Annotated in this window: 66 protein-coding genes and 3 pseudogenes (2 of these 69 only partly in view); 25 read left to right on the top strand and 44 right to left on the bottom strand. The window is 42.4% G+C overall.

Annotated features, from left to right (window positions below):
• Positions 1-2,483, top strand: the 3' portion of a protein-coding gene (locus tag LP107_RS12250; RefSeq protein WP_162860444.1) for a S8 family serine peptidase. Its footprint begins 643 nt before the window's first position; only the last 2,483 of its 3,126 coding nucleotides appear in the window; the start codon falls outside the window, past its left edge; its stop codon occupies positions 2,481-2,483.
• 134 nt (positions 2,484-2,617) lie between these two features.
• Here LP107_RS12250 and LP107_RS12245 read toward each other — a convergent pair whose 3' ends face one another.
• The 18 genes from LP107_RS12245 to LP107_RS12165 all read right to left on the bottom strand — a co-directional run bounded on the left by LP107_RS12245 (position 2,618) and on the right by LP107_RS12165 (position 12,794).
• Positions 2,618-3,148, bottom strand: coding sequence for a formyltransferase family protein (locus tag LP107_RS12245; protein ID WP_112742677.1), 531 nt, complete (start codon positions 3,146-3,148; stop codon positions 2,618-2,620).
• On the bottom strand, positions 3,138-4,298 hold the full coding sequence (locus LP107_RS12240; protein WP_078274841.1) for a GNAT family N-acetyltransferase: 1,161 nt from the start codon (positions 4,296-4,298) through the stop codon (positions 3,138-3,140). Before LP107_RS12240 ends, LP107_RS12245 begins: the two co-directional genes overlap by 11 nt.
• Positions 4,295-4,462: a hypothetical protein gene (locus LP107_RS12235; protein WP_162860443.1), complete on the bottom strand. Its 168-nt coding sequence runs from the start codon at positions 4,460-4,462 to the stop codon at positions 4,295-4,297. Before LP107_RS12235 ends, LP107_RS12240 begins: the two co-directional genes overlap by 4 nt.
• A complete protein-coding gene (locus LP107_RS14515) occupies positions 4,407-4,634 on the bottom strand; it encodes a Com family DNA-binding transcriptional regulator (RefSeq protein ID WP_078274840.1) in 228 nt (75 codons plus the stop codon). The genes LP107_RS12235 and LP107_RS14515 overlap by 56 nt, the downstream gene beginning before the upstream one ends.
• 149 nt (positions 4,635-4,783) lie before the next feature.
• Positions 4,784-5,332, bottom strand: coding sequence for a hypothetical protein (locus tag LP107_RS12230; protein ID WP_078274839.1), 549 nt, complete (start codon positions 5,330-5,332; stop codon positions 4,784-4,786).
• A gap of 8 nt (positions 5,333-5,340) precedes the next feature.
• On the bottom strand, positions 5,341-5,538 hold the full coding sequence (locus LP107_RS12225; RefSeq protein ID WP_078274838.1) for a hypothetical protein: 198 nt from the start codon (positions 5,536-5,538) through the stop codon (positions 5,341-5,343).
• Complete coding sequence (locus LP107_RS12220; RefSeq protein ID WP_078274837.1) at positions 5,529-6,134, bottom strand: phage tail protein; 606 nt, start codon at positions 6,132-6,134, stop codon at positions 5,529-5,531. The genes LP107_RS12225 and LP107_RS12220 overlap by 10 nt, the downstream gene beginning before the upstream one ends.
• Positions 6,127-6,954, bottom strand: a complete 828-nt coding sequence (locus LP107_RS12215) for a baseplate assembly protein (protein ID WP_078274836.1) — start codon at positions 6,952-6,954, stop codon at positions 6,127-6,129. Before LP107_RS12215 ends, LP107_RS12220 begins: the two co-directional genes overlap by 8 nt.
• 19 nt (positions 6,955-6,973) lie before the next feature.
• On the bottom strand, positions 6,974-7,357 hold the full coding sequence (locus tag LP107_RS12210; RefSeq protein ID WP_078274835.1) for a GPW/gp25 family protein: 384 nt from the start codon (positions 7,355-7,357) through the stop codon (positions 6,974-6,976).
• A gap of 61 nt (positions 7,358-7,418) precedes the next feature.
• Complete coding sequence (locus LP107_RS12205; RefSeq protein WP_112742676.1) at positions 7,419-7,988, bottom strand: phage baseplate assembly protein V; 570 nt, start codon at positions 7,986-7,988, stop codon at positions 7,419-7,421.
• Between the two features lie 15 nt (positions 7,989-8,003).
• Positions 8,004-8,234, bottom strand: a complete 231-nt coding sequence (locus LP107_RS12200) for a tail protein X (RefSeq protein ID WP_112742675.1) — start codon at positions 8,232-8,234, stop codon at positions 8,004-8,006.
• A gap of 2 nt (positions 8,235-8,236) precedes the next feature.
• A complete protein-coding gene (locus LP107_RS12195) occupies positions 8,237-9,913 on the bottom strand; it encodes a phage tail tape measure protein (protein ID WP_264676079.1) in 1,677 nt (558 codons plus the stop codon).
• Positions 9,906-9,998, bottom strand: coding sequence for a hypothetical protein (locus LP107_RS12190; RefSeq protein ID WP_208624053.1), 93 nt, complete (start codon positions 9,996-9,998; stop codon positions 9,906-9,908). The genes LP107_RS12195 and LP107_RS12190 overlap by 8 nt, the downstream gene beginning before the upstream one ends.
• A gap of 25 nt (positions 9,999-10,023) precedes the next feature.
• Positions 10,024-10,338 carry a phage tail assembly protein gene (locus LP107_RS12185; protein WP_078274828.1) on the bottom strand — a complete coding sequence of 105 codons (315 nt, stop codon included), beginning with the start codon at positions 10,336-10,338 and terminating at the stop codon, positions 10,024-10,026.
• Between the two features lie 82 nt (positions 10,339-10,420).
• On the bottom strand, positions 10,421-10,939 hold the full coding sequence (locus tag LP107_RS12180; protein ID WP_078274827.1) for a phage major tail tube protein: 519 nt from the start codon (positions 10,937-10,939) through the stop codon (positions 10,421-10,423).
• Complete coding sequence (locus LP107_RS12175; protein WP_112742672.1) at positions 10,940-11,233, bottom strand: hypothetical protein; 294 nt, start codon at positions 11,231-11,233, stop codon at positions 10,940-10,942.
• A gap of 30 nt (positions 11,234-11,263) precedes the next feature.
• On the bottom strand, positions 11,264-11,620 hold the full coding sequence (locus LP107_RS12170) for a capsid cement protein (protein WP_112742671.1): 357 nt from the start codon (positions 11,618-11,620) through the stop codon (positions 11,264-11,266).
• A 22-nt stretch (positions 11,621-11,642) separates the two neighbouring features.
• Positions 11,643-12,794, bottom strand: coding sequence for a hypothetical protein (locus tag LP107_RS12165; RefSeq protein WP_112742670.1), 1,152 nt, complete (start codon positions 12,792-12,794; stop codon positions 11,643-11,645).
• Between the two features lie 200 nt (positions 12,795-12,994).
• Between LP107_RS12165 and LP107_RS12160 the strand changes: the two genes are divergently transcribed.
• Both LP107_RS12160 and LP107_RS12155 read left to right on the top strand, forming a co-directional pair.
• The gene (locus tag LP107_RS12160; protein WP_112742669.1) at positions 12,995-13,519 is read left to right on the top strand and encodes a Panacea domain-containing protein; all 525 of its coding nucleotides are present in this window, start codon (positions 12,995-12,997) and stop codon (positions 13,517-13,519) included.
• Positions 13,479-13,907 (top strand): hypothetical protein, encoded by a 429-nt coding sequence (locus LP107_RS12155; protein WP_112742668.1) that lies wholly within the window; start codon positions 13,479-13,481, stop codon positions 13,905-13,907. Before LP107_RS12160 ends, LP107_RS12155 begins: the two co-directional genes overlap by 41 nt.
• Positions 13,908-14,078: 171 nt before the next feature.
• Here LP107_RS12155 and LP107_RS12150 read toward each other — a convergent pair whose 3' ends face one another.
• Positions 14,079-14,507 carry a phage virion morphogenesis protein gene (locus LP107_RS12150; RefSeq protein WP_112742667.1) on the bottom strand — a complete coding sequence of 143 codons (429 nt, stop codon included), beginning with the start codon at positions 14,505-14,507 and terminating at the stop codon, positions 14,079-14,081.
• Between the two features lie 155 nt (positions 14,508-14,662).
• Positions 14,663-15,205 (bottom strand): hypothetical protein, encoded by a 543-nt coding sequence (locus LP107_RS12145; RefSeq protein WP_162860442.1) that lies wholly within the window; start codon positions 15,203-15,205, stop codon positions 14,663-14,665.
• 15 nt (positions 15,206-15,220) lie between these two features.
• On the opposite strand from LP107_RS12145, the gene LP107_RS12140 reads away from it, so the two are divergent.
• The 5 genes from LP107_RS12140 to LP107_RS12120 all read left to right on the top strand — a co-directional run bounded on the left by LP107_RS12140 (position 15,221) and on the right by LP107_RS12120 (position 17,515).
• Positions 15,221-15,442 carry a hypothetical protein gene (locus LP107_RS12140; protein ID WP_112742665.1) on the top strand — a complete coding sequence of 74 codons (222 nt, stop codon included), beginning with the start codon at positions 15,221-15,223 and terminating at the stop codon, positions 15,440-15,442.
• Between the two features lie 23 nt (positions 15,443-15,465).
• The gene (locus LP107_RS12135) at positions 15,466-16,089 is read left to right on the top strand and encodes a DUF3164 family protein (RefSeq protein WP_078274821.1); all 624 of its coding nucleotides are present in this window, start codon (positions 15,466-15,468) and stop codon (positions 16,087-16,089) included.
• Positions 16,090-16,168: 79 nt separating this feature from the next.
• The gene (locus LP107_RS12130) at positions 16,169-16,441 is read left to right on the top strand and encodes an HU family DNA-binding protein (RefSeq protein WP_078274820.1); all 273 of its coding nucleotides are present in this window, start codon (positions 16,169-16,171) and stop codon (positions 16,439-16,441) included.
• Positions 16,442-16,523: 82 nt separating this feature from the next.
• Positions 16,524-17,021, top strand: coding sequence for a gp16 family protein (locus LP107_RS12125; protein ID WP_078274819.1), 498 nt, complete (start codon positions 16,524-16,526; stop codon positions 17,019-17,021).
• 116 nt (positions 17,022-17,137) lie between these two features.
• Positions 17,138-17,515, top strand: a complete 378-nt coding sequence (locus tag LP107_RS12120; RefSeq protein ID WP_078274818.1) for a Mor transcription activator family protein — start codon at positions 17,138-17,140, stop codon at positions 17,513-17,515.
• A 194-nt stretch (positions 17,516-17,709) separates the two neighbouring features.
• Here LP107_RS12120 and LP107_RS12115 read toward each other — a convergent pair whose 3' ends face one another.
• On the bottom strand, positions 17,710-18,990 hold the full coding sequence (locus LP107_RS12115; RefSeq protein ID WP_112742664.1) for a dicarboxylate/amino acid:cation symporter: 1,281 nt from the start codon (positions 18,988-18,990) through the stop codon (positions 17,710-17,712).
• A gap of 113 nt (positions 18,991-19,103) precedes the next feature.
• On the opposite strand from LP107_RS12115, the gene LP107_RS12110 reads away from it, so the two are divergent.
• A complete protein-coding gene (locus tag LP107_RS12110; RefSeq protein WP_078274817.1) occupies positions 19,104-19,853 on the top strand; it encodes a TSUP family transporter in 750 nt (249 codons plus the stop codon).
• Between the two features lie 59 nt (positions 19,854-19,912).
• On the opposite strand, the gene LP107_RS12105 is transcribed toward LP107_RS12110, so the two are convergent.
• The 3 genes from LP107_RS12105 to LP107_RS12095 form a co-directional block, all read right to left on the bottom strand.
• Positions 19,913-20,608: a hypothetical protein gene (locus LP107_RS12105; RefSeq protein WP_264676080.1), complete on the bottom strand. Its 696-nt coding sequence runs from the start codon at positions 20,606-20,608 to the stop codon at positions 19,913-19,915.
• 2 nt (positions 20,609-20,610) lie between these two features.
• Positions 20,611-20,823 (bottom strand): hypothetical protein, encoded by a 213-nt coding sequence (locus LP107_RS12100; RefSeq protein WP_078274815.1) that lies wholly within the window; start codon positions 20,821-20,823, stop codon positions 20,611-20,613.
• A gap of 216 nt (positions 20,824-21,039) precedes the next feature.
• Positions 21,040-21,315, bottom strand: a complete 276-nt coding sequence (locus LP107_RS12095; RefSeq protein ID WP_264676081.1) for a hypothetical protein — start codon at positions 21,313-21,315, stop codon at positions 21,040-21,042.
• 107 nt (positions 21,316-21,422) lie between these two features.
• Between LP107_RS12095 and coaBC the strand changes: the two genes are divergently transcribed.
• Positions 21,423-22,643, top strand: a complete 1,221-nt coding sequence (gene coaBC / locus LP107_RS12090) for a bifunctional phosphopantothenoylcysteine decarboxylase/phosphopantothenate--cysteine ligase CoaBC (protein ID WP_264676082.1) — start codon at positions 21,423-21,425, stop codon at positions 22,641-22,643.
• Positions 22,644-22,674: 31 nt separating this feature from the next.
• Here coaBC and LP107_RS12085 read toward each other — a convergent pair.
• Positions 22,675-23,236, bottom strand: a pseudogene (locus LP107_RS12085) (IS1 family transposase).
• A 97-nt stretch (positions 23,237-23,333) separates the two neighbouring features.
• Between LP107_RS12085 and LP107_RS12080 the strand changes: the two are divergent.
• The 4 genes from LP107_RS12080 to LP107_RS12065 all read left to right on the top strand — a co-directional run bounded on the left by LP107_RS12080 (position 23,334) and on the right by LP107_RS12065 (position 25,086).
• Positions 23,334-24,092, top strand: coding sequence for a sulfite exporter TauE/SafE family protein (locus LP107_RS12080; RefSeq protein ID WP_078275070.1), 759 nt, complete (start codon positions 23,334-23,336; stop codon positions 24,090-24,092).
• A 25-nt stretch (positions 24,093-24,117) separates the two neighbouring features.
• Positions 24,118-24,315, top strand: a complete 198-nt coding sequence (locus tag LP107_RS12075) for a hypothetical protein (RefSeq protein ID WP_228157714.1) — start codon at positions 24,118-24,120, stop codon at positions 24,313-24,315.
• 326 nt (positions 24,316-24,641) lie between these two features.
• The gene (locus tag LP107_RS12070) at positions 24,642-24,938 is read left to right on the top strand and encodes a hypothetical protein (protein WP_078275071.1); all 297 of its coding nucleotides are present in this window, start codon (positions 24,642-24,644) and stop codon (positions 24,936-24,938) included.
• Positions 24,910-25,086, top strand: a complete 177-nt coding sequence (locus LP107_RS12065) for a barstar family protein (RefSeq protein WP_158079709.1) — start codon at positions 24,910-24,912, stop codon at positions 25,084-25,086. The genes LP107_RS12070 and LP107_RS12065 overlap by 29 nt, the downstream gene beginning before the upstream one ends.
• 37 nt (positions 25,087-25,123) lie before the next feature.
• On the opposite strand, the gene rtcR is transcribed toward LP107_RS12065, so the two are convergent.
• Positions 25,124-26,710 carry an RNA repair transcriptional activator RtcR gene (gene rtcR / locus LP107_RS12060; protein WP_078275072.1) on the bottom strand — a complete coding sequence of 529 codons (1,587 nt, stop codon included), beginning with the start codon at positions 26,708-26,710 and terminating at the stop codon, positions 25,124-25,126.
• A gap of 2 nt (positions 26,711-26,712) precedes the next feature.
• Positions 26,713-26,871 carry a hypothetical protein gene (locus LP107_RS12055; RefSeq protein ID WP_158079710.1) on the bottom strand — a complete coding sequence of 53 codons (159 nt, stop codon included), beginning with the start codon at positions 26,869-26,871 and terminating at the stop codon, positions 26,713-26,715.
• A 460-nt stretch (positions 26,872-27,331) separates the two neighbouring features.
• On the opposite strand from LP107_RS12055, the gene LP107_RS12050 reads away from it, so the two are divergent.
• Entirely contained in the window at positions 27,332-28,912 is a 1,581-nt protein-coding gene (locus LP107_RS12050; protein ID WP_078275073.1) for a vWA domain-containing protein, read from the top strand.
• A 127-nt stretch (positions 28,913-29,039) separates the two neighbouring features.
• On the opposite strand, the gene LP107_RS12045 is transcribed toward LP107_RS12050, so the two are convergent.
• The 4 genes from LP107_RS12045 to LP107_RS12030 form a co-directional block, all read right to left on the bottom strand.
• Entirely contained in the window at positions 29,040-29,669 is a 630-nt protein-coding gene (locus LP107_RS12045; RefSeq protein WP_078275074.1) for a hypothetical protein, read from the bottom strand.
• Complete coding sequence (locus LP107_RS12040) at positions 29,666-30,376, bottom strand: hypothetical protein (RefSeq protein WP_112742660.1); 711 nt, start codon at positions 30,374-30,376, stop codon at positions 29,666-29,668. Before LP107_RS12040 ends, LP107_RS12045 begins: the two co-directional genes overlap by 4 nt.
• An 11-nt stretch (positions 30,377-30,387) precedes the next feature.
• On the bottom strand, positions 30,388-30,735 hold the full coding sequence (locus LP107_RS12035; protein WP_112742659.1) for a Mor transcription activator family protein: 348 nt from the start codon (positions 30,733-30,735) through the stop codon (positions 30,388-30,390).
• Positions 30,736-30,931: 196 nt separating this feature from the next.
• On the bottom strand, positions 30,932-31,204 hold the full coding sequence (locus tag LP107_RS12030) for a hypothetical protein (RefSeq protein ID WP_112742658.1): 273 nt from the start codon (positions 31,202-31,204) through the stop codon (positions 30,932-30,934).
• A gap of 1,371 nt (positions 31,205-32,575) precedes the next feature.
• Here LP107_RS12030 and LP107_RS12025 point away from each other — a divergent pair.
• Positions 32,576-33,484, top strand: coding sequence for a hypothetical protein (locus tag LP107_RS12025; protein WP_112742657.1), 909 nt, complete (start codon positions 32,576-32,578; stop codon positions 33,482-33,484).
• Between the two features lie 443 nt (positions 33,485-33,927).
• Here the strand turns inward: LP107_RS12025 and LP107_RS14510 are convergent.
• A pseudogene (locus LP107_RS14510) lies at positions 33,928-34,705 on the bottom strand (IS30 family transposase).
• Positions 34,706-34,867: 162 nt separating this feature from the next.
• Here LP107_RS14510 and LP107_RS14355 point away from each other — a divergent pair.
• The 4 genes and pseudogenes from LP107_RS14355 to LP107_RS11995 form a co-directional block, all read left to right on the top strand.
• Positions 34,868-35,695: pseudogene (locus LP107_RS14355) on the top strand (IS630 family transposase); the annotation flags it as partial.
• Positions 35,696-35,772: 77 nt separating this feature from the next.
• Complete coding sequence (locus LP107_RS12005) at positions 35,773-36,231, top strand: zinc-dependent metalloprotease family protein (protein WP_078275076.1); 459 nt, start codon at positions 35,773-35,775, stop codon at positions 36,229-36,231.
• A gap of 4 nt (positions 36,232-36,235) precedes the next feature.
• The gene (locus LP107_RS12000; protein ID WP_264676085.1) at positions 36,236-36,832 is read left to right on the top strand and encodes a hypothetical protein; all 597 of its coding nucleotides are present in this window, start codon (positions 36,236-36,238) and stop codon (positions 36,830-36,832) included.
• Between the two features lie 582 nt (positions 36,833-37,414).
• On the top strand, positions 37,415-38,389 hold the full coding sequence (locus LP107_RS11995) for an IS30 family transposase (protein WP_264676059.1): 975 nt from the start codon (positions 37,415-37,417) through the stop codon (positions 38,387-38,389).
• Positions 38,390-38,393: 4 nt separating this feature from the next.
• Here LP107_RS11995 and LP107_RS11990 read toward each other — a convergent pair whose 3' ends face one another.
• From LP107_RS11990 to LP107_RS11950, 9 genes are all read right to left on the bottom strand, one after another.
• The gene (locus LP107_RS11990; RefSeq protein ID WP_208624052.1) at positions 38,394-39,251 is read right to left on the bottom strand and encodes a PAAR domain-containing protein; all 858 of its coding nucleotides are present in this window, start codon (positions 39,249-39,251) and stop codon (positions 38,394-38,396) included.
• Positions 39,242-41,893, bottom strand: coding sequence for a type VI secretion system ATPase TssH (gene tssH, locus LP107_RS11985; protein ID WP_078275279.1), 2,652 nt, complete (start codon positions 41,891-41,893; stop codon positions 39,242-39,244). Before tssH ends, LP107_RS11990 begins: the two co-directional genes overlap by 10 nt.
• 149 nt (positions 41,894-42,042) lie before the next feature.
• Positions 42,043-42,690, bottom strand: coding sequence for a hypothetical protein (locus tag LP107_RS11980; RefSeq protein ID WP_264676086.1), 648 nt, complete (start codon positions 42,688-42,690; stop codon positions 42,043-42,045).
• A gap of 81 nt (positions 42,691-42,771) precedes the next feature.
• Positions 42,772-43,404 carry a hypothetical protein gene (locus tag LP107_RS11975; protein WP_112742653.1) on the bottom strand — a complete coding sequence of 211 codons (633 nt, stop codon included), beginning with the start codon at positions 43,402-43,404 and terminating at the stop codon, positions 42,772-42,774.
• Between the two features lie 64 nt (positions 43,405-43,468).
• Positions 43,469-44,107 carry a hypothetical protein gene (locus LP107_RS11970; protein ID WP_112742652.1) on the bottom strand — a complete coding sequence of 213 codons (639 nt, stop codon included), beginning with the start codon at positions 44,105-44,107 and terminating at the stop codon, positions 43,469-43,471.
• 63 nt (positions 44,108-44,170) lie between these two features.
• A complete protein-coding gene (locus LP107_RS11965) occupies positions 44,171-44,821 on the bottom strand; it encodes a hypothetical protein (RefSeq protein WP_078275402.1) in 651 nt (216 codons plus the stop codon).
• Positions 44,821-46,617 carry a zinc metalloprotease gene (locus LP107_RS11960; protein WP_112742651.1) on the bottom strand — a complete coding sequence of 599 codons (1,797 nt, stop codon included), beginning with the start codon at positions 46,615-46,617 and terminating at the stop codon, positions 44,821-44,823. The genes LP107_RS11965 and LP107_RS11960 overlap by 1 nt, the downstream gene beginning before the upstream one ends.
• Before the next feature lie 9 nt (positions 46,618-46,626).
• Positions 46,627-46,833 carry a hypothetical protein gene (locus LP107_RS11955; RefSeq protein WP_162860440.1) on the bottom strand — a complete coding sequence of 69 codons (207 nt, stop codon included), beginning with the start codon at positions 46,831-46,833 and terminating at the stop codon, positions 46,627-46,629.
• A gap of 467 nt (positions 46,834-47,300) precedes the next feature.
• Positions 47,301-48,062, bottom strand: a complete 762-nt coding sequence (locus LP107_RS11950; RefSeq protein WP_208624034.1) for an integrase core domain-containing protein — start codon at positions 48,060-48,062, stop codon at positions 47,301-47,303.
• A 179-nt stretch (positions 48,063-48,241) separates the two neighbouring features.
• On the opposite strand from LP107_RS11950, the gene LP107_RS11945 reads away from it, so the two are divergent.
• From LP107_RS11945 to murA, 4 genes are all read left to right on the top strand, one after another.
• Entirely contained in the window at positions 48,242-48,700 is a 459-nt protein-coding gene (locus LP107_RS11945) for a YraN family protein (RefSeq protein ID WP_158079646.1), read from the top strand.
• Between the two features lie 28 nt (positions 48,701-48,728).
• Entirely contained in the window at positions 48,729-49,724 is a 996-nt protein-coding gene (locus tag LP107_RS11940; protein ID WP_078274063.1) for a BON domain-containing protein, read from the top strand.
• Positions 49,725-50,051: 327 nt separating this feature from the next.
• A complete protein-coding gene (locus tag LP107_RS11935) occupies positions 50,052-50,294 on the top strand; it encodes a BolA family protein (protein WP_112742619.1) in 243 nt (80 codons plus the stop codon).
• 2 nt (positions 50,295-50,296) lie between these two features.
• Positions 50,297-51,559, top strand: coding sequence for a UDP-N-acetylglucosamine 1-carboxyvinyltransferase (murA, locus tag LP107_RS11930; protein WP_112742618.1), 1,263 nt, complete (start codon positions 50,297-50,299; stop codon positions 51,557-51,559).
• A 194-nt stretch (positions 51,560-51,753) separates the two neighbouring features.
• Here murA and LP107_RS11925 read toward each other — a convergent pair whose 3' ends face one another.
• From LP107_RS11925 to LP107_RS11915, 3 genes are all read right to left on the bottom strand, one after another.
• Positions 51,754-52,728, bottom strand: coding sequence for a tRNA dihydrouridine synthase (locus LP107_RS11925; protein ID WP_112742617.1), 975 nt, complete (start codon positions 52,726-52,728; stop codon positions 51,754-51,756).
• Complete coding sequence (pth, locus tag LP107_RS11920) at positions 52,725-53,303, bottom strand: aminoacyl-tRNA hydrolase (RefSeq protein ID WP_228157857.1); 579 nt, start codon at positions 53,301-53,303, stop codon at positions 52,725-52,727. Before pth ends, LP107_RS11925 begins: the two co-directional genes overlap by 4 nt.
• Positions 53,304-53,372: 69 nt before the next feature.
• Entirely contained in the window at positions 53,373-53,987 is a 615-nt protein-coding gene (locus LP107_RS11915; RefSeq protein WP_078274068.1) for a 50S ribosomal protein L25/general stress protein Ctc, read from the bottom strand.
• A 273-nt stretch (positions 53,988-54,260) separates the two neighbouring features.
• On the opposite strand from LP107_RS11915, the gene putP reads away from it, so the two are divergent.
• On the top strand, positions 54,261-55,423 hold the 5' portion of the coding sequence (putP, locus tag LP107_RS11910; RefSeq protein ID WP_078274069.1) for a sodium/proline symporter PutP. 346 nt of this gene lie beyond the right edge of the window; only the first 1,163 of its 1,509 coding nucleotides appear in the window; its start codon is at positions 54,261-54,263; its stop codon lies off the right edge, out of view.

Raw genomic sequence — 55,423 nt, 5'->3', positions numbered from 1 at the left:
TCAAGATTTTTAACAACTCTTGGGGTTCTAACAACACTGACCAATGGTACTACGATGCTCAGCGCCTAAATTACAATCCTACTACAGGACAGATTAATCCAAATCCTTACAGAACCAGTATTACCAATGCTGAAGTGACTTTGCCTGTCATTCATGATCTTATTATGAATCGTGACTCGCTTATCATTAAAGCAACAGGTAACGAAGGCTTGAACGATGCTCATGATGAAAACCTAGCACCGCTCATGAACAGCAACTTCAAAAAAGGTTTCATTACTGTCTCCTCGCCTAGAGAAGATTTTGGTAAAGCGAATCATTGTGGTCGAACTGCCGAATGGTGTGTATCCGCAACATCATCTACCCAAAATTACGCCAACGATGGCAGACTGAGTAGCTATAAGGGTACATCACCTGCAACCGCTCGTGTGTCCGGCACGGCAGTGCTCGTGCAATCTGCTTATCCTTGGATGAAAAATGAAAATATCTCTCAAACCATTTTGGGTACTGCCAAGGATTTCTCAGAGATTACTGCCAATTCACCTAATGGCTACCAAGGACTAAGAAAGGTTAGTAGATTGCCATCTGGTTATTACGGCTCTTATTACACTGACAATCAGGGTAATTTCTATGTTCCTGGCAATGTCAATTGGGAAAACCGTCGAATTGTCGCTAATCATAACGGCAAGAACATTACATGGGAAGATGGTTGGGGTTTGTTAGATCCAGAAGCGGCCGCTAAAGGTTATGGTGGTTTCTATTGGGATAATGTGGAATTAGACACTAAAGGCACGCCTTTATCTGTATTCTACAATGACCTAAAAGGTGATAAAGGCTTTACCAAAAAAGGTGAAGGTAAACTTGTCTTTACTGGTAATAATAGCTATAAAGGCGACTCTGTCATCGAGGGTGGTTCACTAGAAGTAAATGGTAACAACGGTGGTTCAACCATGGTTGTTAAAGGTGGTGAACTAACAGGTTATGGTAATGTAGCTAATGTTCGTCAAACAGGTGGTTGGGTTAACAACGAAGGTAACCTAAACATCAGAGGTGACTACAACATCAACACTCAACGTGGCGTGGATGCTGGTCTAAAAGCTCAATTTGGCAACATGCTTACCGTGGACGGTAAGGCCAAACTAGGTGGTACACTAAATCTAACTGGTGAGACCAAAGATGGTATCATCAGCAAATCAGGTAGCCGTAGCACTGTACTTCGTGCTAAGCGTGGTCTTGAAGGTCAATTTGACAATTATCGTTCAAGCAACCCATTATTTGAAGTAACAAATGTTGAATATACGCCAGAAGTAGACAGAAATGGCAGAGTGGTAGGTGGTTCACGCACGAACAATGACGTGCAAGTAACTGCCAAACGTCTAAGTGCAGGCAATGTTGTTTATGGCATCAGCATGAATGACAGTGGTAGCCGTGTTGCACAAAACCTAGACAAAGTACTTAATGATTTAGATAAAAAACAAGAAACACAAGGTTCACTGACCAGTGATGAGAAGCAATTTGCTAACCGTGTATTCACTGGTTTTGAAAACATGAATTCTGGTGCAGAATCTAAACTTTCTACAGTAAGCACCAACCGTGAGCTATACAAGCTTGACCCAACTTTCTATGCTGACAGTGCATTAAACGCAGTAGAAGACAGTGCTAACCATGCAACCGAATTTGGTAAGCGTGTTAGCGCCCCAAGAGGTGTTTGGGGTAATATCAGTCACCATGATTATGATGTAGAACTAGAGCATGCTACAAGTGCACGTAAAGGCAACAACATTAGTGTTGGTGCAAGCACTCAAACTGCAGCCGACATTAGTGTTGGTGCACAACTTGATGTAAGTAAACTTGACTTGGAAGAATCTGTTTATGGTATTGGCAACAAAACCAAAACTGACAGCATTGGCTTGACTGTTGGTGCTTCTAAGAAGTTGGGTGATGCCTATCTATCAGGTTGGGTAAAAGGTGCCAAAGTTGATACAGAAGCGAACCGTGGTGAAAACTCTAACAAAGTTGAGTACAATGGTAAGCTATATGGTGCTGGTATCCAAGCGGGTACAAACATTGATACTGCATCGGGCGTGAGTGTACAACCTTATGCCTTTGTTAACCATCAGCAGTACAAAAACGATGGTAGCTTCAATGACGGTCTTAACGTTGTTGACGACATCGAAGCAAAACAAACTCAGGTAGGTGTGGGTGCTGATATGGTGTTCCAAGCAACACCTGCTCTACAGCTTACTGGTGGTGTGCAAGTTGCTCACGCTGTTAGCCGTGACACCAACCTAGACACTCGCTATGTTGGTACAGCGACAGATGTACAGTATGGCACTTGGGATACTGACAAAACCAAATGGTCAGCCAAGGTTGGTGCTAACTATAATGTGACACCAAACAGCCAAGTGGGTCTAAACTACAGCTACACAGGTAGTGGCGATTCAGATGCTTCCCAAGTGGGTGTGAGCTTCACCAGCAAGTTCTAATTCATTAATAAGGCAACAAAAAACAGCACAATTTCGGTTGTGCTGTTTTTTGTGATGCCGAGCGTAAAATTTTCCCAAAAAAAGCGTGATAATTACCACGCTTTTTTATTGCATATTGCAAAATAGTATTGCATTTATGGGTTGTTAAGCAACCCGTCCAAATACCCCCTAAACAACTCCACCCCAATCGGTGCTAACTTGTTTTGCCACAGGCTCGTCAATGTGTCGGCATCATCAACCATTACCGACTTTTGAGCCAGCACCTGCCCTGTGTCCCAACCATCGTCAAGCTGATAGAGTGAACCGCCCACAATCTTGTCGCCATTATCAAATGCGAGTTTGACGGCGTTTTTGCCTTTATATTTAGGTAACAGACTTGGGTGGCGGCCAACCGCTCCAAGCCTTGCCTTGTCTCTTGCTCGTTTTTCCACAAAACAATAAGCGTGGGTATCCACCCCAGTCGGCACTTGGTCGGCGGTTAGGGTTTTGTCGTGGACAGCAATGGGGATTTGGTGAGTGGTTGCCAATCTTGCCAAACGGTCTGTATTTTTTGGGGGCGATACAGCAACCACTTTAATCGCTGGCTGGGTTAAACACCACGCCAAAAGCCTTTCAGCAAGCCATTTTTGCCCGACTATCATAACAGATAAAGTCTTATTCGTCATTAAAATTCTCCCCCAAATATCTAAAACCCTGCACCGCTCTAAAATGTCCGCCATAGCCACTACCAGCACTCTTGCCACTTGCTTTGGATAGGGTTTGAAAACTTCGCATTTTGTTGTCGCCGTGTAGTTTGGCACTAATCTGCGTCCATTTCTTATCACGCCTTAATGCCTGTGCAAGGTTTGGGTGGCTGGTGTGAAAAATGGTTCGCAAGGGCTTGTTGTAGCGGTTGTTACCCTCAAGCCACATTTGACATATAGCATTTAAAAACCGCATTCCAATGCCAGCCCCTTGCCATTCGGGCATTACCACCAATCGGCAAGCACGGGCTTCTATAAGACCAGGCGTTGTACTAACCGCCAAATGAGCCACCAATTCGCCATTAACCACCGCCACATAGTTGGTGGATGCAATCATTTTGGGCATTTTTAAATAATGATGTGGCTCAAAAAGCTCCCAAAATCGCCAGTTGGTTTGGTAGATGTCAAAGGCAATGGGTGGGCGTTGCCAAAGAGACCTCCGATGATTGACAGTAAATTCGCCCGTGTCGGTGTTATATACCCAGTCAGGCTCTAACCAATTAAGCACATCATAATGACAGGTCAAAAGAATGGCTTGTTTGCCTTTGGTGCGTTTCCACGCTTTGGCAAAGGCGGACGCACCAATACAGGCAATTTGCCTATCTACCACGCTACTAAATTCATCAATGATGAGTCGGTTTGGTTCATCAGCAAGGGCTTTTGCAAGATTGGCACGAAACTGCTCGCCATTGTTTAACACCTGAAAGGGTCTAAGCCACGCAGGGACTGTGCCAAGTCCAACGGCTGACAAACAAGCGGTGGCTTTGTCTATGCTGTCGCCTACGGCAATTTGGTCTATGATGGGTTTGTCGGCTTGCCAAGTGGGCTTATAAATGGGCGTGTCTGCCCAGATTTGTTTGCCAATGCTCGTTTTGCCCGTGCCAGAGCGACCGACAATCACACCAAGTTGCCAGTCGCCTTGCCCGTTTTCATCTTGCCAATGTTCAGGCTCTATGGGTAGGTCGGCTGTGATTTTGACATCTGCCCCAGTTTCTACATTAAACAAGGATTTGACCCGCTGTGCTCGGTAGCTGTCAAAGTCGGTGCAAGTGTGATGGATATTAACAATCATACAACCACCACCTTAGCTTTGTAGCCTAGTTGTTTAAGGTGTTCAAAGATGGCTTGTTGGTGGGGTTCGTCATCGCATTGGATGATTAAGCCAAATTTGGGCTTGTAGTTAAAGCCGTTTTTGGCTGGGGCTTTGGGGTTGATTTGTGGGGTTGGCTGTGCCATTGGGTTTCTCCATATTTAACAGGTTGTGAGACGCAAGGTCTGCTAAATTGGTACGCAAGGCACGCTCAAAATGATTAAAATGACTGCAACGGCGACATTTTATGGCAAGCTGGTTAAAAACATCAATTTCCAATAAAACTCGCTTGCAGTTTTGACAGTTTAGGGGTTTCATATTTTACCTAGTGCAATAATACTTCATAATGTGGTATGATATGCCCTGCTTGTACAAGCAGACAGGGCGTACTCTTGCGATAGGTGGTTTAACGCTGGCTATCAATGGGGAATGACTGACTGTTCCAGCAGAAAGCCATTGCCCTGTTTTTATCTATAAAAAGTTACATTCACTCGCCCTGCTGGGTGTGCAGTTTCATTTGGTGGAAAACCTTTTGGGGCTTGTCTAATGTTAATTCTGTGATTAGGAATATCTAGTGTGATGTAATTTTCAGCATCATTTATAATTTTGTTTGTAATGGTTATGACAACTTGTGAGCTGTCTGTTACCCAATCAGGGATAGTAACAGTGGCATTATAATAAGCTCCCAATGAACGAGTGCCATCAACGACAGGCACAAAACCACCAAAGGTTGTCTGTGCTGACACACTCATTCCCCATGCTTTTGGTGTATCATTGTCAGAATAATGGGTTGATAAGTTAATGTCAAAAGCAGTAACAGGCGTTTTTGCACCGCCATTAGTTTGACCGCTATTTTTAACAATCTCTGCAACCTGCTCTTTTAACGCATCAATCTGTTTTTGTAATTCGGCATTGCCATCTGTGCGGTCTTTGATTTCTTGGTCTAGCTTTTCGTCAAGGTCGCCCGATGATTGGTTGTTACCGCCATTTTGAATGGTGACTTGTATCTCGTCCACTTTGGTGGTTAAGCCATTGATTTTTCGTCAATTTCTTGGGTTTTTTGTTCTTGCTCTTGGCGTTTTTTGTTCAAAAATGCCGTACGATTGGCAAGCTCAATATGTGGTCGGTTATCTACGCCATCTTCGCCCCCTTCTACGGGGTCGTTAGGTTCAATTAGGTAAATATTTTCTACCCATTCATCGGTTTCTTTGATTAGTGCCATTGTGCGATTACTCCGTTGTAGCGGACAGCCCCATTGTGATTGATGGTGCGGTCGTGTTTAAGATTTTTAAGATGAATAGAAGCCAATTTACACCGCAAGGGAGCGACATCAGCAAGTAACGCCCGAATGTTTTCGGCATCAGCTTTACTAATGGGCTTTTGCATAATCAGCCTGTAATATGTCCAATGTCCGCCATAGCCATAGTGCCTTGTACGGTCGTGGCTTATGGTGCGGTCGTGTGTATAATAGCCAAAGCGTTCTTCCAATTCACAATCGCCAAACCCCAGCAAAGCAAGGGTGCGTTTGATAGCCCACGGCGTGCCTTTATGGCGGTGGATTTGAATTGTCCCCTTGATAAGCTCTCGCTGTTCGTCATCAGAATGGGCAAACTCCCAGCCGTCCCCAAACAAACTAAACTGGTCGGCAAAAGCGGTCAAAGCGGACTTTGGGGTAATATCAATCAGCATTATTAAGGCAAAAGGCGGTAAGCTATCCAAGCGTTTTAACAAACTTTCAAGCACCAAAAACCTTTGATTTTGCAAAGGGCTTGGCAACACGCTATCAGTAACCAAGCCGTTTAAATGAGAGTTAGCCATTTTGAATTGTCCCCATTTGAATTTGAATGTCAGTACAGTTTGCCCATTCAAAGGCTTGTAAAATAATAGGCTCGGCTGGCTCTATAACCTTGACTTGCCAGATGTCGGTGCTGGACACTGCATCAATGATTTGACTTGGGACGACATCTCGCCCCAGTTTGGCTCGCAGGGTTTTGGTATAGTTTTCGGCTCGCACCTTGCTATCCGCCAAAACTTTGTCAGGCACAGCCAAAGACAAAGGCGAGACTTCCAACACAAGGCGAAAGTCTTTTGCCTTTGCCCCTGCCACAAACACACGGTCGGACAAGGGGCGTTTTTTCTCATCGCTGGTATTGTCAAGCACCTTTTGAATAAGCTCATCAGACACCACACCGTCAGCGGTCAAGATATGAATATAGATGTCGCCATTACCGCCACGCAAAGCATCCGCATCAATGATTCGGCTGTCAGCAGACAAGGCGTGGTAAATGTAGGCTTGGCGTGAGCCTGTGGTGGCGTAGCTTTCAGGGGCTAGGCGAATGCGTTGTCTCAGCTGTTCATCCGTTTCATCATCAAGACGCACCACGCCAAAAAAGTCGCCCAAATAATCTAACATTACCCCACTGGCAAATGCCAAAAGGTTCTGCTCGCACGCCAGTTGAATTTGGGTGCGAATAAGCATTTCACGGTAGGCAATCACATCAATAAACAGGCGGTCAGCTTGGGCTGGGTAGAGTTTTTTGTTGCCCAGTTGTTCATACAAGGCAATAATCTCGCTTGTGATGGCACCCACATCACGGTCTATAAAATGCGGTTTGTCTAAAATGGGGCGAGTTATCATTGCTTTTTTCCTTAAATCACTAAACCTTATAAGTCATATTTTGTGGCACAAGGCTATCAATCGGTGTCCATTGGATATTAAACACCACCCCTGCAAATACTCTTGTTTCGTCATATTGCTTGGCACGGATTTTGACCGATTGCACTCGTGGCTCATTTGCCAAAATCGCATCGGTGGCGTAAGCAATAAACAGCGGAGCGACTTTGGAAAATTGTCCGTCCAAAAGCCCCAAGCCTTCACAGCCAAATTCTGGACGGTGTGGCACGCTCCCTTTTGGCGTGGACAAGATAATGGCAATGGCTTGCTCCACATCGGCAAAGCCAATCACAATGCCGTCATCATCTAAGGACGGTTGCCAATGGCTTGCGGTGGAAATTGGGCTGGTTTCGGTGCTGATATTCATAACGCTATCATAAAAGGTTTGTGGGTTTCTTGATTTTATGGCGGTTTAAGGTATTTTGGGCTTAGATTGGTGGCGTGGTAGAACCATTACCGCCACGCACACCGCCGTGCTTATGGGTTTTAAACGACCTACCTCCAATGATGGCATCTTTGCTAATGGTTGCCGTGCCATTAATGGTCGTGTCGCCGTTAATTTCTACCGCTCCGTCAATCGTGGTTTTGTCAGCAGTAATGTTGGCATTTTGGCAAATGATGTTGATTGTACCTGTGGCATTTACGGTCAAGGTGTGGCTGTCATTGTCATAAGTAATCGCTGTGCCGTCATCAAAGACTTTGGCGAATTGGTGGCGGTCTGCTGGAGCGTTGTCCACATCACTAAACACCGAGCCTAGACAAATTGCCGTCTCGCCATCATCGGTCAAAAGGATTGCCACTTGTTCGCCTTTGACAGGTGGGTCAAAGTGTTTGGCATTACAACTTCTGGGCGTTACCGGGTCAGCAAGGGTAATGTCCAGCTCGTCCGCTTCACCTGTCAAATGGTCGGTAAACACCGCTTCTATTAGGTCTTTGGCAATGTCGGCGGTGGCGGATTTGTTATTATAAAGCAGGGTAAAGGCAGGTGTTTTAATCATTTGTTTTGTTTCTCTTTATTCATCATCTCTCAACCACGCAGGAACGGCGTGGGCATTGGTATCTTTGACAATAATAGGAATAAAAACAATTTGCCCAGCCGACAAAGTCGCCTCAATCGGCAAATGGCGGTTACTGGCAATAATGCGTTCATAATCGGTAGCGTCTGCATAATATTGATGGGCAAGTGTGTCCCAGCGGTCGCCTTCGGTGGCAAGGTGTTGCAGGTATTGAGTGGTGGTTGTCATTATTAACCTACCTTTCTTAAAATTCGCTGTTTGGCGAGTGTGGCAAGGACGGATTTGCCACCATTTAATGTGTCTAGCACCGTCCCCACATTGCCTTGATGAGCAGAAATGGTGGTGGGTGGTAGCGTGCCGATAATGGCGTTCTTTTTTAGCTCACCAAATAATAGGCTTGCTGTTTGGGTTAGGTCATTGATTTTGGTAAAATCGCCATTACCCACATCAACCGCTTGTCTTACGCTGGCAACCAGTTGTGGATTTTGTTTTGCCCAATTGCCAAAGGCGGTTATCATTGGTTTAATACTGGTTAGGGTTTGATTGACCGCAGGAAGCAGGGCATTGCCAATCGTTACCGCAAGGTCGGTAATGTGGATTTTAAAAGATTTGAGCTGTTCGGCGGACGACCCCATTCGCTTATCGTAGTCTTTGCCAATGCCGTTGCTGTTAGCAGAATTTAGCGAGCCTTGTTTAATGCGTTCAAACTCATCTTTATTGCCCATCATCGGGCGAATAAAGCTCATCGCTTGTTGGTCTTGGAACAGCTCGCCTAATTTGTAGGTTTCGTTGAGCCTATCCACCGCCATTTGTCGTTCTTTGTCATCTTTGATGGACATTGCTTTGGTAAACTCAGCAAGAGCCTTAGGCGACTTTGTGCTAACATATTGCTCAATGGTGGAGAACATCGCTTGTATTGGGGTCATACCATTTGCAACCAAGTTTTGCATTGATTTTTGTAAATCAATGCCCGCCTTCTCAAAGTCTTTCATTGTGTCGGGGGCAGTCAGCTTGGACAGAAAGTTTCGCATATTGTTGGCTGCCTCGTCCGAAGTGCCAGCCCCTTTTCGGGCAATCTGCAAACTTGCTCCAATCTCAGCAACCGCTTGCTCGCCTTGCACGCCCAATGCTTGATAATAAGGCGTAAGGCTAGGTAGCCATTTTGCCATATCTTTGACTTCAAACTGACCTGCCTTACCAGCGTAACCGAGCATATTCATTGCCCTGTCCCAACCTGCATCGCCTATGCCTAAGTTATTTCTTAATGCAACGGTGGTATTTCCCAAATCCTCAAAGGATGCACGCCAAGCGGTCGCCGTTTGGGTCAGTTTGGGTGTGTAATTTTCAATTTCTTTGGCGGACGAGATGCCCCCAGCGACAAGGGTGTTTAATTCTGTGCCAATGTCATCTAGGGTTTGATTGTATTGTAGGGCGGTGGCTCGCACGGTGTCGCCAATCCGAGCCTGTTCTTTGGCTGTCCATTCGGCGGTAATGGATAGGTCAATAATGCGGTCTTGGAATTTAACCGCTTGCAGAATGGCATTCCCCACAGGCACAGCAAAAGCCGTCAATGAACCAACGCTGTTGGTAAAATTGCTTTTGCTGGTGTCTTGGAGTTGTCCAATTTGTTGCCCACGAGCAATGGAACGATTTAGGCGTTCTTGGGCTTGGATAACTTGGTTAATAGCGTTGGTGGTGCGTTGATATTGTTGTTGCAATCTGCCAATGTCAGCGTGTGGACGAGACAAAGACCGAGCCATAATGTCGCCCAGTCTTTGTTGTCTTGCGGTGAGAGCTTGGGCGGTACGGTCAAGGCGATTTAAATCATTATTGACCCCATTTAAGGCTCGAGACAGACTGCCGTCCACCATTGCCCCAATGCGTACAAATAAATTCATATCAGCCATTTGTCATCGCCTTATTTTGCCTATCTATTTGGGCATTGGCTTCATCCACCCACGCCAAAAACTCGTCCACCGTCATCGCTTCCATTTCAGAAGGCTGGATATGAAACCACTTAGCGAGTAGCGATTGCAGTTTCGTCCAGCTGTCCATTGGTACGATTGAAATTGAGTGCTTGAAATCGCTCACGCACCGCCATATAGTCAGCAAGGAACCTCTTGTCTAGGTCTTCCACCACCAAATCACAGCTCATTGCAATCATAATGGTTTCGGTTTCAGCATCATCGCCACCGCCTTGTTTTTGGGCGGTTTTCATTTGACGCACCACCAATGGTTTGACGGTTACTTGTTCAATCGGCACGCCTGCATCGGTGGTAAAAGGCGTTTCAAGTTTGATGGTGTTAGCGTTTTGAGAAATTGGCTTAGACATAAAATTACCCTTAACGGTTGAAAAATGTTAAGGGTAATTTTAAGGGGTTTGTTAAGATTGGAATTTTAGGGCGGTTTAATGCTTACATACCAATATTTTCACGATATTCTTTTAGCACATCTTCGCCATTGATTTTGACAATGTTAGCAAGTGCGTCAATCTCTACAATTTCATAGCCGTCATACACTTGCTTAAAATAAGTACAAGTAAAATCATACTCGCCGTCCACCGATTTGTGCTGTTCAAATTTACCAGTCGGCATATTCTTAAAAGTTACCGTCATAAAAGTAACGAGTGGCACATTACTAATCACGCCGTGATTGCCGTGTACTTGCACATTGGAGCGGATTTGTAGCTGATTGGATTTAAAGGGCGATAACAGTTTGGCGGTATCAGGATAGATGGAGTTAAACTTCATCTTACCTTCCATTTTGTCAATGCCTGTGGTGGGTAGTTCTACCTTGCCTACCATTCCCATTGCTTTGAACTCATCAAAGATAAATTTAATGTCGGGATTGTCCACGCTCTCCACCTTGCCAAGCAGATTTACGCCGTTTAGATAGGCATTGCCCTGTGTGATTTTATGAACTGTGATTGACATTTACAGACCCCCTAAATTAACCGATTTTAAATTTAACAAAAACTCGCCTGTTACTTCTCGCTCAAAGGTAATCCGCTCCATTGGGAAAATGGGCGTAAATTTGTAACCAATACGAATACGCCCTGCGGTCAGCTCGCTTGGCGGGTTGCGACCATCTTTGTCGGTAAACATCACCACTTTACCGCCCGACTTGGTAACGGTTACTCGGGGAAATAACAAATGACCGACACTTTCAGGGATTTGATAGCCCTGCACAACATTGGTTAAGACTTGGTCTACAACGATTTTAGACATAACTTTTCCCTAAAAATCAAAAGGTTAAAATCAACGGATTAAAATTTCAGCGTGGCTGTCTTGGTGTGCGTCATACAGCACCACGCCCACCACTTTGCCTTCGTAGCTTGCCAGTTGGCTTTGGGGGACAACCATCATTGTCCCATCGTAGACAACTACATCGCCTTGCTTAACAGGGCTTGTGGCAATGTCTTTTAAATTCATACTGGCTGTGCCAATGGCGGTTACAGACACCATTTGCCCCTGTTTGCCGTCTGTGTCGGTTACGCCAAGTAAGGGGGCTTGTCCGCTTGGGGTTTCCCCTGTTGCCGTTACCCACGCACCTTTTAGAGTGTCTTGGGCGAGTAGGACGGATAAGGTCAGAAGGCTAATTGCTTGGGTTTTCATAAATTTTTCCTTATCAATAAATTTAACCGATTGCCATTACAGCGGTGGTGTAGTCCACTTTGTGAGCTTCGCAGTAGGCTAGGATTTCTTGGTGTTTTGCCATACTATCCGAGTCCACCTGCACGCTGTGCGGTAGATTGTGGTCGTACTTTTGGGTGGTATGGGTAGGCTGACTGCCCTTGCTTGCCGTTTCGCTAAACAAATAAGACTTGCCCGCCATCAGCCCTGCATTTAGACCGTCTTTGAAAACTTGGTTTAGGGGTTTTGCTGCATCGCCTTCGCCAAAGTTTAAAGGGGTGGTACGGTTGGCGGTGTCAATGGCATTTAGTACCGCCACAACCATCTCTTTGTTGGCTGGCACAAGTTTGCCGTCTTTGACAAGACTTTCGGCAAAGTCGTTGTTTGCTTGCTCATCTGCCTTGATTTTGGCTTGTGCCTCAAACTGCTCTTTTTGGGCGATTTGAGCTTTCAGATTGGCAATTTCGGCATCTCGTGGGTCAGGCGTGGCAGGGGGCGTAGCCTGAGCAGGTGCTGGGGCTTGGTTGATTGGTGGGGTTGGATTAGGGGTTGTCATTGCGTTTTCCTTTTGTGGGGTTGAAGTTGGATTTGGGTTTGGATTTGGCGGTGTGGCTGGTTCGCTTGGCGGTTGTTCATTAAACAAAAGCGAGCCAAGAGCGGACACCACCTTGTTAAATAAAGTCTTTTCGGGCGTGTCGGCTGTGTCGCTTGGACTTTCACTAAAATCAAAGGTCAGCTCCACCGCCTTGTCATTTTCGTTAAATTCAATCGGCTCTAAGCCTTTAATGGCTGGTGGTTCTGCTCCCAAAAACCCAATATGGCGTAGGTAATACACGCCTTTGACTGGATTGGTTGGGGAATTGGGCGGATAAAAAGAAGCTGAGACTTTTTTAAAAAGCCCTTGTTTGACCTGCTCGCCAAAGTCGTGTTGGATTTGTTCTGGTATGGCGTACAGATTGCCATTGTCAGCCGTTAAAGATTTGACCCAGCCAAAGGCAGGGGCATCGGTTTTGGGGTGTCCGATAACAATAGGGGCTTGATGAATGGCAGGGTTATAGGCGTTGATAGAGTTTTGTAAGTCGGTTTCGGTAAAGCTCACCGACACGCCATTGCTGTCGGTATGTGTACCTGTTTTAAAGATATGGATTTTTTTCATTGGACTTATCCCTTTTGGAATATTAACGCCAATGATAGGGGATTTTTGTTAGGGGGAATTTTAGGGCGGTTTAAGGGTTTTTACTTTGTTACAAAAAATAGCATTTCACTATGTGCAATAGTGTTTCATTTTTTTTCGCTCTCGTGTATAATAAGTTATTATGCACGAGAGGATTTTTTTTACATTTAAGGAGGTTAATAATGGTTAGTTCTATTGCTGTTGCCAACCAATTTATCCGCCTTGCAAAGCAGGACGGCAAGTATCTTACTCCTATGCAAATTTTAAAGCTCGTCTATATTGCTCACGGCTGGTCTTATGGTTTTTTTAACAAACCTTTGATTGATGATACAATTGAGGCGTGGAAATATGGACCTGTTATCCCTGAATTGTATCAAACCATTAAAAAATATGGCAATACAGAAATAACCCAAGATATTAGCTATCCTTGGCTTGGTATTGGCAATATTTTGAATAACAATCAACTAGATGATGACCAGCAAAAGGTGGTTAATTTTGTGTATAAAAAATATGGGCATTTTGACGGCATTCAATTGTCTATGCTGACACACCAAAACAATACACCGTGGTCGGAAATATTCAACCCTCACTCTTGGGGTGATGTTATTCCAAATCATACCATTCATAAACATTACAAACAACTTTATAATCAGTTGGTGGCAACCTATGAGCAACAACACTCAAATAATCAGTCCACCATCCATTGATGATATTGCCAATTCGGATATTCCCACACCAAGCATTAATCACAACTTTGTCTCGCTTGAAAATGCCATAGCAGAACAGCGGTCTATTGAACAAGGGGATTTAGAGGCACAAGCCAGAAAAAACGAACATCACCGCTCTGAGCGTTGGAAAAACCATTTTTCTTACGCTTTTATTGGTACATTTTGGGTTTTTTGGTTCTTTTTTGTTGTCATGTCCGCTGTGTTAATTTGGCATTGGCTGACACCGTCCGAAAATGGTTGTAGTTGGTTGGGATTTGATAATGGATGTCATTGGCTTAATTCCTCTCAATTAGACCACCTAAAAACCATTATTGTCGCAGTCTTTGCCTCCAATGTTGTTGCAAACCAACAAAGCAAGCTTAAATAACTCCAAAAAGGCGTTTATAAACATTCATAAACGCCTATCCGCCATAAAAAGCACCAAACACCCACACCCAAGCCAAAATAGGGCAAAAACGCCCATTTAGACAGTTTGCCAATAATCAATAACCATTCGCTCCAAAACCTGCTTATCGGTTGTACTAATCCCCAAAAATGGTCAGGCAGGAATGTCGCCCCACAAATGGGGAAAGGCGGATTTTGTTCCACCAAAGTGCATCATCTTGGCGTAGACCATATTTGTGCCAACCATTACTGATTGTCCGTTGAGCTGATAACGGATAGAGCCTTGCAGGGTGTAGCTTAGGATAAGGGGCTTTTTGCTCATCACACGGGACACACCACGAGCGTTGATTTTGCCACTCTTGTTGGTGTGGCGACTGCCCAAAAGCCGTGCAAAGGTAACAGGGCTATTGCTCGCCCAACGGTTGCCGTCAGGGTCGGTGCTACTTTCAAAGCGTTCTTGGGTGCTGTTTAAGACCTGCTCGCCCATATTTTTAAGTAAGGGCGTAAGGTTTGCCCCACGCTCAGCAAGTCGTCTTAACTGATTTTGGACGGTTTCTAGCCCCTGCACTTCTACTGTAAGCATTGCTATTGCCTTTTGATTGTGGTAAAATAACAGAGCAATCAGCCCTTAGGAAAGTTGTAGTCTACCGACTTCCGTGTTTGCCATTGGCATTCTGGCGTGTTGGGATTTGTTTTAACAAATCAAGAATTGGGTAGCGTTCTTCTGATTGCTCTTTTTTATTCTCGGGATTGTTTTTCAAACAATACCATACCCTTGCTTTTCAATTTTTCATCACTTGCCCTGTCTAGGCGGTAAGATTTTAAATACACTTCATCATTTGTTTTGGTTTGATGAATGATGGCAAGGTATCTTTTGCCGTCCGCATTAAAGCCTTCTACCCAAGTCGTCTGCTGACGATAGGTTTCGTTTTTCTTATCATATTCTCGGACAATCAGCGTGGCATTATCTATTAAATGTTGCACTTGATGATAACTACTGGCATCAAAACCTGTGTTGCCGTCCCGACTAATTGCCTGTTTTAGAGCATCGTATTCACTAAACAGCACCGTGCGAGTTTGCACGTCCAAAATGGCTTGTTGCTCTTCACTTAATACCGCCACTTGAAAACTTTCGCCTGTGTTAAATTTGCGAAAACCAACAATCCGCTCTTCTTTTTTAAGGCTATCATAATCAGGCGTGTTTGTCTTAAAGTCGTCAAGCTGGGTTTCAATCCGCCCAAGCCAGCGTTCAAACACGCCTGTCGCCATATTGCTTGCCACAATCGCTTTGGCAAGATGGTAGCCACAGACTGCCTGTCCGCTCCCGTGCTACTTTTGGACGAAGCCATTCAAATTCTTGTCAAAAATGGCAACCTTGACAAAGAAAAATTGGCAAATGCAATCGGACAAGCCAAAGATGAGTTATTTGAACTTAACAAAGACAATGATGACCATCTAATGAAAATGGCGTTATTTCTGAACGCCAACACCCTGCAAAGCCGTTATTTGGCATTGTGATTTTAAACAATCGGAGTAAATTTATGACTACCCATACCCCTGTAACCGTCCCCGAAGGCTACCGCCTGAATGACAAGGGACACCTTATCCCTGTGGATAAGATTAAAGAAATTGACAAACTAAGAGACGAAACCGTCAAAAAACTTGTGGGGCAAGCCATCAGCCTACAAATCCAAATGCGGTCAATCAAAGGGCAGGTATTTGGTGAATTTCACAATTTTGTGGAACTCTCCGCCCAAGAGTACGATACCCAAATTGGCGGTAAAAAGGGCAATGTTACCCTAATGAGCTTTGACGGCAAATACAAAGTACAAATTGCCATTCAAGATAACCTAGTCTTTGACGAACGCCTGCAAGTTGCCAAATCACTCATTGACGAATGTCTGCGTGAGTGGACAGCCGACAGCAACGACAACATCAAAGCCATTATTGATAACGCCTTTGCCGTGGACAAAGAAGGCAAAATTAACATCCGCCGAGTACTATCCCTGCGTAGCTTAAATATCGTTGATGACAAATGGCAAAAAGCAATGACGGCTATCTCAGACGCCACCCAAGTCATCTCATCAAAAGAATATATGCGGTTTTATGAACGAGATGAACACGGTAAATATCAGCAGATTAGTCTTGATTTTGCCAACCTTTAAATTTAAAGAAAACCAAAACAATGGCAAGAGTTGGTCGCCTTGTCATTGTCCCAACAGACCACTTTAAAAGGAAAATCTTATGAACAAGAAAGAACTTATTCAAGCTGTCGGCGAAAAAACAGACAATGCCAGTTTCTACGCCAAAAATGTCATTGACGCAACCCTTGCCGTCATTAGCGATACTTTGACAAAGGGCGATGAAGTGATGCTGGTCGGCTTTGGTACTTTTTCGGTGCGTACCCAAAAAGCCCGCACCGCCCGTAACCCAAAGACAGGCGAAAAAATCCAAGTGCCAGCCAAAAAAGTGCCGAGCTTTAAAGCAGGCAAAGGGTTAAAAGAAGCTGTAAATTAAACCATTCTTAGGTAAACAAAAGCGTTTAAAGTGGGTTAAAAGTCGCTTTAAACGCTTTTTTAATAATCATTTGGAGCATAAAATGACCCAAAGCACTCAAACAAAAACCACAAAACCCTACGACAAAAAGAAAAAACTTGTCCAGCTTATCCACATTGGTAAATCCAAGCTGTGCCTTGATGATGAAACCTACCGCAGTCTTCTGGAAACTACCACAGGCAAGACCAGCACAAAAGAAATGACATTGGGTGAGTTAAACAAGGTGATGACAAGGCTAAAACAGCTTGGCTTTACCCCCACCGCCCCCAAGTCAGCAGGTAAAATCAAGCAAGACAAAGACCCCCAAGCCAAACTTATTCGCCACCTTTGGCTCACCTTGCACAATCTTGGAGCGGTAAGAGACCCGAGCGAAAAAGCCTTGTGTGCTTATGTCAAACGCCAAACTGGGATTGATTTATTGGCGTGGCTACCTACCCACAAAGCAAGCCGTGTGATTGAAAGCCTTAAAAAATGGTTGGAGCGATTGGAAAAACAAGCCGAAACAACGGAAGATACTGCTCCGCCAAACCCCCAAAACTAAAATAATCCCAAACAAAAGCCACGACAAAAAATCGTGGCTTTTTTGTGGCAGTTACCTTTTATTACCGTTGTTTTCTTTGCTAAAATGTGGGAAATAACAAAAATAAAGGTGCTTTTATGACCGACAGCAAACGAAAGGGCAAATTTAATGCCCAAGCCGAGAACTTTTTTACCGATTTACGCTCCTTTGGCACACAAATCATTACCCACACCACAAATCTTGATGAACAGACTGCCAACCAAATCGCAGGTGAGCTTGCCAACCGCCTTGCCCAGCATTGGGGCGGTTCTATGTTTTATGTTACCAAACACAACGCTTGGCAATACCACGAGAGGGATTTGGCGATTTGGGAAGCGTTTAAGGTCGATAATCATTTTGAGCTGGTGCAAAAATTTAATTTGTCGTTGCCCTATATTTATGAAATCCTAGCCCGTATGCGAAAAGAGTACCAAGACCGCTCCCAACCTGACTTATTTTCCCAAATTACTTCCTAACAACAAAAAAGGCTTTGATAAATTCAAGTTTGACACTCAAAATCATCAAAGCCTTTTTTATTGCACACTATGCAATGCTACTTCAAACTCTATCCTAATCTAACCCAGTCGTTCCCACCATTTCCCACATTTATCCTACCTGTCTGGGTTAATTATCTATCTTGTGTTTATTTTTGATTTTCAAATATCAACAATCAAGAATCCCACACTTCTTTATCCAACGTATTTTCTTGTTTGGCAACAGTTACCACCCCTGCGATGTCGCCCCCAACGTTTAGGGCGGTGCGTCCCATATCAAGCAAGGCATCAATGCCCAAAATCATGCCATAGGCAATCGCCACCGCCGAGCCAGCTTCCACAGGCAAGCCAATGGATTCTAGCACCATAAGTAGCATAATTGCCCCTGCTCCTGGCACACCTGCTGTCCCAATCGCCCCAAGCACGGCAGTCATCGTGATGGTCAGCATTTGCGAGCCGTCAAGCGGTACACCCACCGCATTGGCGATAAAAATCGCACACACGCCAAGATATACAGTCGTGCCGTCCATGTTCATCGTCGAGCCGACAGGCAAGCCAAAGCTATAAATGTTCTTAGGCACGCCCATGTTTTGCGATGACTGGATAGACACAGGCAAGGTTGCCCCTGATGAACGGGTTACAAAGCCTGTGATAAGGGCAGGGCGAGCTTTTTTCAAAAAGACAAGTGGGGAGAGTTTCATTAACGCACAAATCACGCAGTACACCAGTAGGATTTGCATGATAAAGCCGACATAAACGGTTGCTGTAACGCTTGCCAAAGAGCCAAAAGCGGTTGCCCCATTTTTTGAAAAAACAATAAAAATCAACGCAAACACGCCAATCGGAGCGTACTGCATGACCCAACCGACAATCTTAAACATCGCTTGGCTAACCCCGTCCACAAAATAAAACACCGTGTCCGAGCTTTTTTTGACATTCTCATCATCGCTATCACGCCCAAAGGCAAGAGCAATGCCAAATATCAAACAAAAGAAAATCATGGGCAAAACTTGACCGCTACTAATCACGCCGATTGGATTGGTGGGGACGATTTCAAGCAGGATTTGAAGCATGCTTGGAGCTTCGGCGGTTTTGCCTTCACTTGCGGTGTTGGCGATGAGTTCTAGTCCCAAACCAGGGTTAAAGAGCTTGCCCACACCAAGCCCGATGATGATGGCAAAAATGGACGTAATGGTATAATAAATGAGTGTTTTTATGCCGATACGCCCAAGCTGGGCAGGCGTGATTGAGCTTGCCCCCACGATGAGCGTGGACGCAATGACAGGAATGACAATCATCTTTAACAGACGAATGAACAGCTCGCCAATGGGCGATAAAATGCTAATGGCGGTTTGGGCATTTTGAAAAATGATACCGCAAATTGAGCCTAGGATTAAGCCGATTAGGATTCTTAATAATAAATTTGGCTTAAAATACCATGAAAAAAGTTTTGACATAACAAGTCCTATGATGTGCAAAAGCATGATTTTAAACAAAAAACACGTCATTTTAACATAAATTTACAAAATTCAGTCATTTTTTGTTAAAATAAGAATTTTGGGCTAATGACATGGAACTCACCACTCAGCTTATTTCCATACTCTTTTTTGTGGCGTTATTTGCAGGCTTTATTGATGCCATTGCAGGCGGGGGCGGGCTTTTGACCATTCCTGCTTTGCTTTTGACAGGCATGAACCCTGTGGCGGTGCTTGCCACCAACAAATTACAAGCCTGTGCAGGGTCATTCTCGGCAAGCCTTGCAATGATAAAAAAGGGGCTGATTCACCCCAAAATGATGAAAATTGCTCTTGTCTTTGCCTTTGTTGGCTCAGGCGTAGGGACGATTTTAGTACAGCTCTCGCCCCCTGATTTTCTAAAAAAGGCGTTGCCCTTTGTCATTGGGCTGGTGGGGCTTTATACGCTGTTTTCGCCCAATTTGGGCAAATTACAAACCGCCCCCAAAATAAGCCAAAAAACTTACGAGCGTACCATTGCCCCCTTGATTGGCTTTTATGATGGCTATTTTGGACCTGCAACGGGGACATTTTTTAGTCTGTCGCAGGTGGTTTTGCGTGGGCGTGAATTGATACAAGCCACCGCTCGGGCGAAACTGTTAAACTTTGCCACCAATTTTGCCAGTTTGATATTTTTTATCATTGGTGGGCAGATTGTTTGGGTGGTGGGGCTTGTGATGATGGTCGGGCAAATCATTGGGGCATTTTTGGGCAGTCATTTTGTGGTTAAAGGCGGGGCAAAATTTATCCGCCCTGTGATTGTGGTGGTGTGTTTTTGTATGGTGGTGAAATATGTTTTCTTTTGATTTGTAAAAATGGCTATAATACGCACCACTTAACTTAAAAAATTAAATGGTGCGTAGTATTATTTGCTTTGGTATTCTAATAATTTATCATTCCAACGATAAATGATGTTTGCTGATTTTGCCTTGCCTTTTTCTTTATAAATAATATCATAAAATCCTTTGGTTTTTTGTTTGGATAAAATTAAAATATGTTCCGATTGTTCAATATGGTGCTGGCGAGTGCCGTCATCATTCCAACTGCCTGCAAGGTATTCAAAATAATAAGTGGGAGCAGTTAAAATGGGTGTTAATTGACCGTTAATCACCGCAAATAAAGTCATCGCTTGACTGCTAATCCCACCGCCTGAAAATCCTGCAAAAGTTTTAAAGCGTATGCCAAATGCTTTTGTGCTGTCATTTAATTGATAATTGGCGGTGTCTATTCTATCCAAAGTGCCAATGGTTTTATTGTCATCAATAATGCTGTTAATGGCAAAAGACGATTGATTGATTTTTTGTTCATTAAAAGTTTGGCTAAATTTTTCTTGATAAGGTTTGGCGGATAATTGCCATTGCCCATTATTGTCTTTTTGGGCAACTGCCAATGTAATCATCGCCAAATCATCGCTTTCACAATTGGCATAAAGAGTGTGTTCTTCATATTGCCAATCAACCGCTTGATGATAAGAACAAGCGGTAATGATGTATTGATTGTTATTCCAAGCACGCACACCCAATAACGCTAATTTTTCGGTATCGGTAGAATGTCCAATCAATTTTAAAAAGGCGTTACATCTTTATTTTGACGAGACAATGCCGAAAATTGGTCTTTAAAAATGCCGTGCATTTGTTCGTCATAGTGATTTTGAATTTCTTTGCTTGTGATGGCTTTTGGTACTTCACTAAGAGAATTGACAATTTTGGCGTTGGCGGTTAAAAAGGACAAACTGCCAATTAGTGATATTAAAAATAATATTGCCAACTTTTTCATAAGTTACTCCAATAGTTCAAAATTCAAATACTTAGACGCTTTTTTATCAAAAGTCATCACAAGCAAATGATTTGCAATTTGACAATGACAAGTCATTAATAAATACGACTATATAACAAATTAACCCTAAAATACCACAAGCCGTAGGTGTGTATTATGCACCGATTTTGAGATTATTTATAATTGGTGCATAATACGTACCTTACGCTCAATTCTTTAATTTATTTTATTAGCATACACTTGCCCAATACTCTCATTCATTTCTTCAACGGTTGCTACAATATCGGATTTAATGGTCTTTTTTGCCAACAATTCAGCCAAAGACAGTTTTTTGCTTGGCTTGGGTATTTCGGCTTGGGTGGGTTTAACCCTATCCAAAATTGGTAAATCAAAACAAATTAATCCATTTTCATCAGCCAATAGCTTTAACTGCGACAAATCCACATTAGGAATGATTAAAGTATTATTTTGAATAACGGCGGTAACTTGCATTGTGATTGCTCCCAAAAATTTATTCCCATTATAAATAAAATCCCCCCAAATGGCAAACACCGCCAATTTATGCTAAAATAGCCCATTTTCAATTTACCTTTAAGCCAATGACCCCCAAAAATATCCTACTTGCCATAACAGGCGGGATTTCCGCCTACAAATCCGCCATTTTGGCACGCCTACTTATCAAAAGCGGACACCAAGTGCGTGTGATGATGACCCCTTCGGCTTGTGAGTTTATCACGCCTTTGACTCTCCAAGCCTTGACGGGCAACGAAGTCCACACCGAGCTTTTGGACGCACAAGCCGAAAAAGGAATGGGGCATATTGAGCTTGCCAAATGGGCGGATTTGGTCGTCATTGCCCCTGCAAGTGCCAACACCATTGGCAAGCTGGCAAACGGCTTGGCGGACAACCTTGTCACCAATGTCATTCTTGCCACCACCGCCCCTGTAATGCTCGCCCCTGCGATGAACCAAGCGATGTGGGGCAACGCCATTGTGCAAGATAATTTAGCCAAACTTGCCCGTTTTGGCTTTACTATCATTGCCCCCGACAGCGGTGAGCAGGCGTGTGGTGATGTCGGGGCGGGTAGATTGCCCGAGCCAGAGAGTTTATGCGAGCAGATTGACCAATTTTTAACCATTCAAAGCACCGCCCAAACTTTGGCGGGCAAAACGGTCGTCATCACGGCAGGGGCAACGCTAGAACCCATTGACCCCGTCCGCTACCTATCCAACCACTCCACAGGCAAAATGGGCTATGCTCTGGCAAAAGCGTGCGTGAACGCAGGGGCAACAGTCATCATCGTGGCAGGGGCGAAGGTCAATCTACCCACGCCTTTGGGGGTGCAAAAACGCACGATAGGCACAGCGGACGAGATGTTACAGGCGTGTTTACAGGTTTGTGAAAAGGCGGATATTTTTATCGCTACGGCGGCTGTGGCGGATTTTAAGGTTGCCAATATCGCCACGCAAAAACTCAAAAAAACCGCTGATAATGACGGCTTAACCTTGCATCTTGTCAAAAACCCCGATGTGCTGGCGACAATTTCCACTACTTATCCGCACCTTTTGACCGTTGGTTTTGCTGCCGAGACCAACGATGTGGAAAATTATGCCAAAGGCAAACTCATCGCCAAAAATTTGGATATGATTGCAGTCAATGATGTCTCGGATAAGACGATTGGCTTTGGGTCTGATGACAATGCGATGACGGTGTTTTTTGCGTCAGAATATGGGCTTGATAAGGTCAATTTGGCAAAAATGAGTAAGGATAACATTGCTAAGGGGCTTGTGGGGTGTATTGGAGAGCTGTTGGGTGGGTAATTTAATATTTGTCTCTAGCCCAAAAAGTATGCTACACCCACCCATGGTTGATATAATGAAACACCAAGTCAAATGCTTTAAGATGATTGGTTAGGTTTTTAGAGAAACAACACGTTTTTCTAAATGCTCGCCTAACAAAGGCTCTAAGCCTTGTGTTGTTGCCTTCAATACCAACGGTAAAGCGTTTGCCCACTTGTTTGATAGAGTGCTTAAAAGCAACAAGAAAGCTGTCCCAATCATCACAAGCAATTTTGTTAAAACTCATACCTAAACTCATCTATCTTTAAGGTATTGTAATGCTTTTGTCTTGGTTTGATTTGGTGATTACTGTTTGCAAGCACGCTAAATACTTTACCCTTACTGACTTGTTCAAGTATCACAATGTCAGCAATACGACAACCACAAGCTGACATTAAGCGTATTTTGTCATTGATGTAAGATTGACAACCTTTGTCAGTAAGCTGTAAATGATGAACAAACTGTCTATGACAATCTTTGCAAAAATAGCTCTGTTTGCCATAGCTTTCTATGCCATTTTTCTTTATACTAACCGACAGGCAACTTGGGCAAGTAATGGTAATTTGTGTCTTCATAACCGTAAATTACCAACTTTTGTGCAAGTTGTCTTTTTAGTTTTTGTTATAGCATACTTTTTGGATTACTACCTAATATTTTATTAAAAGGATTTTTATGAAATTTGAACTCTGGCTTATTCCATTATTTATCATTGCAAGCCTACTACACGGCATTGCGGGTATGGGCTTTCCGCTGATTACCATTGGGGCGTTGTCGGGGGTCTATGGGCTGACTTCTGCCATTGTCCTTGTTCTTGTACCAACGGCGGTGCTTAATCTGATTGCGTGGGTCGGTGGCTCAGGCGGTGTATGGCACAACGCCACTTTTTATCTTAAAAAATATTGGTCGCTGGTCGTGGTGTCCATTCTTGGCAGTGCGTTGGGGGCGTATTTGCTTCTGGTGGTTAATTCTGCTTATCTGATGCTTGCCTTGGCGGTGGTGGTGCTGTGGTATGCCACAACGAGTCTGATGGGTAAAAAAATCGTCCTACCCAACACCACCACATCGCTTGTGGTGATTGGCTTTGTGGCAGGCGTGGTCGGCGGGGCAACCAATGCGATGTCGTCCGTGCTTTTGATGTATCTACTTTCAATGACCGATGATAAGGACACGATTATCAAAGTTGGGAATTTGTGTTATTTTGTCAATAAATTGGTACAAGCCATTGTTTTAAAAGAAGTTTTATTAGAAGTGCCTACCCAAACTTGGACGATGATAATCGGCTTAACCGTGCTGTCGGTGCTTGGCATTGTCATCGGGGCAAGGCTTGGCAAACGCCTGCCGTCCGCCAAATTTCGCACACTTATCCTGTGGGTGCTGGTCGGACTTGGGGTGAAGGTTGGTTGGCAGGGTGTGCAGGGGGTGTTGGGGTGATTTGTGATAATGATTGGATAAAGCTATGAACGCCATTCAAAAAGAAAAAATTACACAGTTAATTAATGAACTTGTGGGTGGTAATCATAGCGAAGAGCGGGGTAATGAAATACATCATGAACTTGATAAATTGATTATTGACCCAAAATGGAGTGGTTATATCTTTTGGAGTAATGATTATATTGACTCAGATGGTGGTTTTATTGCCCATAAATTTTTTTGAAAAAATTCAAGAATACCAGCTGTCCGATGAGTGCCAAAGAAATCAATATGTGATTTCTTTGGTAAATGATTTATTAAAAAAATTTTTCAAGAAAAATCAGAAACCCAAATTGTTAATGAATTAAATAGCCTATTGCCAAATACGGATTGGATTGATTATTTATTTGTCAGTAAAATTTGTATTGATAAAAACAATGAGTTATACGAACATAATTTTATCAATTTGGTTTTTGGTTGATTTTTAATTGATAAGGCAAACACTTTAATTTTTGGTTTTTGTGTTTCTTTTTGTTAGTGAAGAATGTTTGCTGTAAAATGGAGCATTACATGAAAGTTTTATTGGAAGAATATTTTATCAATGATGAAAGTGGGATTTCTCATGATAAATTATTGTATCACATAAATAAGATGATAAAACAACAACAAAAGTGCTGGATTAATTATTCAGAACAAGAAAAATATGAGTGGCTAAGGGCTTGTTATTATTATAATAGAAAACATCATAAATACAACCAAACCATTCACATTTCTGGCAAAGACATACAAAGCAAAAATTCATTTTTATGTTATTTTTCTGAACAATTGGTGGGTATTGGTGGGTATTGGTGGGTATTTTGGTTCTGACTTAGATGGATTTGATGATTGTTTTGATATTTTTGGCGTTAAGGATATTACTGTCTATTGGTGTGATTTTAATGAAAGTAATTTTAAAGAAAAAGACATCATTGTTGATATTTTAAAAGAAAGAAAATTAAATGTGGTTCTTTGTTGATTTGTAAGGTGCGTATTACGCACCTTACACCCCCAAATTACCCCTTAATCTCCCCCCAACTCACCCCAAACTTCCTCAAATATTTCCTTAATCTATCGCTATCATTACCACTTGCCTTATCCAGCCGTGAATGATTAAACAATGCCCGTCCTGCACTTGCCATCGTGGGGTGGGATTGGCAAAGTTTAATGACATTTAATAATTGCATTTTATCAAATTCATCTAAATGTTGGGCATTGATTTTATTTAACAATTCGGGGTTAATATTAATATTGGACTTTTTGTCAAGTTGATTATCATCGTCCGCCCATAATTCTTTTAAACGCCCAATTTCATCATTAACCAATTTTTCATTGATTTTGCCATCATTTGCCAAAGTCGCAAGGCGTAAAATACTCGCCGATAAATCCCGAAAATTGCCCCGCCAAACCGCCCCATCACTCATACAAAACGCCAAATACCGCTCATACGCCTCCTTGCCAAACCGCACTTTCCGCCCAAGCTCAAAGCCTGCAATGTCAAGCTGATAGGCGATGTTGGGGGCGATGTCTTCCTTGCGGTTTTTTAGGGCGGGCAGGGTGTATTGCCAAACATTGATACGGGCGTACAAATCTTCCCGAAATGTTCCCGCCCGCACACACGCTTTCAAATCCTTATTTGTCCCTGCAATGAGCCAAAAATCGCTGTGTACAGGCGTATCCGATCCCATCGGATAAAAGCGTTTGTCTTCCAACGCAGTCAAAAGCATCGCCTGTTCGTCCGCCCCAAGCTCGCCAATCTCGTCCAAAAACAGCACGCCCTGATGAGCGGTCAAAAGATAGCCGTCCCGTGCCGTCATCGCCCCCGTAAACGCCCCTTTTTTATGCCCAAACAGAGCCGAATACGCCATATCGCCCCGCAAAGTTGCACAATTGACTTCCACAAACCGCCCCGCCACCAAATGCCGAGCCTTTTTAAGCTCATAAATTCGCCGTGCCAGTTGCGATTTGCCCGCCCCAGTCGCCCCCATAATCAGCATGGGCGACTTTGAACCCATCGCCACTTGTTCAATTTGCCCGATTAGGGCGTTAAAGGTGGGGTTTTTGGTGGCAATGTCGGTTTTCAAAAACCGCACCGCATCGTCCTTGACCTTGCTTAGGCGACTGGCTAGGGCATCATAACGAGCCAAATCCAAATCAATCGTCTCCACTTGGCAAGGGCTGTCTTTGGGCGGAGCGGTCTGCAAAAGTAGGCTTGGAATTTGGCGGCTTTCCACCAATAAAAACAGGCAAATCTGGGCAACGTGCGTGCCTGTGGTAATGTGGGTAAAATAATTTTCTTGTTCAATATCAAAAGGATAGCTGTCCGCCCAACTTGCTAATTTTTCATACACTTCGCCAAAATCCCACGGATTGTCAAGGGGTATATCCACCAAATTGACCGTGATTTCTGGGCGAATCTCCTTAATGTCCGCCACCACTTGCTCGGCAAGTGCCAGATATTTTGGCGAAATAAACAGCTCCACACGGTCAAACGCCATTACCCTATGCACATTGACATTCGGTCGCCATTTGGCGTGCCGTCTTTGGCTAAATCCATCGTCCAGCACCGTACCCAAAAAGCCAAGCATGACCGATTTTTTCATTATTAATCTTCCAAATCTTTGTTAAATTCACACGCACTTTCAATAATGGCTTCGTTCATTTCTTCAACACTCGCCCCTGTTGTGGCGGTTAAAATGCCAAAAACATCATCAAAACGCCCTTGATTTTGGGTTGTGATTTTATCATTTTCTAAATTTTCCATTAAAATTACCTAGAATAAAAAAATATAAATCTATCTAATATTATAGATTTTTCCCAAAATTTTTACAAGCCAATACTAAAATTTCTCCAATGTTAAAATTTTAATCCATTAAAAATCAATTACTTAAAAACTATTTTTCCCAAAATTTCCCAAGTTGGCACAAGATTTGGATAATGATAAATACGGGCACGCTGTCATACAGGGGGCGACGCTACCAAAAACGATTGGGTCTTGGGTAGTCTGGGTAAAACTGGGTGTTGTTCGCAAGCGGGGGTCTTGGTACGGTTGCAGATGCAGGTACTGGCTATGGCAAATGGTCTACTACTGGCGCGCGTTTCCAATAAGACTGCTCGGCTGTACGACTAAAAATGGCAGTAACAGCACAGATGCGGGTTCGAATCCCGTCGTGTCCACCAAATTTTTCTATCTTTTTGTATAACTTCATAAATGGAGATTGGTTATGAACACCAACATTTTTAACCCCCAAACCACCAACCACCAAGGGGGCAAGGCGTACGAGTTAAGCCCCAAACAAGCCCTTGCTCAGCTTGTGTGTACGGGGACTTTTAACCAGACTTTTTATGTCACAGGGGGCGAGCAGATTGGCGAAGTCATTGATTTGGCACACAAAATTGACAACGCATTTTTGGCAAAACTTGCCCTATACGCCCGTCAGCACGCCTTGATGAAAGACACGCCCGTTGTGCTTTTGGCGATTTTGTGCGTTAAGGCGGACGGTCAGCCCTTTGCCAAAGCCATTTTTAAGGACATTGTCAATAATGGCAAACAGCTTAGAAACTTTGTTCAGGTAATGCGGGGCGGGGCGGTTGGGCGTAAAAGTTTGGGTAATTTTGCCAAAAATTTGGTGAATGAGTGGTTACTTACCGCTAGCGACAGACAATTTATTAACGCCAATATCGGCAATAAACCCACCCTAAGAGATGTCATTCGCCTAAGCCACCCAAAACCTTTTGATGACAAGAGCGAAGCCCTTATCAAATGGGCGTTGCAAAAAGACTTTAATTACAATCACTTACCGCCCCTTGCTCGCTCGCTCCTTGACTTTCAAAAGGACAACCAACAGCCCTTGCCCGACTTGCCCATTGAGTGGCTGATGTCGCTTGATTTGACAACGGAGCATTGGGCAGGCCTTGCCAAACAAGGCTCGTGGCAAATGGTGCGAATGAATTTAAACACCTTTGTCCGTCACGGCGTGTTTGGCGTGGACGGTATGGCGCAAATGCTGGCGGATAAATTAGCGGACGAGCAGGCGGTCAAACACGCCCGTGCCTTTCCCTATCAGCTTTACGCCACTTGGCAGGCTCTGGGCGATGATGTTCCTGCCGTCATCAAAAACGCCCTAAAAACGGCGATGAGCCACGCCCTTGCCAATGTGCCACGCCTTGACGGGCAAATCGCCATCGGCGTAGATGTGTCAGGCTCTATGCACTCGCCCGTAATGGGCTATCGGCGTGGGGCGACATCGCAGGTGCGGTGCATTGATGTGGCAAGTTTGTTTGCGTCTGCGATGAAGGTTGCCAACCCCACAGCGATGATTATGCCCTTTGATACCCGTTTGCACCAAGTGATTGATTTTAATGATAATATTAGTCAAATCACAGGCAAAAAACCTTTTAGTGTACGCCTAAAATCCGCCTTTGGCAAAGCGGACACCGCCCAAACACCGCCTGCCGTTGATGTGCTTGCCTTAGCCGAACGGCTTGCCAAGTTTGGCGGGGGCGGAACACACACCGCCTTACCGCTTGCCGAATTAAATCGCCAAAAAGCAAAGATTGATGTGATGATTTATTTTTCGGACAATGAATCGTGGGCGGACGAGCAGTCTGGGCGTGGCACACAAATGATGAAAGAATGGCGAATTTTAAAAAAGCGTTGCCCTAATGCCAAGCTAATATGCGTGGATTTACAGCCTTATACCTCTTCCCAAGCCAAAAATGGCAATGATGTGTTAAATGTTGGTGGATTTGGCGATAATGTCTTTAAGGTCATTGAAGCGTTTTGTTGTTACGCAACACGATAAAACTATCAAATGTTTGCAATAAAACAAACAAAATTTTTCTTTCACTTGGTGTAAAGGCATTTCAATTTATTTATGACACAAAACAAAAAACACCTTTAATTTTTTACATTAAAGGTGTTTTTTTCACTTAAATTTCAGGCTTAATTGTTATTGAACTCATCTCATCAATAACCCCTTGTAATTCATCAATCCGATTTTGGCATGAACTAATTTTCTCCTTTAATGATAAAATTAGTTCATATCTTTCACTAATGCTTGGTAAATCATCATTCCCCCATTCGTCGCCTATTTCGGTATTGATAATGTGCATGGTTTTTTCATACACCACATCAGGTATTAACCAACATAACATTTGCCTTGTTTCTGTGCTATTGCTTGGTGTGATTATGTTTTTATGGCTACGAAAAGCATTAAACAACCATTCAAATCTTTGATTATTCTTGCACCACTCAAAGTCTTTAAGACTTCTTTCATTCATTGCCTTAAATCCATTGTGCTTTTCTTGCATTTCTTTATCAGAAAATTCAGGTTGCAATAGGCTTTGAGCAATGTTTTTGGTGTAGTTATTTGCTTCTTGTGCAATAGATTCTTTCAGCAATACACCAAAATCCGCACGGTTTACAGGCATCATTTCAAGTTCTTTGATTTGCATTTCATAGCTTGATTTTTCTTGATTCAACTGCTTTAATTCATCGTGCCATTTTTGAATTTCGTTTTTAATTTTAGCAATATCATTTTTAATGGTTGATTTGCTCATAGAGTAGCCCCTTGTTTTAAACATTCACGCACCGCCACTTCATAACTTACGCCGTATTGGGCTTGGTAAGCTAACGCTTTTTGGTGCAACTGATAGGATTGGTTATTGCTGTTTCTTTTTGAAAAATTAGCAGTATTTGCTTGCTCACGCATCACCGAAATAACTGCTGTTTCATAATCAGTATTAAAAGCATTCATCCACGACAAAGCATTTTCATGAATGGTATTGCCAGCATTAAAATTATGGGTATTTACCAATGCTGTTACACAGTTTTGCACAAAAGAATGCTCTGAAAAACTAAGCACTTCCATGCCTTTTACCGCAGGTCTTTTGACAAAAGCGACATGGTCTAGCCACAAATCATCACCCACTTTCATAAAGCCAGCTGATACCGCCTTATATTGCCCACTTTTTACCAAATTGATAAGCTCACGATTAACCCACGCCACCGCATACAATCGCCCATTATCCAATTCAAGGCTAGACACATAACCATAGCTTTGATGGCGTGTTGGGTCATTATCAGCTTTGCTTTGGGGATGTTCAAGATATAAGGGTGTTTGTTGATTACCATGATTTGCCAGTTGATTAAATCGTGTTACCAGTTTATTAAATAGCGTATCAGAAAAAGTATGTTCATTGCCGTTACTGTCTGTATGCACGCCCGTTCTTGAAATTTGAAAGCGTTTTACTTCTAAGTTATTCATTGTTTGCCACCTTATAAAGCTCCAAAGTTTTCATTATTTTGCTTGCGTCTTTCTGCTCGTGCCTTTGAGAGTTTTTTATAGACGGATTGACAGGTCTTTTGATATTTTTGGGCAATTTGATGAATACTAAGCCCTCTGTCTTGGTCTATCAGCATTTGCCGACCTTCTTCGTCCGCCTGCCCAACAACACCTTTTTTAAAATAGATGTTGCAACCACCAAAAACCTTTTGCAGGCATTCATACAATCGCATTGCCACACCATCACAATCATTGGCGACTAGCTTCTCATTTTTTAAAAATTCTGAGATTGCCATCACCATTTCGTACTGCTGTTCATCTTGTGCATTGATTTTGCTCATAAAACACCTTAAAAAGTGATAAATAAAATAACAAAAAAATCAAGCAGACCTAAAAGGCTTGCCAAATTTTTAAAAACATTTTACAAAAACAGGCGACAAACTCTCCATGAAAACGTTTTAAGAAAATACTTTAAAAACAAAAACCGCCCAAAAGTATTTTTAGGCGGTTTTAATCAAAGGATTGCAACGATATTGACTAGGACTCTTGGGCTTCTAGGGTGCTGGTCATCATGTCCGATAGCATACCCAAAGTGTTTAATAGGGCATCACTGCATTTATCGTTATTGATACGAGCATAGCTACTAAATGCAAGCAAAGTATCACGCACATTCAAAAGGTGATTGTAGGCTTCGTCGTTAAGTAGCCATTGCCCATTTTGCCAAACACAGCTTGGCTTTGGTCTGATGGGGTGTTGACTGGTGCTATTAAAATTAGGATTGCCAGAATGGGAATGATTGGAAGTGGTCATAGGGATTACCTTTTCTGTTGTATCGTAAAATACCGCTCTATATTTCTCACGTATAGGGCGATGGATAAAGGACAAGGGTGAGAAACTGGCACAACAGACACCAGCCGAGCATAAGCCCGCCTTGCCCCTTATCCACCATAAAAAGAAAAGGTATAAAAGGGGTGCAAACAAAAAACCGCTTATCATTACATAAAGCAATCATTGTAGACTGCGATAATGACAAATACGGCTTGCTAGCCTGTTGTTAATACTCAGCTTCTCACGGCTGGCTACTGATTTTGCAGTAACACAATCATTATGCTAATTTTATGGGACATTGTCAAGCATTTTTTACTTTTTGATTCAAATTTTCTCAAACAGGTTTAAAAAATCACCGTCTAAAAGCGAAAACCGTTTTCGCTTTTCCCCATTTTGGGCTATAATACATCCGCCAACAAGTGCAACGGTTGGTTTCATTTAAGCGTTCTCGCTACCGCCCCAAAGCCTTGATGTTTAAGGCTTTGGGGCGGTTTTTTATTGGCAAATCGGAAAACGTTTTCCGATTTAAAAGATTGTCCAAAATGCACGACAGCGTGCATTTTAAGAGGCTAACGTCAAAATGAAATAGCCTTTCAAAGGTAACGATGTCGTTACCTTTGAAACAGCGTTTCAAAAATCAAACCACTTATAAAAACGACGCCAGCGTCGCTTTTGCTCAGCATTTTATCAAAACGGACGACATCGTCCGATTTATAAAAATCCCACTGGCGGAACTTTTCTAACATTTCAAATATGACGCTGGCGTCACTTTTACCCAAAAATCCCGATGTCGGGATTTTTGCTATTGGTTGATAATTTTGATGACTGTTTCGCAGATGTCTGCAAACATAAAAGACAAGCTTTATTATACTCTTTTTTTATTGAATGTTGGTTCAACTCTCAACAATGCTAATGAAGGCGGTTATGACCATTTTTGACCGCTATTTTAAATGTTTAAAATGGACGCTGGCGTCCATTTTATGTAATTATTGTTCTTATCTGATTTTTTTAAAACGCTGTTTCAAATGTCCCGCCAGCGGGACATTTGAAAGACTGTTTCATTTTCTAAATTACCCGACGTCGGGTAATTTATAGAAGTGATAACCGCTACCAGTCTTAAATGTACCGCCAGTGGCACATTTAAAAGCTAACGATGGTCAAAAGCAATGCCAGCATTACCTTATTGAATTAATCCAAAAACAGAGATAAAACGACGACATCGTCGCTTTTGTCCAATATTTTCAAATGTGTCGACATCGGCACTTTTTAAACCTTTTGCCACTTTATCCATCTTGTGCCATTTCTTAAAAATTGCTATGATAAATTTCAAATTAGCAACCACCAGGCACTACAATGACCTTACCTAACGCCTACTCATTGGATTTACAAAAAGTCATCAATCCCAAAGACGCTGATATTGCGTATCAGGCTGGCAAGATTGCAAGCCAAAAGAATTTTACTTGCCCTTTGTGTGGCATAGCGGTAACTTGTGTCAATCTATCCAAACCTAAAAACGAACGCAAAGTAGAGCCACACTTTCGCTCAGTAGAAAATCACAAGATTGATTGCAAGTTAGGCAGACAAGAAAACCTTGCCAAGATTACCCGTAACCAATCAGATAATGACAGTCATTATCAAAATGTGCAAAGTGGTGAAATCCTATTTGACCTAACAGAACCAGCACCAAAAAAGCAGTACGATGATGACTTAGACCGTAACTCTTTGCAATCAATCAAAAGACACAGCCCAAAACAGAATAATAACACCCACAAAAGAAAAGTAAATAGCAGACAAAGACTGTCTGTTATTGTGTCTGCTTTTTTAAATCAAGAGAACTATCTTTTGACTTTGCCAATACCCTTTCAAGAAAGAAAGGGTTTACAAGACATTTTTATTGAAATAGCAGGGCAAGATTTATCAGAGCTTGAAGATGATTGCTGGCGTATTTATTATGGCAAGGCTTGGATAAACGAGATAAACAGTGGCGATTTTCTTATTAGATTTGCCGATACATTGAGTGATAAGGATTTGTTAAGTCTCAAAGAAAGTGCTGGATGTGCCATAAGACCAACAATATTTATTTCAAAGGAATTGATTGAAAGGACAGAACTAACCAGGTTTAGCATAGAAAATATCAGAAAGTTGGTTAGTAAAAAACCACATCAAGTCTTTATTATGGCTCATAAGCCAGCACTCAACCAAACCAAAAAGTATATTAACTTTATGCTGGAAGGCTTGGCATGTTTAGAGATTTTGGATTGATTTATTTTCCTTAAATAAAACCCCATAGTATTTATACTGCCTTATGTGCTAAAATAAGGAAGGTATATAAGGCGAATGATGACACCCACCTTTTCTCATCTCAAAAAAGTTTTTGACCTGTCAATTTGTTTCACCTAGTGTAACGCTCTTTCAAATACCCTATCCCACATCATACCTTATCATTTCGAATTATCCCATTTATTGCAGAGAGTGTGGTTAATTTATTGTGGTGGGGTTTATTTTGTGCTCAAAATCAAAATAAGGATTTTTGGGTAAATAAAATTGATAAGATTGCATTAAACATTTAAGTTGTTTTAATAAAATTCCATTGGCGAAAAGTTATAATTTATAAACTTCAAAACGATATGGGATTTACCATTAAACCGTACGGGCGAATTGCAATTCGCTCGTACAAATCCGTACCCAATTTAACCCTTGAATCATCAAACTAACTGCAACACCTTTTGATAATAGACCTCATAAGGTGTTCGCCAATTTAAACATTTTCTAGGTCGCAGATTGAGTTTGGCGACCTTTGTTTGTATGTATTGATTGTCCCACTGGTTAATATCAGACCCTTTGGGGAAATATTCTGTTAATAACCCATTGGTGTTTTCATTGCTTCCTCTTTGCCAAGGCTGTCTTGGTGGTGGAAAGTGGATGGTTGCTTTTAAGTGGTCTGTTATTTTTCGATGTTTGGCAAATTCTTTCCCTCTATCTGGTGTGATTGTATGCACAGGCTGATTCACTAAGGCATTGATGATGGCTTGACTGACCAAGGTTGCTTTTTTGGCTTTGACGGTTGTGCAAATTAAAAAACGACTACATCTATCTACCAAAGTAACAAAACAAGCCTTGATACAAACCCCGATAGATGGTTGCATAACTCACCGTTATTTGGCTACCTTCAAGGGCTAAGCGATGCTGTATTTGCTCAGGCGACCATTGATGGTTAAATAGCTTGTCTTGTACCAAGTTAAATACATACGGATTGGTGAGCTTTAAGCTCGGGCGACAGGCTTGTCTTCTTGTTTGGTAAAGACAAGTTGCTTTGATTGCCAAATAATTGTCAACACCGCCATTTCTCTTGATTTCACGGCAAATGGTGGACTTGGCTCTGTTTAATTGTTTGGCAATTATACCCATAGATTTACCCAAAGATAACAAAACCATTATCTTTTCACGCTCATCTATGCTAAGATGTTTGTAAGAAGTGTTCATGCTCTTTAATGCTTTATTTTGTGTGGTGACTTAATAATACATTAAATTGATGAACGCTTCTTTATGTTATTTGGTGTTGCGGTTGGGTTGTATAACCAACAAACCTTAAAACAACACCAATTATCCCCATATCTCCATCACCATTCACCAATCACTACTTATATGGCTTATTCACTAGAAATCAGACAAAAAGCCTTGGCTTATGATGACAAATGCAAGAACATTGACCTTGTTATAGAAGCTTTTGGTGTATCAAGACACACCGTGTTTCGTTGGAGACGACAACTTAAAGAAACAGGCAATTTGTCTTGTAAAAAACCCACCAACAGACCCAGAAAGTTTGACAGAAAAGAGCTTCTTGCTTAGGTAGAAGCAAATCCTGACAAATACCTACGTGAAATTGGTGAAGTATTTGGGTGTAGTGATATGGCAATCCATAAAGCACTCAAAGCAATGAACATTACTCTTAAAAAAAAGACCACAACTTATAAAGAGCAAGACCCAAACAAAGTCAAAGACTTCCAAGACAAATTAACACAACTACAAGCTACGTCCAAACAAGGTTACGAGCTTGTCTATATAGATGAGACAGGCATTGATACTTACTTGCACCGTACTCATGCAAGAAGCCTAAAAGGTCAAAGAGCCTATGATAAAGTCAGTGGCAGACGCTATCAACGAGTCTCCTTAGTGGCAGGACAAATAGGGGGCAAAGCCAAAAACCTGATTGCTCCACTCATCTACAACAATACAATGACAAGTGCTTTGTTTGAAACGTGGTTTGAACAAATGCTACTGCCTTGTCTTAACAATCACACCAAACAAACAGGCAAGCCTTGTATCATCATCTTAGACAATGCAAGATTTCACAGAATGAAACACTTGCAAGCGCTTATCAATAACATACCATACAAACACATCATCTTACCATTACCACCTTACTCACCCAAGCTAAACCCAATAGAGCAAACTTGGGCAACGATTAAGAGATGACTTAGAAGTCATTTGTCAGAGTTTGATACAATCGAAGAAGGTTTGAAGTGTTATTTTGGGGTTTGGTGGGTATAATGCAAGACTTGGTTGGGTTGCACAGATTATTACTATCAGGAATAAAAGAATATGCTGATAGCAAAAATTATCAAAAACATACACATCTTATATTTAGTGATTATGCCATTGCTGGATTTGATAGTCAATTGGCAGGGATTGCTCAAAAGCATGAAGTAACCGATGGTTACAACGCTTGTCATACAGACAGAGTATGCAATCATTGGGGAAATGTCTGTGTGCTATTTAATCAAAGTGATACTCATACACTCATTCACGAACTGGGGCATAGTTTTGGGTTATCGCATACTTTTGAAGATGAGGTAGGATTAATCTTCTCACAAGGTTATACTGACAGCATCATGGACTATGAACATACCAAAAATGGCGATGGTAATTTACATAAAGGCACTCAATGGTCTCTTTTTAAACATCATTGGGATATTATGAACAATGACAACAACCTTGAATGGAAGTAACTTTATGAAATTCACCCATTTATTATGTATTTTTGCGTTTTGTGTTTATTCACAAATAAGTTACGCTGGTCGTTATCTCCCTATATTTTTAACTGATTTGGAGCTTGTAGAACGCATTGAAAAATATGATGATAAAAATTTTATTGAATATGGCTTAATAAGCGGTTCAAATTATTATTTTGATGAGCATTATGTGTCACCTGATATCCCTTTTAGTGTTGGGCTACGATACTTTTTTCTTGGATATTTTGAACACTCAAAGGTGGTAAATAGTGGCGGTCGTATTCCGCAGGAGTTTTCATTGTTTTATGATAAAGACCCTGAGGAGCATCTAATATTTGATTTTGAAAAAGACAGAGTTATTACCTTAATTAAGATTGCTACCGATAACGAGAAAGAGGCTGAGGTTATTTTTTATAAACTATATCGTGATTTTTTAAGTCAAACCAAGCAAGAATGTTATGACTATTGGTGCTATATTGGCTCCCAATATATTTATGACGATATTATTATTAATTTTCACGGTAGATTACAGGGGCATGATAAAGATGTCAATACTGGAATTTATTGGATTGATATTAGAAGGAGGTCAGAGCGATGATTATGCTCACTCTTTAAATAGCAATGGACTAAAATACACAACGACATCAATTTAACCAAATCCATCGGAGTAGCCAAATGAGATATCTTAAACTGTTTATCATACCACTTATGGCACTGTGTTTTAATGTGGCATTTGCAGGCCCACCAGAGTGTTATAAGGGCAGAGCATTGTTTGAAAATAGAGAAGCTTTTTTGAGCGTGTTGAAAAATATCATGCACAAGATTTGGTAAATAATGAAAAAAGGCTAGCAAAGGATTTGATGCTTGTTCCGATAGGCTTGTTAGAATGGAATATTATTTTTTTCCGTCCAATATCGGGACAGCCTAGAAAAATATACCCCCTATATTTACGATGGGGAACGCCAAAAGGTTGTCACTTTACTTAACATCATTACCGATGATAAACAAAAATCTGAGCAGATGTTTGATAAGTTTTATCAAAAATATTTAGAAGACTATGTGTAAAATAAACCCCCGTTATTTACAGTATTAACCCTTAAACATACAATCCAACCGCAACAAATGAAAAGATGTTCATCATTACTGATAATATTGTTACCACACAAATAAAAAAGTAACCATGAACACCTACAAACATCTTAGCATAAATGAACGAGAAAAGATAATGTTAATGCTTGCACAAGGCATAAAGCCCAGTAAAATCGCAAGCATGTTAGGACGTTCTTGCTCAACAATTTCAAGAGAAATATCAAGAAATTGTAAGTTAAACCAAGCGTATAGCGCTAACACGGCTCAGATAAACTATGATAAAAAACGTCAAGCATGCAAACTTAAGTTTAAATTAGATGACAAAGAGTTATATCAGTTGGTGCATGATAAGTTTATGAGTCACAGGTGGTCTCCAGAGCAAATCAGCAATCGTCTTAGGCTTGAGAATACAAAACACCAAATAAGTGCCAATACAATTTATCGAGCCATTTATCATGGATGGTTTGATGAAGGTGGCAGATTGGCACGTCGTAAGCTACGCCATAAAGGTAAGACAAGACATGCTAAGACTCATGATGAAAAGCGTGGTAAAATTAAGATCAGTCATGAATTATCAGAACGTCCAAAGATGGCTGATTTAAGAGAGCGGACAGGTGACATAGAGGCGGATACTGTCTTAGGTATCTCTGGTGGTCATTGTCTACTCACCTTAGTAGATAGAAAAAGCCGTTATCTGTGGTGCAGAAGATTACCTGCCAAGAGGGCAGAACATGTACAAACTGCAATGATTGATTTATTAAAGGATGTAAAAGTCCATACAATTACCCCTGATAGAGGCAAAGAGTTTGCTTATCATGAAAAAATCAGTCAGCAGTTAAATGTAGAGTTTTACTTTCCCCCACCAAGACACCCTTGGGATAGGGGAAGCAATGAAAATACCAATGGACTGCTTAGAGAATATTTCCCTAAGCATCAAGATTTAAGCAAGTGGCATGAAAGCGATATTATCAGTAAAGTAAATGAACCCAATCATAGACCCAAAAAGTGTTTAAACTGGAAAACACCTTATGAGGTTTATTTTGATGAAGTGTTGCAGTTGGTTTGATAATTCAAGCTTCTTGAATAAGAATGGTATCATCAAAATGGATTTGTTGTTTGGTCATTTGTGATAAAGCTTGACCCAATGATAGTGTAGGTGTGGCTATCTGCAGTCCTTGACTACACTCAAAAGATAAGGCTATACCATTATCGGTTAAAGATTGCGGATTGGTTTCATCTGAATCTATACGCAACTTTAATGAGACTTGACTAACACCAACAGAATTGGTCGGGGCAAATAGGGTTAGCCAAGTAGGGGTATAGTTTGGATTGTCTATATTATCCAATTCTTTTATGGATTGCGTTTTAAATTTGCGATATTCGCCAATTAAGTTTTTAATATCCAACCCTTGAAATAATCGCTGTTTTTTGCTATTAACCTCAACCAAAGGATAAATATACTCATCTCTTAACCAATCAAACCCATACCTCCCTTGATAATCATCAGGTCTTCTAAAATGCACGGTAAAGTTTGGCAAGTTATCGTTAGCCTTGGTGCTGGTTAGATTGTTTTGTAATTTTGCTTGGCGATACTGTGCTTGTGCTTGGCGATATTGGGCAAGTCTATTATCATCAATAATCTCTTTAAAACTTGTCTGTGAATGCACAAGTTTTGGTGGTGGAGTGCATTTGCATAGACACAAATCATCATTTAAAGCAGGCATTGCCCCACCCAAAGAAAAAGACAATCTTGGACCTGTTGGTACAATTTTGCCCATTGATTGACAAGCAGAACACCAGACATCATCGCCGATACAGCTTTGCTTTTTGCCATCTACATTAAAGACAATGGGATTGGTGGTTGTCTGGACGATACCGCCTGCTGTGGTGGTGTCGTTTTCTAGGATGTAGTAACGGGTTAGGGGCATGGGATGTCTTCATGTTGAGTGTGTCTATCAATGGTAAGTTTAAATTCATTATCAACAACGGTCAATGTCATGTTTCTTATGGGACTAGGATTGCCGATAGATAAAAGTATCTCATGACTTATCATGGGCAGGATGTGATTGGTGATGATGGCATCAATCATACGACCGCCTGACTCTATTTCTTGACAGCGGTTGGCGATGAGGGTGATGACGGCATCATCATGGCTTAATGTGATGTTATGATTATCCTGCATGCGTTTGATGACTTTGTTTAGTTGCAGGGTGATGATGTGTGACATCATCTCGTGATTGAGTGGGTAGTAGGGAATGTTTTGGATTCTACCCAAAAGTGCCGCCGGAAAAGTCTGCAATAGAGGCTCTCTTAATGCCGTAGCCAGTCCTTCTATATCGGGTTTTAGAAGCTCGTCTTGACATAAAGTTAGGGTAAGCTCTGAGCCGACATTGGTGGTTAGGATGATGATGGTGTTTTTGAAGTCAATATAGCGACCCTCGCCATCTTCCATAAATCCTTTATCAAAGACCTGAAAGAAAATCTCATAAACATCGGGATGAGCCTTTTCTATCTCATCTAGCAGGACAACACTATAAGGACGTCTGCGAACGGCTTCAGTCAGTACGCCACCTTCACCATAGCCGACATATCCTGGAGGGGCACCTTTAAGCGTGGAGACGGTATGAGGTTCTTGGTATTCACTCATGTTGATGGTAATGAGGTTTTGTTCACCGCCATACATGATGTCTGCCAGTGCGAGGGCGGTTTCGGTTTTGCCCACGCCAGAGGGTCCTGTTAGCATAAAGACGCCAATCGGTTTGTTGGGGTTGTCTAGATTGGCTCTGGCGGTCTGTATGCGTTTGGCTATCATATCAGTTGCATGAGGCTGACCGATGATTCGTTGGTTGAGCGTTTCTGATAAATGAAGGATTTTTTGCACTTCATCATCCATCATTTTTCCAATGGGAATGCCTGTCCATTCAGCAATGATTTGAGCGATGAGATGAGAATCTACCACAGGATGAACCAATGTCTCTTGTTTTTGTATGGTCTGAAGTTTTGTGATAAGTGCTTGTTGCTCTGCCTTGAGGGCTTTTATTTCTTCTGGTTTATCATCATCCGATGAGGTTATGGATGCTCTGATTGCATGAAGTGCCTCGACAAGTTGTTTTTGGTCTTGATATTGTGCATTGATAACATCCAACTCTGACTGTATGGCTTGGATTTGTTGCTGTTTTTGTGCAATGACATCGCCATCGGTTAGGTAGCCTGATTCTTGTTGTTTTTGAAGCTGGTGAATCTGCTGTTCGATGGATTTTATGCTTTCTTCTTTGGTGGTGATAGACAGGGGGGTGCTGTTTAAGCTGACGGCAACCCTAGCACAAGCGGTATCAAGAATGCTAATAGCTTTGTCTGGCAATTGTCGTGCAGGAATATAGCGAGCTGAGAATTTGACAGCAGTTTGCACGGCATCTTCTAAGATGAGTACCTGATGATGGGATTCTAGTCTGTCCACCAAGCCCCTTAGCATATCAGTTGCCACTTTTTGGTTGGGTTCTGGCACTTGAATGACTTGAAATCTTCGGGTAAGTGCGGGGTCTTTTTCAAAATATTTTTTGTATTCTGACCATGTGGTTGCACCAATGGTGCGAAGCTCGCCTCTTGCCAAAGCGGGTTTTAAAAGATTGGCGGCATCGCCTGTACCTGCAGCACCGCCAGCACCCACTAATGTATGAATCTCATCAATGAACAAGATGATAGGCTTGGGACTTTGGTGGACTTCTTTGATAACTGCTTTTAGGCGATTTTCAAACTCACCAGAGACACTTGCTCCTGCCTTGAGTGCACCGATATCAAGTAAGATGATTTCAACTTCTCTTAGGTGGTTTGGCACATCGCCTTGAGCAATTTTTAGAGCAAGACCTTCAACGACAGCAGTCTTTCCTACACCAGCCTCACCAGTCAATAATGGGTTGTTCTGCTTTTTGCGAGAGAGTATATCCACCATTTGGCGGATTTCGTTATCCCTGCCTGTAACGGGGTCTAACTTCTCTTGTCGTGCCTGCTCGGTAAGATTGGTGCCAAAACGTGCCAAGGCAGATTGCCCCGTTGGGTCACTGGGTGACAAGGAGACTTCCTGAGCTGTGGGTTTTTCAATGGAATGTTGGCATATTTGGTTGTAGTCGTCATACAGCTTTTGAGTATTGATTTTGCCAAATTCGGAACTGATTCTAAGAAGTTGGTGTTTAAACTGGTTGGATTCTAACAGTGTGTAAATAAGATGACCTGTGGTGATGCGTGTTTGATTAAAGTTTATGGAGACGTACAGCCATGACTCTTCAATGAGTGTCATGACGTCATCAGAGAAGTCACTGACCTGTTCATAGCCTGTTTTTAGGGTTTTTAAGTGGTTTGCAATGTCGCTTATTAGATAGTCGTGATTTAGTTCAAAATGACCCTCTATGAATCGTAAATCCGTATCGTCCATTTGTAATATTTGATATATCCAATGGGAGAGTTCAACATACCTATTTTCACGCAACTTGGCAAACATAAAAGCACTTTCAAGGCTCTTATATAGTGATGTATTTAGTTTGGCAAATAAAGCAGAGCGGTTGATTTGAGACATATCGGTTCCTTGTTTGGTGGCTTAAAAGCAATATCATAACAAAATATCTCACCAAAAGTCCACAACCAAATCATAATTGTGGTGGAAGCAAATGATGGATGTTTGGTGTCATTGAACTTCTGCCAGTACGGAGGATGTGCCATTGCCATTTAAAGAATAGATAAGGCATACACTACTTTAAAATTACATCTTTTTATAGGATGATAATGAGTGTTAATACCCCTTAAAGAAAAATATTTCCCATCATGCTCTAAAAAAACAGAGATATACCCATCAACAACAAGCTCTAACTGACCTAAATATCTTTTATACAGTTCGTCTAATATTTCTTGGGATTTTTGATGGTCTTGAACAACCAAATTAATGGTTTCTATCATTGCCATTTTGTCATCGTCGGATAAAGTATGCGTTCTTTTCTTATCTTTTTCTGTTCCATGACGCATATAATATTGTAAATAGTGAACCATGCCATGACTTCTACCGATATAAAGATAGCTGTTTAATTCGTTAAACTGCATGATGTGATCTTTACCTTCTTTTACAACCCAACGACTTAGATCGTCTGTATGTTTATCCAAAGATACTTCAAAACGGGTCAAGAATTCATCAAAAGACATCAGTTTAACTTTTCTGTCATGAGGTATGCCCGTGTATACAGGTGGAGAGAAATAATTATATCTCACTTGCCATTCTGGCACACAATGCGTCTCACTATAGTAATCTGCTGACTCATAAGGCGGTGCTGAAAAAGCAGTTGTATGGATAAGAGCAAATAGCGTGGCGATAAAGTATTTCATGATGATTCCTTATTCTTTGGGGATGGTTAGACTTCTGTTGGTGCAAAAAAATAGAGCAGAATTTAAAACATTAATGTACATTCATTCGATACTAATTGAGTGAATAATTTTATAGTTACATCTTTCTATCGGATGGTAATTTATATTATAACCTTTCATAGAAAAATACTTCCCATCATGCTCTAAAAAAACAGAGATATATCCATCAACAACAAGCTCTAACTGTCCCAAATATCTTTTATAGAGTTCGTCTAATATTTCTTGGGATTTTTGGTGGTCTTGAACAAAAATATTAATTGTATCCAAAATCATCATTTTGTCAGAATTGCTCAGATTTTGATTTTCAATATCTATAGTATTTGATGTAATATAGCTGATTTTATAAATATTTTTGTTTTTCTTAAAAAGATACAATTCACTACCAAAATCCTTTAAAGCCAAAAATTGTTGCAAACCCTCACTCTCAGCCCAACGGCTTCTTGGGTCTATATATTGACCTAAAACAGGTTCTAGACGCTCCATAAATTCTTGATAAGGAATAAGATTTACATTTCTATCAAGGGGTATACCAATATAAGGCGGTGTCCGCGGAAAAATGAGCGTGCTATAAAAATCACAAGTTCCAGCATGATAATGTTCGGCGGACTGATAAGGCGGTGCTGAAAAAGCGGTTGTATGGATAAAGACAAATAAAGTGGCGATAAAGTATTTCATGATGACTCCTTATTCTTTGGGGATGGTTAGGCTTCTGTCGGCACGGAGGATATTCCATTGCCATTTAAAGAATGGTTAAGGCATATATTTCTTGAAAGTTACATCTTTCTATGGGATGATAATGGGTATTGACGCCTCTTAAATAAAAATAATTACCATTATATTCGAGAAAAGCTATAATCTCTCCATCAACAACAAGCTCTAACTGACCTAAATATCTTTTATACAGTTCGTCTAATATTTCTTGGGATTTTTGATGGTCTTGAACAACCAAATTAATGGTTTCTATCATTGCCATTTTGTCATGATTGGTTAAATTGTGTTTTTTGGTATTTTCATCATCTGACGAGAGATATGTTAAACGGTAAACCACTTCATTATTTCTATCAATACTAAGATAACTATTTAATTCCTTAAAATGCATAATATGACTAATACCTTCTTTTACAACCCAACGACTTAGCTCATCTGTATGTTTATCTAAAGACACATTAAAGCGAGATAAAAACTCACTAAAAGACATCAGTTCAGCCTCCCTATCGTCAGGTATGCCGATATACGGAGTTGGGGGTATATAATTATGCCGCACTTGCCATTTTGGCACACAATGCGTCTCACTATAGTAATCCGCTGACTCATAAGGCGGTGCTGAAAAAGCAGTTGTATGGATAAAGGCAAATAAAGTGGCGATAAAGTATTTCATCATAACTCCTTATTCTTGGGGATGGTTAGGCTTCTGTCAGCACGGAGGATATTCCATTGCCATTTAAAGAATAGATAAGGCATACACTACTTTAAAATTACATCTTTTTATAGGATGATAATGAGTGTTAATACCCCTTAAAGAAAAATACTTCCCATCATGCTCTAAAAAAACAGAGATATATCCATCGACAACAAGCTCTAATCGCCCTAAATATCTTTTATAGAGTTCGTCTAATATTTCTTGGGATTTTTGATGGTCTTGAACAACCAAATTAATGGTTTCTATCATTGCCATTTTGTCATCGTCGGATAAAGTATGCGTTCTTTTCTTATCTTTTTCTGTTTCATGACGCATGTAATATTGTAAATAGTGAACCATGCCATGGCTTCTACCGATATAAAGATAGCTGTTTAATTCGTTAAACTGCATGATGTGAGCTTTATTTTCTTTTACAACCCAACGACTCAGCTCATCTGTATGTTTATCCAAAGATACTTCAAAACGGGTCAAGAATTCATCAAAAGACATCAGTTTAACTTTTCTGTCATGGGGTATGCCTATGTATACAGGTGGAGGCGGTATATAGTCATATTCAAATGTATGCTTAGGAGTGCAATGTTTTTCGCTATAATAATCTGCTGACTCATAAGGTGGTGCCGAAAAGGCAGTTGTATGGATAAGAGCAAATAGCGTGGCGATAAAGTATTTCATCATAACTCCTTATTCTTGGGAATGGTTAGGCTTCTGTCAGCACGGAGGATATTCCATTGCCACTTAAACAGAGAATTCATTTTACCTGAATATTCATTGACTGTTGGATACTCTGGTGCTTCTTTATCTCGTTGAGTTTTAGATGACGGTATTCTCCCCTCATAATCCATCACATTATCTGTATATCCTTGATAAAACTGATATGTGGGAAAGTGGTTTAGGATGGCTTTGGCGTGGCTCTCGTCTAGATGTCCTTTGCTGGCTTTGAGTTTATCTAATTCTGGTGGCTTGTCAAAAGTATGAGGCAGACCAAAGCTGTGTCCAAGCTCGTGAAATATCGCATAAATATCATTTTGTGCGACAGCATAGATGATGGCGGTATTGCCACTGACATAATCGGCTTGGTTTAATAACTTGTCGTTAGGAATACCTGCAAAACAACCACAAGAGATTTCATCTTCTGTAAAGGGGCGTGGTGTTACAACACCGCCAATGGCACCAGTAACACTGCTATCTGAATGAATATACTCTGTGGAAGGTATTTTTCCTGTCTCGTCAGGTTCGCAGGTTGGTACTGCCACATTCATGGTAACAGGCTTGACATCGGTAAATATGAGATGGGTAGTTTTATTTTGATTGCTCTCCGTCCAGTGGCCATAGATGGCACTGCTTTGTAGTGCTGTATTGGGATACAGTTGCTCAAATAACTGCCGAACATCCAAGTCAAAATTTGACCTATTTTGCCGATCTATAGGAGTGTTATTAAAAGCCAACAGATTTGGGTAGCTATTTGTTCTGGTTTTTCTACATTCGTATTTTTTTAAAAACTCTTCTATCTCTCTTTGATGGTGGCGTGTGTGTATTTTTTCATGAAGCCTCATGTTAAAAACCTTACTCTCAAAGGTTAGATTGATAAGTGCCTGACCAAAGGCTTCTGATCTTAGTCTATCCTGATATCTAAGCTCTGGCATGGCGTAGCTGTTTGGTATCATGGCAAATTGCACTACTTGAATGTGTGCGGCGGGTATCTCATGATTGGGATAGATGAGTAGAACACCAACATCTCGGCTGTGATTATTATGTTTGGCGGTTACCAAGATATGGCGAACCTTATCACTGGGGGTTTTGACCTTGATGGTAAGCTGTTTGGTTGGGTCGGCATAGTATTTAATGGAGGTGTCTTTGCCCAAAGGACGGGTGAGTTGACCTTTTTCCAAAAATATCTCCAGTGGCACCTTTAGAATGTTCTTGTCTCTAGACTTGTCTCTAAAATAAATCTCAACACCATCATCACTGGGGGTAAATATCAGTACCGTGCCATCTTTGGCAAGTGGTCTATCCATGTCTACTGCCTCTTGGTCTATCTGTAGATGGAGTTTAGCATGGGTGTGTGTTACGCCTTCGGGCTTATGCTTCTCAGCAAATACTGCCAGCCATGATGGGATATATTCATCGACACCGCAGGTCTTAATCCTACTTAAAACCTCGACAGGCTGTGGGTCATCAAACCAAAGATGGGTATATTCTTTTTTAAGTTTGTCAATATCGCCCCTGTATAAGCGTGTGGGCTCATTGTTATTTTCTAGGACAGAGACGATGTCATGGATGTACTCATCTCGAAGCCAGTCAAAACCAAAGTTTTGCACTTGCTCGCTCACAGAACCCCAAGGGTCATCAACAAGAGGTTTGCGAAAATGTACCAAAAATTTTCGAGGGACACCAGAGATGACCACCTTGCAAGTCGGAGCATCTGTCGCTGTGCTGGCGGTGGTGGTTTTATATTCTTTTTGCAACATAATAACTCCTTAAATATCTAGATGAATTTCGATATCCTCTTGGGAGTCTGTATAAAACACTTGTGTCTTGCCCTTATCGTCAGTAATCCCCTCGAATAGCTCGCCCGTTACTTTATTGTGGGCAGTATAAGTAGTATGAGCATATGGCACATTATCATCATTGGTAAAGTAAAAACACAGCGTGTAGAGCTTGGGTAAGAAGGGCAAGTTGGGCATGGGTACCTGCTCACCCTCCAGAAGCTTTGTTGTCTCTGCTTTGACTTTGAAAATCTTCGGTGTGGTAATGAATACACCATGCTCATTTATTTTAATTTCTGAACCTGCTACCATGACTAGTCCTCATTGATAGAGTGATTGATGTGATAATATCTTACAATATTACTTAAAATTACCTTTATTGGCAAATAATTTTTACAAAAAAACAAACCATAAATGCTTGTTATGGCTTGTTTTTAAGGGTTAAGGTTATCTAGGCGACTTTGGTGGCTGACATTGCCAAGGTTGGGGTCGCGAGTTCGAATCTCGTTTCCCGCTCCAAATTTCAAAAAGTCCAAATCGAAAGGTTTGGGCTTTTTGTTGTTTAAATTTGTATTGAAAAACTGTAAAATTCCTTGATAAATAATAAAGCTATCAATAAAACCAATATATTTATTTTTTATATTTATAAATTATCTGTAAAAACCTCACCCGTTATTTACACTTTGTTTAAAATAAAACTCTAACCATTCATAAGGCGTAAAAGTCAAAGTTTTTCCTGTAATCTCATCTTTTTTGGTTAAAGATGAATGTGGTCTAACAGTGTTATAGAAATTAAGAAATCTGGTTAATTCTTGCTTTCTATGTTCACTGCTGACAAACTCATGTTGATGATGCCAAAGCTCTATTAATGTTCGTATCTCCTGTTCAGCTTTGCCATTGGTTTGTGGTCTGCCTACTTTGGTAAATTTTTGGTTGATGTGGTTATCATAACATACTTTGACAAATTCATGCTGTGTTGTGCCTTTAAATTCAGTGCCATTGTCAGAGTAAATAACATCAATTTGGTAAGGACAAGGTTCTATCACTTGCTCTACCAGAAACTGTGCTGCACCAAAGGCTGTTTTGTCAGGCAGTATGGCAGCATACAGTTCACAAGAATAGTCATCTACGGCAACAAACAGATATTCTCTAGGACTGTTTGTACTTTGTCCTTTAAGTAAAGGTAAGCGTTTGGCATCTACATGAACCATCTCACCAAAATAGGACTTGTTGTATCGCTTGGCTTGCCTTTTGAGTTTGTCTTGAATGGATTTTTCAACCTTAGCCAAGCGTTTAATGCCATACTTGGCTTGTTTAAAGCGATTATTGGTACTGGTTTGAGGCTTAAGGAGTTTAATGCGAGCAAGTTTTAAGACCTTGTAAATGGTAGGTCTTGATACTTTGTACTCGAGTGCCAGTGAAGTCACTGATTGCTTGTTCTTATGGTAAGCAGTTCAAATGGCTTTCCTATGGTGGGGAAGCAGTCTTGTGTTTTTGTGTATGTTCATTTGCAGTATTTTACCTTAATACTGTAAATAACGGGGGTTTATTTTACAGTTTAGGTTTTGTAAAATTTGTTATGCTAGCCCATTTGAGTGAGTACGCCATGAGAACTCTTGGAGACCATTATGAACAGCTCGCCCAAGCGTTTTTGAGACAGCAGGGGCTGACCATCATCACGACCAACTACACCGCACATCGCACAGGCGAGATTGACATCATCGCTTATCATGATGAGCCACGGCAGGCAGGCGGGGTGTGTCCGACGCTTGTGTTTGTGGAAGTCAAAATGCGTAAGATAAGCCCCAATGCTCGCTATGGGCAGGCGATAGAGACGGTAACACGTGCCAAACAAAACAAAATCATCAAGACGGCTGAGCATTTTTTGGCGTATGGCGATGAGTTTTTGCAAAATCTTGGACTCACTACCAGTCAAAAGCAAGCCTTGGCATATCGATTTGATGTGATTGCCTTTGATGTGCCACCAATAGGGCAGGCAGGACAAAAAAGTAATGAAAGTCAGACAAAAACCCATTGGCTAAGAAACGCCTTTTTGGTAGAATGAGAGCCAAACCGATTATTAGGAAGCATCCATGTCGTCTTTACCATCTATTAAAGTGCTTGTGGGCGTGATTGCCACCGCCATGCTCATGACCGCCTGTGCCACCCAAAACGCCAATACCAGCACCAACGCCAGCACAGGCTATTATGGCGTGCCTGCCATGTACCGCACCATCCCCGAGCGTATCAGCGATGAAGCCATCGAACGCACCAGTTATAAGAATCTGACCAACATTAGGGATGTGAGTGAGAATAATGTACGCATTGCCATTGACAGTTTTCGCCGTGAAGTACTGCTGACAGGCGAAGTACCAAGCCAGCAGGTCAAGGCAGACGTGGCGAATATGGTGGCGTCGATTAATGATGTCAAGCAAGTGTATGACAATCTAACCGTAACCAATACGCCCAAGGCTCAAAGCCACACCCTGCACGAAAACTACCTAAAATCAAAAATCATCGCCAAAATCGTGAGTGCAGGCGGTATCAGGTCGTCGCAGTACAAACTGGTGGTGCGAGACAACATGGCGTATGTGGTCGGATTTTTGACCGCTCAGCAAGAGCAGACGATTGTTAATATTATCTCATCGGTGCAGGACATAGAAGGGGTGCGAATGCTTGGCACACGCATAGATGGCGATACATCAGCTCTGCTTGCTTTGACAGGCGAGAATGTCGCCATTGATGACAATCCCAACGCGGGGGGCATGGTCTATGGTGGCAATGCAGTTGTTAATACACCTGCTAGTCCTGTTTATCCGAACGTGCCTACTAACTCTGTGTCAACCACGAGCTATCCGCAGAGCATGTACCCCAACACGCAAATTGCACCGACTGTGCCAACTCAGCCAAATACGGGTTATGCACCTGTCAATAATTATCCCATTAATACCCCTGTAAATAACTATCCTGCAAATAATTACCCTGTGAATAATCACGGCACACAAAATCGTGATATTCCTGTGATCAGAATGGAAGGTAACCCAACATCAAGCTATGTGAATCTGTATAACAATACCAGCAAGCCCTAACCAACAAATTTTAACAATGTGGTTAGGGCGTGCCGAATATTTATAACACAATTTAAACTTTAAAAAATTGTAAAATAAAAAGATATTTTGCATGAAAAATGGCTAAATCTTGTTTTTCTGCGTCAAAAACTGGTCTGATAAAATGACTATAGCCTCAAGTTTTTTCCTTGAAAAACGGGCGATTTTTCTCATTTTTCATTGCAAATATAAATATTCAACACGCCCTACTGTAAAAGCGGGAAATTTGATATAATAACCCGTTTTTACTTTTTTATCGGTAACATGATTTGATGGCGATAATATCGCCCAAAATATAGAGATTTTTTTATGAATGCAGATGACCTGATCGCCTTATTACGCCCCCATTTTCCAAGTGCTGAGATTCAAGCGGTCAATCAAGGCAATAAATTTGAAGTGCTTATCGTGGATGACAGCTTTGACGGTAAACGTCTGGTGCAACGCCAACAGGTGGTATATGCCATTGCCAATCCGCACATCCAAAGCGGAGCGATGCACGCCTTGACCATTCATGCCTTGACACCTGCCGAATACGAAGCCAAAAAGGGATAATCATGGATAAGTTCAAAATCATCGGCAAAACCCGTATCGCAGGCGAAGTTGCCATTTCTGGCTCAAAAAACGCTGCCCTGCCTTTATTGGCAGGTATGCTACTGCCCAATGACGAGACGGTGCTACACAACGTCCCCACCCTAAAAGACACCGACACACTCATCAAGCTCATCGCTGGCATGGGCGTTGCCATCAAAAAAGAAGGCAACACCGTCATCGCAGACGCTCGCCACGTTGCCAACTATTATGCTCCGTATGAGCTGGTGCGTACCATGCGTGCATCTATCTTGGTGCTTGGGGCGTTGCTTGGGCGATTTGGTGAAGCCGAAGTCTCCTTACCAGGGGGCTGTTCTATCGGTTCACGCCCTGTTGATCAGCACCTAAAAGCCTTTGAAGCCATGGGAGCGAGCATTAGTGTAGAAAATGGCTATGTCAAAGCAAAAGCCCCTGCTGGCGGACGTCTGATAGGTTGTGATTTTACCTTTGACATGGTAACCGTTGGCGGTACAGAGAATGTCATCATGGCAGCGTCTCTGGCTCGTGGTACAACTCGCCTTGAAAACTGTGCCTGTGAGCCAGAAGTGGTGGATTTGGCAAATATGCTTGTCGCCATGGGGGCAAAGATTGACGGCATTGGTACGCCGACCATGATTATTGAAGGTGTGGAGAGCTTGCACGGTTGTGAATACAGCGTGATTGCCGACCGCATTGAGACGGGTTCATATCTGGCTGGGGCTTTGATGAGTGAAGGCGATGTCTTGACCACCAACACATCGGCTGAGCTTTTGCACTCTGTCCTAAAGAAATTTGAAGCCATGGGGGCAACCATTACCACAGGTGATGACTGGATTCGTGCTGTGATGACAGGCAGACCCAAGGCGGTGGACATTCGCACCCAAGTCCACCCCGGTTTTCCCACCGACATGCAAGCCCAGCTCATGGCAGTGTGCTGTTTGGCGGACGGCACGAGTACCATTATTGAAAACATCTTTGAAAACCGCTTTATGCACGTCCCTGAGCTAAACCGCATGGGGGCAAATATCCGCATTGACGGACATACCGCCATTGTTACGGGCGTGGATAGCTTTATGCCTGCTCCTGTTATGGCAACCGATTTGCGTGCGTCCATGTCGCTTGTCATGGCGGCGGCGTGTGCCGATGGCGAGAGTATCATCGACCGCATTTATCACATTGATAGAGGTTATGATAATGTGGAGAGCAAACTTAAATCGCTTGGGGTCAATATTGAGCGGATTAAGGGTTAAAAACTGTAATTACTAACAACTTCATTCTCAACTTAAAATAGCAACTTTTTGATTCTCCAGTAATTATTTTTTATTTATAGGGGTGAATTACATTCGCCCTTGATAAATCAATCACTTATACAAAATTGAGAATGGCGTAATAATAAAATAAAAGGGCGGTCTTGATGATTGCCCTTTTATTTTGGGTTTGTCAGCTAAGCAGGCGCCGACTGCGATAAGTGCGAGATAATCTGTGCCTTGTCCTTTTCTTTTTTGACAATATCCCACAGTTTATTTGCTTCATCATAGCCTTTGGTAAGCATACCGAGCCATTGTTTATAGCGACCGATGAGTCCGCTTTGGTTGTCGGTGGTGTCATTCAAAAAAGCGATTTGGTGGGGGATTAGCTCCGCCCATGTCAAGGTTTTGTCTGTATTTTCAATACTCGCCACAAGGTCTGGGCGAGTGACTGCCCCACGCCCTAGCATAAGATGTGGCGTGTTCGCCTGACGGATGCAGTCGTGGGCGTGAGTCGCATTCCAAATCTCGCCATTGGCAATAATGGGCAAACCAAGCTCGGTAAAAGGGGCGATTTTGTCCCAATAGGCAGGGGGCTTGTAGCCTTGTACTTTGGTGCGGGCGTGAATGGTAAGCCAGCTTGTATTCGCCTGTTTGACCGCTTGCCCGATGTCGCTCATTTTGCCCATATCGGTATAGCCTAGGCGGATTTTTGCCGATACAGGAATATGAGCGGGGACAGCCCCACGCACGGCAGAGATGATGGCGTACAGCGTATCAGGTTCATCAAGCAGTACCGAACCACCTTTGTGGTTATTGACCGTTTTGGCAGGGCAACCAAAATTTAAATCTATCGCACACGCCCCAAGCGACACCGCTGTAACGGCACTTTGGCTCATGGTGTCAGGGTTGTTGCCCAGTAGCTGAACATGAATGGGCGTGCCACTTGCTGTCTTACCGTCCGTGAGTAGCTCTGGCACATATTTATAGAACACATGGGCAGGCAAGGGATAATGCGTGACACGAATAAACTCACTCACTGACCAATCATAAGGGCGACCCAAATCATGAGCAATCTGTGTCAAAATCTGTCTCATGAGTGGGTCGGTCAAGCCCTCCATCGGGGCGAGCAGACGGACAGGGTGGGCGAACAAATGAGCAAAAACACTCATGTTGGCTTAAACCCATTGGCAAGACTGATGGCTTTTTGTTCATCGCCTTTGATGAGTAGCTCTAAGGCGTCAATGCCACACTCTATCGCCTTATCTATACTAATGCGGTCATCGGACGTGGGTTTTGACAGTACCCAACCGCTGACCCGTGATGAGTGAGCAGGTCTGCCAATACCGACACGCAGTCGCCAAAAGTCCGCTCCGATGTGGGGGGCGATGTCCTTTAAGCCGTTGTGTCCGCCATGCCCCCCGCCTTTTTTTAGGCGTAGGCTACCTGCCGAGATGTCAAGCTCATCATGAGCGATGAGTATCTCATGGGGGGCGATGTTATAGAATTTGGCAAGGGGGGCGACTGCCAGTCCTGAGCGGTTCATGAATGTATCAGGGGTCAGTAGGCGGACATCTTGTCCGTGTATCGTGCCACGCCCGACACTGCCATGGAATTTTTTGTCATGGGTGAGCGTGATGCCAAATTTGTCGCACAAAGCGTTCACAAACCAAAAGCCTGCGTTATGGCGAGTGTCTTTGTATTCTGCACCGACATTGCCCAGACCGACGATGAGTTTTATCATGATTGCCCCATAGATGATGAAATAAACAAAAAGCCAATAGATGACCCATTGGCTTTTGTTGAGAGTGACGACTTATTCAGCGTCTGTGCTCTCTTCGTTGGTTTCGCTGTCAGCAGAAACGGTCGGTGCTTGTACGCTAACCACAACACGGTCGGTGGCGTTGCTGTCAAGCTCAATGATGGTAATGCCATCGGCAAGTTTGATGTCAGAGAAGCGTAGTAGGTCGCCGATTTCTAGGTCGGTCACGTCCACTTCGATGGCTTCTGGCAGTTGGCGTGGCAAGCAGTTGATGTGTAGCTCGGTCACGTTGGTTTGTAGGATACCACCTGCTTTAATGCCTTTGGCAGTACCAGTGAAGTGTACAGGCACGGTAAAGTGCATGGTTTGACCACGAACAACACGTTGGAAGTCTACGTGAAGTGGTGTGCCTTTTGAAGGGTGGCGTTGTAGAGCCTTAATGATGACTTCTTGGTCATTACCATCAATGGCAAGTGTGGTCACGCTTGAAAAGAAGCTCTCGTCTTGTAGGGCTTTCACCAGTTCGTTTAGCTTAACGCTCACAGATAGTGGCTTAGCATCACCGCCATAAACGATGGCAGGGATAAGATTGGCTTTACGCAGGCGGCGGCTCGAACCTTTGCCCTGCTCGTCGGCAGCACGTGCTACCGTAGTTAGAGTATAGCTCATAAGGATTTCCTATATTAAAAGGCTACAAAAATGATGATTTTCGACCAATCATCATACAAAAGTGCAAAAGAATTTGCAAAATGGCGAACTATTATAAGCCAGTTTGGGCGATGTGGCAAGTGGTTTTTGCAAATCAGCCAAAGCATTTGCTAATACCTGATAATTTTTATAAAAATAACAAGCGTTTAAATAAGGTGCACCCCATTTGCAAATGAATTTAATTTTGTTATAATCGCTTGTTACTTTTTTGTTAAACAATGTAAGGAGTGTGTCATGGATGCTGTAACATCAGGCGGGGCGGGCGTATGGATTTCGCTGTCAATTTATTTTTTGGGCATGATTGCCATTGGGGTGTATGCCTATTTTAAACAAAAAAAAGATGTCGAAGGCTATATGCTCGGTGGGCGTAACTTATCGCCTGCGGTAACGGCACTCTCGGCGGGGGCGTCTGATATGTCGGGCTGGCTACTGCTGGGGTTACCTGGTTATATGTATGCGTCAGGCATTGTGAGTTTGTGGATAGCAGGGGGGCTGACGGTCGGGGCATTTGCCAACTATCTGCTCGTTGCCCCACGTCTGCGTGTGTACACCGAAGTGGCAGGTAATGCCATTACTTTGCCCGACTTTTTTGCCAATCGCTTTGATGATAAAACGCACCTACTTCGTATGGTTTCTGCCATCGTGGTCATCATGTTCTTTACGGTCTATACGGCGGCAAGTCTGGTTGGGGGCGGTAAGCTTTTTGAAAGCTCGCTCGGGCTTGATTATGGCTTGGGTCTGTGGGTGACGGCAGGCGTGGTCGTGGCGTATACGCTCTTTGGCGGATTTTTGGCGGTGTCCTTGACTGACTTTGTCCAAGGGGTGATTATGCTCATTGCCATGCTGCTGGTGCCGTTTGTCGCCTTCAATGAAATCGGCGGTATCAGTGCTGGCATGGACGTGGCACGTTCTGTGAACCCTGAGCTGTTTAACATCATGAGTGGCGTGAGTGTCATGGGGGCGATTTCGCTAGCAGCGTGGGGTCTGGGCTATTTTGGACAGCCACACATCATCGTGCGGTTTATGGCGATTCGCTCGGTTAAGGACGTGCCTGTGGCGTGCGGTATTGGCATGGGCTGGATGATATTGAGCTTGATTGGGGCATTGTTTGTTGGTGTGTCGGGCGTGGCATATATCCATAATAAGGGCATGAACCTAGATGACCCTGAGACAGTTTTCTTGGTGTTCTCACAGCTTTTGTTTCATCCGCTCATCGGTGGCTTCTTGCTGGCGGCGATATTGGCGGCGATTATGAGTACCATTTCTAGTCAGCTACTGGTGGTGTCAAGCTCTCTTGCCCGTGATGTGTACAAGCTGTTTTTGGATAAAGAAGCGTCCGAATCCCGTCAAATCATGGTCGGGCGTATCTCGGTGGTACTGGTGGCGGTGCTTGCAAT

Origin of the sequence: Moraxella bovis (assembly GCF_025985205.1) — a bacterium.
GTDB classification, from domain to species: Bacteria; Pseudomonadota; Gammaproteobacteria; order Pseudomonadales; family Moraxellaceae; genus Moraxella; species Moraxella bovis.
Note: the sequence above shows the minus strand (reverse complement) of the source record. Positions and strands in the feature narration are given on the sequence as shown.

Excerpts from the sequence above, each read along its gene's own strand:
- LP107_RS12245 (WP_112742677.1), bottom strand. The coding sequence starts at position 3,148 with ATGACGAATAAGACTTTATCTGTTATGATAGTCGGGCAAAAATGGCTT.
- LP107_RS12240 (WP_078274841.1), bottom strand. The coding sequence starts at position 4,298 with ATGATTGTTAATATCCATCACACTTGCACCGACTTTGACAGCTACCGA.
- LP107_RS12235 (WP_162860443.1), bottom strand. The coding sequence starts at position 4,462 with ATGGCACAGCCAACCCCACAAATCAACCCCAAAGCCCCAGCCAAAAAC.
- LP107_RS14515 (WP_078274840.1), bottom strand. The coding sequence starts at position 4,634 with ATGAAACCCCTAAACTGTCAAAACTGCAAGCGAGTTTTATTGGAAATT.
- LP107_RS12225 (WP_078274838.1), bottom strand. The coding sequence starts at position 5,538 with ATGGCACTAATCAAAGAAACCGATGAATGGGTAGAAAATATTTACCTA.
- LP107_RS12220 (WP_078274837.1), bottom strand. The coding sequence starts at position 6,134 with ATGGCTAACTCTCATTTAAACGGCTTGGTTACTGATAGCGTGTTGCCA.
- LP107_RS12215 (WP_078274836.1), bottom strand. The coding sequence starts at position 6,954 with ATGATAACTCGCCCCATTTTAGACAAACCGCATTTTATAGACCGTGAT.
- LP107_RS12210 (WP_078274835.1), bottom strand. The coding sequence starts at position 7,357 with ATGAATATCAGCACCGAAACCAGCCCAATTTCCACCGCAAGCCATTGG.
- LP107_RS12205 (WP_112742676.1), bottom strand. The coding sequence starts at position 7,988 with ATGATTAAAACACCTGCCTTTACCCTGCTTTATAATAACAAATCCGCC.
- LP107_RS12200 (WP_112742675.1), bottom strand. The coding sequence starts at position 8,234 with ATGACAACCACCACTCAATACCTGCAACACCTTGCCACCGAAGGCGAC.
- LP107_RS12195 (WP_264676079.1), bottom strand. The coding sequence starts at position 9,913 with ATGGCTGATATGAATTTATTTGTACGCATTGGGGCAATGGTGGACGGC.
- LP107_RS12190 (WP_208624053.1), bottom strand. The coding sequence starts at position 9,998 with ATGGAAGCGATGACGGTGGACGAGTTTTTGGCGTGGGTGGATGAAGCC.
- LP107_RS12185 (WP_078274828.1), bottom strand. The coding sequence starts at position 10,338 with ATGTCTAAGCCAATTTCTCAAAACGCTAACACCATCAAACTTGAAACG.
- LP107_RS12180 (WP_078274827.1), bottom strand. The coding sequence starts at position 10,939 with ATGTCAATCACAGTTCATAAAATCACACAGGGCAATGCCTATCTAAAC.
- LP107_RS12175 (WP_112742672.1), bottom strand. The coding sequence starts at position 11,233 with ATGTCTAAAATCGTTGTAGACCAAGTCTTAACCAATGTTGTGCAGGGC.
- LP107_RS12170 (WP_112742671.1), bottom strand. The coding sequence starts at position 11,620 with ATGAAAACCCAAGCAATTAGCCTTCTGACCTTATCCGTCCTACTCGCC.
- LP107_RS12165 (WP_112742670.1), bottom strand. The coding sequence starts at position 12,794 with ATGAAAAAAATCCATATCTTTAAAACAGGTACACATACCGACAGCAAT.
- LP107_RS12160 (WP_112742669.1), top strand. The coding sequence starts at position 12,995 with ATGGTTAGTTCTATTGCTGTTGCCAACCAATTTATCCGCCTTGCAAAG.
- LP107_RS12155 (WP_112742668.1), top strand. The coding sequence starts at position 13,479 with ATGAGCAACAACACTCAAATAATCAGTCCACCATCCATTGATGATATT.
- LP107_RS12150 (WP_112742667.1), bottom strand. The coding sequence starts at position 14,507 with ATGCTTACAGTAGAAGTGCAGGGGCTAGAAACCGTCCAAAATCAGTTA.
- LP107_RS12140 (WP_112742665.1), top strand. The coding sequence starts at position 15,221 with ATGGTAGCCACAGACTGCCTGTCCGCTCCCGTGCTACTTTTGGACGAA.
- LP107_RS12135 (WP_078274821.1), top strand. The coding sequence starts at position 15,466 with ATGACTACCCATACCCCTGTAACCGTCCCCGAAGGCTACCGCCTGAAT.
- LP107_RS12130 (WP_078274820.1), top strand. The coding sequence starts at position 16,169 with ATGAACAAGAAAGAACTTATTCAAGCTGTCGGCGAAAAAACAGACAAT.
- LP107_RS12125 (WP_078274819.1), top strand. The coding sequence starts at position 16,524 with ATGACCCAAAGCACTCAAACAAAAACCACAAAACCCTACGACAAAAAG.
- LP107_RS12120 (WP_078274818.1), top strand. The coding sequence starts at position 17,138 with ATGACCGACAGCAAACGAAAGGGCAAATTTAATGCCCAAGCCGAGAAC.
- LP107_RS12115 (WP_112742664.1), bottom strand. The coding sequence starts at position 18,990 with ATGTCAAAACTTTTTTCATGGTATTTTAAGCCAAATTTATTATTAAGA.
- LP107_RS12110 (WP_078274817.1), top strand. The coding sequence starts at position 19,104 with ATGGAACTCACCACTCAGCTTATTTCCATACTCTTTTTTGTGGCGTTA.
- LP107_RS12100 (WP_078274815.1), bottom strand. The coding sequence starts at position 20,823 with ATGAAAAAGTTGGCAATATTATTTTTAATATCACTAATTGGCAGTTTG.
- LP107_RS12095 (WP_264676081.1), bottom strand. The coding sequence starts at position 21,315 with ATGCAAGTTACCGCCGTTATTCAAAATAATACTTTAATCATTCCTAAT.
- coaBC (WP_264676082.1), top strand. The coding sequence starts at position 21,423 with ATGACCCCCAAAAATATCCTACTTGCCATAACAGGCGGGATTTCCGCC.
- LP107_RS12080 (WP_078275070.1), top strand. The coding sequence starts at position 23,334 with ATGAAATTTGAACTCTGGCTTATTCCATTATTTATCATTGCAAGCCTA.
- LP107_RS12075 (WP_228157714.1), top strand. The coding sequence starts at position 24,118 with ATGAACGCCATTCAAAAAGAAAAAATTACACAGTTAATTAATGAACTT.
- LP107_RS12070 (WP_078275071.1), top strand. The coding sequence starts at position 24,642 with ATGAAAGTTTTATTGGAAGAATATTTTATCAATGATGAAAGTGGGATT.
- rtcR (WP_078275072.1), bottom strand. The coding sequence starts at position 26,710 with ATGAAAAAATCGGTCATGCTTGGCTTTTTGGGTACGGTGCTGGACGAT.
- LP107_RS12055 (WP_158079710.1), bottom strand. The coding sequence starts at position 26,871 with ATGGAAAATTTAGAAAATGATAAAATCACAACCCAAAATCAAGGGCGT.
- LP107_RS12050 (WP_078275073.1), top strand. The coding sequence starts at position 27,332 with ATGAACACCAACATTTTTAACCCCCAAACCACCAACCACCAAGGGGGC.
- LP107_RS12045 (WP_078275074.1), bottom strand. The coding sequence starts at position 29,669 with ATGAGCAAATCAACCATTAAAAATGATATTGCTAAAATTAAAAACGAA.
- LP107_RS12040 (WP_112742660.1), bottom strand. The coding sequence starts at position 30,376 with ATGAATAACTTAGAAGTAAAACGCTTTCAAATTTCAAGAACGGGCGTG.
- LP107_RS12035 (WP_112742659.1), bottom strand. The coding sequence starts at position 30,735 with ATGAGCAAAATCAATGCACAAGATGAACAGCAGTACGAAATGGTGATG.
- LP107_RS12030 (WP_112742658.1), bottom strand. The coding sequence starts at position 31,204 with ATGACCACTTCCAATCATTCCCATTCTGGCAATCCTAATTTTAATAGC.
- LP107_RS12025 (WP_112742657.1), top strand. The coding sequence starts at position 32,576 with ATGACCTTACCTAACGCCTACTCATTGGATTTACAAAAAGTCATCAAT.
- LP107_RS12005 (WP_078275076.1), top strand. The coding sequence starts at position 35,773 with ATGCAAGACTTGGTTGGGTTGCACAGATTATTACTATCAGGAATAAAA.
- LP107_RS12000 (WP_264676085.1), top strand. The coding sequence starts at position 36,236 with ATGAAATTCACCCATTTATTATGTATTTTTGCGTTTTGTGTTTATTCA.
- LP107_RS11995 (WP_264676059.1), top strand. The coding sequence starts at position 37,415 with ATGAACACCTACAAACATCTTAGCATAAATGAACGAGAAAAGATAATG.
- LP107_RS11990 (WP_208624052.1), bottom strand. The coding sequence starts at position 39,251 with ATGCCCCTAACCCGTTACTACATCCTAGAAAACGACACCACCACAGCA.
- tssH (WP_078275279.1), bottom strand. The coding sequence starts at position 41,893 with ATGTCTCAAATCAACCGCTCTGCTTTATTTGCCAAACTAAATACATCA.
- LP107_RS11980 (WP_264676086.1), bottom strand. The coding sequence starts at position 42,690 with ATGAAATACTTTATCGCCACGCTATTTGCTCTTATCCATACAACTGCT.
- LP107_RS11975 (WP_112742653.1), bottom strand. The coding sequence starts at position 43,404 with ATGAAATACTTTATCGCCACTTTATTTGTCTTTATCCATACAACCGCT.
- LP107_RS11970 (WP_112742652.1), bottom strand. The coding sequence starts at position 44,107 with ATGAAATACTTTATCGCCACTTTATTTGCCTTTATCCATACAACTGCT.
- LP107_RS11965 (WP_078275402.1), bottom strand. The coding sequence starts at position 44,821 with ATGAAATACTTTATCGCCACGCTATTTGCTCTTATCCATACAACTGCC.
- LP107_RS11960 (WP_112742651.1), bottom strand. The coding sequence starts at position 46,617 with ATGTTGCAAAAAGAATATAAAACCACCACCGCCAGCACAGCGACAGAT.
- LP107_RS11955 (WP_162860440.1), bottom strand. The coding sequence starts at position 46,833 with ATGCCCAACTTGCCCTTCTTACCCAAGCTCTACACGCTGTGTTTTTAC.
- LP107_RS11945 (WP_158079646.1), top strand. The coding sequence starts at position 48,242 with ATGAGAACTCTTGGAGACCATTATGAACAGCTCGCCCAAGCGTTTTTG.
- LP107_RS11940 (WP_078274063.1), top strand. The coding sequence starts at position 48,729 with ATGTCGTCTTTACCATCTATTAAAGTGCTTGTGGGCGTGATTGCCACC.
- LP107_RS11935 (WP_112742619.1), top strand. The coding sequence starts at position 50,052 with ATGAATGCAGATGACCTGATCGCCTTATTACGCCCCCATTTTCCAAGT.
- murA (WP_112742618.1), top strand. The coding sequence starts at position 50,297 with ATGGATAAGTTCAAAATCATCGGCAAAACCCGTATCGCAGGCGAAGTT.
- LP107_RS11925 (WP_112742617.1), bottom strand. The coding sequence starts at position 52,728 with ATGAGTGTTTTTGCTCATTTGTTCGCCCACCCTGTCCGTCTGCTCGCC.
- LP107_RS11915 (WP_078274068.1), bottom strand. The coding sequence starts at position 53,987 with ATGAGCTATACTCTAACTACGGTAGCACGTGCTGCCGACGAGCAGGGC.